Here is a 53,714-nt window from a genome sequence, read left to right on the forward strand (position 1 = left end):
CCCCTTGGCGGCGTTGGGCGTGGCACCGCGCGCCTTGCGCGGTGCCACGCCCAACGGGAGGAGGGGTTTTCGCAAGAAAAGCCTGACGACGGGCGGGAGGATTTGCCCGGTGCCGGACACGCGGCATGAAAAAAGGCGCCGCGGGGGCGCCTCTTTGCTGCGGGTCTTCAGCCGTGCCGGTCAGGACGGGCCGATCGGGTTACAGGTCACGTTGCGGGCGTTCAGGCGGCGGCAAGCCAGTTCCGCCTGCTCCTGGCTCATGCCGAGGAAGTTCGCCTCGAACCCGCGGCGGGTCTTGGCGACCTTGCGCAACGATCCGTCCAGCGTTTCCAGTTCCGACAGCGCGGTGCGCAGCAGCACCTTCTCGGCCTGGTAGCGGCTGGTGAAAAGCCCCACATTAATGCCCCAGTAACGCCCGCCGGAAGTGGACAGGCGGGTGACCACAACCGGTTCCGGCTCGGGTGAGGCTTCCGCCAGCGCCAGGCTGGCCGGGCGGGCGGCGGGCCGCAGGCCGGTAAAGGGCACCTTCTGCACCGCGGCGATGACCGTGGCGGCAGCGGTTGTGTCCAGGACGGCAGGCTCCGGCTCCGCCTCCGCTTCGGCCAGGGCCACGGCGATGCTTTCGCGCACGGCATCCCGCTGCAGGGCGCCCTCAGCGCTCACAGTCTGCACATTCTCGATCTGCTCTTCGGCGGCCTCCGCCGGTGCGGCCTCTGCCTCTGCCGCCGCGTCTTCCGCCGGCGGCGTCTGCAGCGCTTCCTCAAGGGCTGCCACCAGCACCGGCGACTCGCTGGCGCCCGGCCGCAGTTTCGGCCGCAGACTGGTCTCCACCTGGCCGCTCACCCGGATGGTCTTGCCCGCGACCCCGTGCGAGGGGCCGTCATCGGCATCGGCCACCACCACATTGCCGGCCCCCTGATAGGCGGGCCGCTGCGGCTTGCGCAGCGCCGCGCGCGAGGGCGCCCGGCGGAAGCCGAGGTCCAGCAGTTCCGCCACCTTGGCATTGCGCGAGGTGGACGAGCTGCCGCCGAACACGGTGGCGATGATCCGCTCGTTGCCGCGCTTGGCCGAGGCCACCAGGTTGAAGCCCGCCGCCCGGGTATAGCCGGTCTTGATCCCGTCCGCGCCGCGGTAGGCGGCCAGCAGGCGGCGGTTGGTGTTGGGGACTTCGCGGATGCCGGCATGGGTCGAGCGGCGCGAGAACAGATTGTAATACTCCGGGTAATCATACAGCAGATGGCGGCCGAGCGTGGTCATGTCACTGGCGGTCGACAGGTGCCCGCTGGCGGTCAGGCCATGCGCATTCTTGAAGGTCGTGCGGGTCATCCCCAGCGCCTTGGCGGTTCGGTTCATCCGGCGGGTAAAGGCGGCCTCGGAGCCCGACAGCGTCTCGCCGATGGCGGTGGCCGCGTCATTGGCGGATTTCACCGCGGCGGCGCGGATCAGGTAGCGGAAGGCAATCCGCTGGCCGGCTTTCAGCCCCAGTTTCGAGGGCGGCTCGGCGGCGGCATTGCGGGAGATCTTCACCTTGGTGTCCAGGGTGATCTCGCCGTTCCGGACGGCCTCAAACGCGATGTAGAGCGTCATCATCTTGGTCAGCGAGGCCGGGTGCAGCCGGGTGTCGGCATTGCGCGAATGCAGCACCTCGCCGGTCCTGGCGTCGATGACCATCGCCGCATAGGGCGCTGCCTGCACCCGTTGCGGCGCCAGCCCCAGTACCAGAATTGCCAGAAGAAAACCCGCCGCTGCCCATAGGAGACGGGTACGGGAATACCGGCCTGACGCCGGATTGACCTGCGTGATCACTGCCATGTTTGCCTCATGCCGCCGGTTGTCCGGCTGACGTTTCTGCCTGTTAGCAAAAGCGTAACACAGGGTTTACGAGGAATAAACAGCGGCGAAACGGGCTTGTCCGGCGCAACCGTTAAGCAGTGCCGGCATCTAGTGGGCTGCGCGTGCCGGGCCGCTAGATGCAGCGAGTCCTAACAAAAGGTTACCAAAAAAAGTTGCAATCCGCCGGACCGGCCCGGGTTGGGGGCTGCCTTGAACCGGAGGCCGGGCGCCGCGGCGCCCTCAGCCGGCGTGAAAATTGGTCACGTAGAAGGGGGTGGAATAGCTGAGGCCAAGCGAGAATTCGCAAGGCTGGCGCAACTGCGCCTTGATACGGGATTCGAGATCCGCCAGCAGCGCCCTGGAGAACGCCTCGTCCCGGTGCGGCTTGCTCAGCAGCGCGACGCTGACAGTGATATGCGTATGGTGGAACTGATCCGCCGGATAGGCCCGCCCCTTGCAGGCTCCCGCACCGCTGTCGTGCTCCAGGATAACGGCCTCGATCGCGGCGAGGATAGACGGTGCGTCGATCTCCAGATCGCTGGAGTATTTCAGCTCGGCGTGCGGCATGTCCCTCGGTCTCCCTTGCGGTTTGGCAAAGGGATAGCGGCCCCCGGCGGGCACGTCCAGCACCCGCCGGGCAGGGCGGTCAGCCGAGGCCCTCCACCAGGTCCGCCAGCCCGCCGAGATCTTCGATCTCGGTATAGCGCGGGCTGTGGTCCGGGGCGTCGGCGTGCTCGACCTCCCAAACCAGCCCGTGCGGCACATAGGTGCCCCAGCCGCCGGCCTCGATCACCGGCACCACGTCCGAGCGCATCGAGTTGCCGACCATCATCGCACGCACGGCGCCGTCGCCGTGGCGGGCGAAGATGTCCAGATAGACCTCAGGCGTCTTTTCCGAGACCACCTCGACCCCGTCGAACAGCTCGCCCAGGCCGGATTGCGCCAGCTTGCGCTCCTGGTCCAGCAGGTCGCCCTTGGTGATCAGCACCACCTTATAGCGCCCGGCCACGGCCTCCACCGCCTCGCGCGCATGGGGCAGCAGCTCGATCGGGTAGGACAGCATCATCTGCCCGGCGGTGATCAGCTCCTTGATCACCTCGCCCGGCACCCGCTCCTCCGTCACCTCGAGCGCGGTTTCGATCATCGACAGGGTAAAGCCCTTCACCCCGTAGCCATAGCGCCCCAGGTTGCGCTTCTCGGCGTCCAGCAGCCGCCGCTCCAGCTGTTCGGGGCCGATGTCGTCGGGCGTGTGATCCATCAGCAATTCGGCGAATCTTTCCTGGGTGACGCGGAAGAACCGTTCGTTGTGCCAAAGGGTATCGTCGGCATCAAAGCCGATTGTTGTCAAATTACGTGTCAATCTGCGGGTCTCAGTCTCTTTTCCTGAACAGGATAGAGGCTATATAAGCGTCACAGGAAATTCCATGCATCACTGGATCAAATTGCTTATGCCGCTGCAGCCCATAATGATGACGGATCATTCAGACGACGATACCGAAGCTGGTGTCCTGACCAAGACGCGCCCCAAGACCAAACGTCCGCCACGCTACAAGGTTCTGCTGCTGAATGACGATTACACGCCGATGGAATTCGTCGTCATGGTGCTGGAACGGTTCTTTGGCATGACCCACGCGCAGGCTTTCGAGATCATGCTGACGGTGCACAAGAAGGGCGTTGCCGTGGTTGGCGTGTTCAGCCATGAGGTGGCGGAAACCAAGGTGGGCCAGGTGATGGATTTCGCCCGCCGCCACCAGCACCCGCTGCAGTGCACAATGGAAAAAGAAGAATAAAGAGGCCCTTACATGTCTGTCCGCTTGTCCCTGGCCGCCCAATCGGGCGGCTTTGCTGTGCCGTCCGAGGGCCGCATCGCCGTATTCCACCCCCGCGCAGAGCATGACCTGTCGGCGCTGCCCAAGGCGCAGCTGCTGATCGTGCAGCCGTTCCGCCCCGACCACGATCATTTCGCCGGGCAGGGCTATGACTGCGTTCCGGTGCCGGAGGCCGGGGCCGAATACGCTGCCGCCGTGGTCTTCCTGCCGCGGGCCAAGGCACTGGCGCGGATGCTGGTGGCGCAGGCCGCCGCTTCCACCAAGGGCCAGGTGCTGATCGACGGCGCCAAGACCGAGGGCATCGATTCGGTCCTGAAGGACTTGCGCAAGCGCTGCGAGCCCTCCGCGCCGGTCTCCAAGGCGCATGGCAAGGTGTTCTGGATCGAGGGCGGCACGGATCTCTCCGAATGGCAGCCCGAAGGACCGCAGCAGGTTGAGGGCTTCATCACCGCGCCCGGCGTGTTCTCGGCGGACGGCATTGACCCCGCCTCCCGCATGCTGGCGGCAGCGCTGCCGCAGAAGCTGGGCCGCTGCGTGGCCGATCTGGGCGCGGGCTGGGGCTATCTCTCGGCGCAGGTGCTCAAGCACGAGGGCGTCGAGGAGCTGCACCTGGTGGAGGCAGACCATGCGGCGCTGGCCTGCGCCCGCCTGAATGCGGCAGATCCGCGAACGCAGTTCCACTGGGCCGATGCCCACAGCTGGAAAGCACCGGGCCCGGTGAACACCGTGGTGATGAACCCGCCGTTCCACACCGGCCGCGCGGCGGAACCGTCGCTGGGCCAGGCTTTCATCGGCGCAGCCGCCGCGATGCTGGCACCCAATGGCAGCCTGTGGATGGTGGCCAACCGGCACCTGCCTTACGAGACGGCGCTGGCAGAACGCTTTGCCCAGGTGCGCGAGGAGGGCGGCGACAACCGCTTCAAGATCCTGCACGCCGCCAGGCCAAAACGCGGGCGCAAGTAACCGCGCGCCGGGTGAATGCCGGTTTCCAAACCGGCAGGCGCGGTCTAACGTGCGGTCCAAAATGCCTCAGGGAGTGCCCAAATGTCCTTTTCCATCTCCGGCAAGACCGCGATTGTGACCGGTGCCTCCAGCGGTATCGGCCTGGCCATCGGCAAGCAGTTCGCCGATGCCGGCGCCAATGTGATGTTTGCCGACATGCATGAGGCGCAGCTGGTGGCTGAGCTGGGCGAGCAGGCGGACGAAAGCAACATCCGCTATTTCGGCGGCGACCTGCGCGAGCGGCTGACCATCGCCAACCTGCTGTCGGCCACCATCGACGCCTTTGACGGGGTGGACATCCTGGTGAATGGCGCCCGCCAGATGGTGGCCACCGATCCGCTGGACCCGGCCGACGACACCCTGGACCAGCTGATGACCCAAAGCCTGCTGCCCACCATCCGCCTTTCGCAGCAGGTCGCCAAGCGGATGATCAAGCAGGGCGAGGAGAATGAGGACAGCGATGGCCCGCTCGGCAGCATCATCAACCTCTCCTCCATCGCCGCGCGCCGGACCCACCCTGAGCTGATGGCCTATTCGATCGCCTCTGCCGCGCTGGACCAGGCGACCCGCTCCTTGTCGGTGGCGCTGGCGCCGCACCGGATCCGGGTGAACTCGATTGCCTTCGGCTCGGTGATGAGCGCCTCGATGCAGACCACTCTCAAGGACAACCGCAGCTACCGCCAGGATATCGAGGCGCATACGCCGCTGGGCCGCATCGCCTCTCCCACCGAACTGACCGAGACGGCGCAGTATCTGGCCTCCGACGCCTCCAGCTTCATGACCGGCCAGGTGCTGACGCTGGACGGCGGCCGCACGCTGCTTGATCCGGTGGCGGCGCCGGTCCACTGACCTGCCGGCAGAATATGGGAAAGACTTCGCATGACAGCTGAGATGAAAGAAGAAAAGGCCCGGGCCGCTGCCTGGTTCCGGGAATTGCGCGACCAGATCGTCGCTGCGTTTGAGGCGCTGGAGGACAGCCACAGCAAGGGCCCGTTCTCTGACATGGAACCGGGCCGGTTCGAGGTAACGGAAACCAAGCGCACCTCGGACGACGGTTCCGACGCGGGCGGCGGCCTGATGAGCGTGATGCGCGGCGGCCGCGTGTTCGAGAAGGTCGGCGTCAACATCTCCGAGGTCTACGGCACCCTGGGCGAGCGCGCGCAGGCCGCGATGGCGGCGCGCAAGGGCATCCCGGGGATGAAGGATGATCCGCGCTTCTGGGCCTCCGGCATCTCGCTGGTCGCCCATATGCGCAACCCGCATGTGCCGGCCGTGCACATGAACACCCGCATGTTCTGGACCCCGCATGCCTGGTGGTTCGGCGGCGGCTCGGACCTCAACCCTTGCATCGAATACGACGAGGACACCGCGCATTTCCATGGGGTTCAAAAACAGCACCTGGACCCGCACGGGGCAGACCAGTACCCGCGGCTCAAGGCATGGGCGGATGAATATTTCTACATCCCCCACCGCAAGCGCGCCCGCGGGGTGGGCGGCATCTTCATGGATGACCAGAACTCCGGCGACTGGGCGGCCGATTTCGCCCTGACCCAGGACATCGGCCGCGCCTTCCTGCCGGCCTTTGTGCCGCTGGTCGAAAAGCGCCGGGTGCAGGACTTCGATGAGGCCGACAAGGACGCCCAGCTGATCCACCGCGGCCTCTATGCCGAATACAACCTGGTCTATGACCGGGGCACCAAGTTCGGGCTGGAAACCGGCCACGACGCCAACGCGGTGCTGATGAGCCTGCCGCCGCTGGCCAAATGGGTCTGACCCCGCCCAGCCTGTGACACTGCCAGCGCGCCGCCCCCAAAGCGGCGCGTTTTTTCTTGCGGCGGATTTACGCTGATCTGCATTCCTTGGGGCGCGACATTGCGCCGCCCTGCGCTAAGATGAAAGCCAACAGGCAAAGAAAAGAGCGGTTTTCACGAAGCAAGGCAGGGAGCATATCACATGCGCAGACTGGTTCTTGGGGCATTGGCGCTGGCATTGGCAGCAGGATGCGGCAGGCCGCCGGACAGGGCGGTGAGCGCCCCGCAAGTCACCCGCACCGAACCCGCCAATGCGCGGCTGGCAGGCCTCTCCACCTATCCCCGCTTCGGCGATCGCGACCCGCACGATTGGGAAGGCCGCAAGCCCTGGTCCTATCCGGTGCACGGCATCGACGTCTCCCGCTACCAGGGCGATATCGACTGGCACAAGGTGCGCCGCTCCGGCGTGTCCTTTGCCTATATCAAGGCAACCGAGGGCGGCGACCACACCGACGCCAAGTTCCGCGAAAACTGGCGCGGCGCGCGCGCGGCGGGCATGAAACGCGGCGCCTACCATTATTATTACTTCTGCCGCCCGGCGGCGGAGCAGGCGCGCTGGTTCATCCGCAACGTGCCAAAGGATGCAAATGCGCTGCCGCCGGTGCTGGACATGGAGTGGAACCACCGCTCCCGGACCTGCCGCACGCGGCCAGACGGCGCCACGGTGCGGGCCGAGGCGCGCAAGTTCCTCAACATCCTGGAACGCCACTACGGCAAGCGCCCGGTGGTCTACACGACGGTGGATTTCTACCGCGACACCGGCATCGGCCGCCTCAGCGGCACCGAGTTCTGGCTGCGCTCCGTCGCGGGCCATCCGCAAAAGGTCTACCCGGGCAGAAGCTGGAGTTTCTGGCAGTACACCGGCACCGGCCAGGTGCCTGGCGTCGCGGGTGACGTGGATCTCAACACCTTCCGCGGCAGCCCGGAAAGCTGGCTCAGGTGGTCGGGGCAGATCTAGTGGAGATTGAAAGGGGGCTTTGCCCCCTCGCGCCTCAGGCGCTCACCCCCAGGATATTTCCGGCCAGAAGAAAAGCGGCCCCTCAATTCTTCTGGCCCCAAATATCCCGGAGCGCGAGGCAGAGCCTCGCTCAAGCCTTCCAGTCGAAAAAGCCCTTGCCGGCCTTCTCCAGCAGTTTCGCTGCCATTTCCCGGCCCAGCTCCGCACCGTCCTCAACCGGGCAGGTCTGGTCATCGCTGATCGCCTCGGACCCATCCGGCCGCAGCACCTCGCCGCGCAGGCGCAGGGTGGGGCCGTCGAGTTCCGCCAGGCCGGCAATCGGCGTCTCGCAGGAGCCATCGAGCGCCGCCAGGAAAGCGCGTTCCGCCGCCAGCCGCTGGCCCGTCTCATGATCATGGATCGCCGCCAGCATATCGCCTGCGCGGCTGTCATCTGCGCGCCGTTCGATGCCGATCGCGCCCTGCGCCACCGCGGGCAGCATGTCGCTGGTCTCGATCGGATTGGCGGGCACATCGTCCATTGCCAGCCGGTTCAGCCCGGCCATCGCCAGGAAGGTGCAGTCCGCCACGCCCTCGGACAGCTTGCGCAGCCGCGTCTGCACGTTGCCGCGGAACTCCACCACGTTCAGGTCCGGGCGGCGGTTCAACAGCTGCGCCCGGCGGCGCAGCGACGAGGTGCCGACCACCGCGCCCTCGGCCAGATCATGCAGCGATGCCAGCGACGGCGAGATAAAGGCATCCCGCACATCCTCGCGCGGCAGATAGGTGCCCAGCAGCAGCCCCTCGGGCTGCGCCACCGGCATGTCCTTCATCGAATGCACCGCGATATCGATGGCACCCGACAGCAGATCCTCTTCGATCTCCTTGGTGAACAGCCCCTTGCCGCCCAGCTCCTTCAGCGGCTTGTCTGCCGCGATCAGCGCCTGATTGTCGCCGGTGGTCTTGATTACCACGATCTCGAACGCCTCCTGCGGCAGATCGAAGGCGGCGGCGAGGCGGCTGCGGGTCTCATACGCCTGGGCCAGCGCCAGCGGCGATCCGCGGGTGCCGATCTTCAGGGGCGAAGCGGGGGAGGGCAGGGTCAGTGTCATGCAAGAAGCCATAAATCAGTTTGCGTCCCGGTGGAAACCGGTTTTTGCGCATCTCCCACGGGGGCCGCGCGCGGACTTTGACATAGGACAAGGCGCGTTTGCCTGGGCCGCGGCAGATCGCCCCTGCTCTTGACATTCGCCCTCGCAGGCGTGACCTCAAGGGGCGAATGATAGCGAGGAAGACCATGGCCGGACAAAAGAAGCTGCTGCGCGCATTGGCGGGTGAAAAACAGGATGTGCCGCCGATCTGGATGATGCGCCAGGCGGGCCGCTACCTGCCGGAATACCGCGCCACGCGGGCCGAGGCCGGGGATTTCCTGTCGCTCTGCTACAATTCCGATCTGGCCGCCGAGGTGACCCTGCAGCCGATCCGCCGCTACGGCTTTGACGCCGCTATCCTGTTTGCCGACATCCTGCTGGTGCCGCAGGCGCTGGGCGCCGACCTGTGGTTCGTAACCGGCGAAGGCCCGCGGCTCTCGACCATCACCACCGAAGCGGATTTTGCCAAGCTGGGCCCGGCGTCCGACATTCACGAGACGCTGAACCCGATCTATGAAACCGTCCGCATCCTGTCGCGCGAACTGCCCGCGGAAACCACGCTGATCGGCTTTGCCGGCGCGCCCTGGACCGTGGCCACCTATATGATCGCAGGCCGCGGCACCCCGGATCAGGGGCCTGCCCATGCCCTGCGCGAGGAAAACACCGCCCTGTTCGAGGCGCTGCTGGCGCGCATCACCGAGGCCACCATCGACTACCTCTCCAAGCAGATCGAGGCCGGCGCCGAAGTGGTCAAGATCTTCGACAGCTGGGCCGGTTCGCTGAAGGGCGAAGCGTTCCAGAAATACGCGCTGGAGCCCTGCCGCCAGATCACCCAAGCGCTGAAGGAACGCCACCCGGGCATCCCCGTCATCGGCTTCCCGCGCGAGGCGGGCGAGAATTACGTGGGCTTTGCCAAGGCAACCGGCGTCGACTGCGTGGCGCTCGACAACTCGGTGGACCCGGTCTGGGCCGCCGCCAATGTGCAGGTGGACGGCTGCGTGCAGGGCAACCTCGCCTCCCGCCACATGGTAACCGGCGGGCAGGAGCTGGTGGACGAAACCCGCCGTATCGTCGAGGCCTTCAGGAACGGCCCGCATATCTTCAACCTGGGCCACGGCATCACGCCGGATGCGGACCCGGACAATGTGCAGCTGATGATTGATACGGTCCGCAACGGCTGATCTTGTGTTATCCATGAAGATGCGGCAATAGCCGCATCTTCGGATACATCCAGAGGTCTCACGATGGACTACAGCAGAATGGGCGGCGCCCGCGCGGGCAGCAACAAGCCTCGTCATTCGGAACACAATGCCAAGGGCACCAAGAAAAATCCCTTTGGCAAGCAGGCGGACAAGACCGAGCTGCTCAAGCGGATGAAGGCAGCCGCCGAGAAGGCCAAAAAAGAAGACTGAGCTTACTCCCGGTCCAGCTCCGCCAGGATTTCCTCGCTGTGCTGGCCGCGATGCGGGATTTCCGGCGGCGTCCATTCAGGCTGGCCGGAAAACCGCGGGGCAGGGGCGGCTTGCAGCATGCCCTGCTCTTCAACCCAGGTGCCGCGGGCGTTCATCGCATGCGCTTGGGCCTCCTCCGGGTTCAGCACCGGGGCCACGCAGGCATCGCTCCCCTCGAACAATGACGCCCAGTGATCGCGCGGCTGGCTGGCGAAGATGCCGGCAAGGCGGCCGGTCAGCGCGGGCCACTTGGCTTTGTCGAACTGCTGCTGGAATTTTGCATCTTCTGCCAGTCCCAGCTTTTCCAGAAACAGCGCATAGAACTTCGGCTCCAGGCACTGCACCGAGACATAGCCGCCATCGGCACAGGCATAGGTGCGGCTCCAATGCGGCCCGTCGAGCAGGTTTGCTCCACGTGTAACGCCAAAGTTTCCGGCCTGACGGATGCTCATCAGAAGGTTCATCATATGGGCCGAGCCGTCATAGATCGCGGCATCAACCACGCATCCTTTGCCGCTGGACTGCGCCTTGAGAATGCCCGCCAGCATCCCCGCCACCAGATACATCGCGCCGCCGCCGATATCGCCGACCAGAGTCGCAGGCGTCAGCGGCACGTCGCCGGGGGCGGAGGCATACCACAGTGCGCCTGACAGCGAGATGTAATTGAGGTCATGCCCCGCCGCATGGGCCAGCGGGCTGTCCTGGCCCCAGCCGGTCATCCGGCCATAGACCAGGCCTGGGTTCACCGCGTGGCAGGCCTCGGGGCCCAGGCCCAGCCGCTCCATCACGCCGGGGCGGAAACCCTCGATCAGACCATGTGCGTTTTTGGCAAGTTTCAGGAAGGTCTCCGCATCGGCAGGGTCCTTCAGGTCCAGCGTGATCGACCGCTTGCCGCGGTCCAGCAGCGAGCTTTCCGGCATCCCCGGTGTACGGCCCGGTGTACGGGGGGTGTACGGGCGGTGCACGCAGATCACCTCCGCCCCGAGGTCGGCCAGTGTCATCGCGGCAAAGGGGCCGGGGCCCAGGCCCTCGACCTCCAGAATGCGGATCCCGTGCAGCATTTGACCTCCCCTTTTCCAGCGTGCGGCAAGAGGCAGTCTGCTCCGGCTCAGCCGCTTCCGGCAAGCTGCTGGCGGAATTTCCGTGGCGGCATTCCGGTGCCCCTGGCAAACATCCGGCTGAAATGGGCCGGATCGTTGAATCCCAGTTCATAGGCGATCTGCGCCGCGGTCAGGTTGGTATAGATCAGCAGCCGCCGCGCCTCCCGCAGCACCCGGGCGCTGACCAGCGCCGAGGCCGGCTGGCCGGTGGCCTGGTGCGCGATCCGGTTCAGATGGGTCGGTGACACCGCCAGCTCATCCGCGTATTCCGCCAGCGGGCGGCGCAGGCGGAAGTCGCGCTCGACCAGCGCCTCGAACCGGGCAAACAGCGTGCTGTGCTGCGCCTGTGCAGAGGTTTCCTGGCCGGCGGCAATGGCACGCGCAGCCGCAGCGGTAAGCGAAAGCGCCAGTCCGCGAAGCATCTGCGCCCGGCCGAAGTCGCGGCGGCCGTATTCTGTGAAAAGCTGCTCTGCCAGATCCTGAAGCCCGTCAGGCAGCGGCAGCACAGCAGGCAGATCCAGCAGCGCCCGCACCCCTTCGCCGGGTGTCAGGTTCTGGTCCAGCAGATCGGAGGTCAGGGTAATCACCCAGCCTCCGGTGCCGCTGCCAAACCGGAACCCATGCACCACGCCGCGGGGCACATTGATCAGGCAGGGCGGGCTCAGCTTATGTCTGTTTCCGTCAAGTTCTGCCTCTCCCTCCCCGCTGGTCAGCACCAGTAGCTGATGCAGCCTGGCGTGCCGGTGCGGCCGTAATTCCCAGTCATGCAGCTCTGAACGCGCCCTTATCGTCTCTACATGCAGCACATCCGCCAGTTCGGCGGTTTCGCCAAACAGGTTGTAGCTGTCGATGCGGGTTGAGGGATTCATGTGCGAAATATACAAGAAGTGGCGCGCTTGGTCCATTCGCAAACTTGCGCTGCCGGCGCATAATTCCCCTTGCACGAAAACACCAAACGATCATGGGGAACGCGCATGTCCACGCATCAGACGCAGGTTGTCATCATTGGCGGCGGGCCTTCCGGGCTGCTGCTGTCGCAGCTTTTGCACCGCAAGGGAATCAGCTCGATCGTGCTGGAGAAGCACACGCGGGAACACGTGCTGGGCAGGATCCGGGCCGGCGTGCTGGAGCATGGTTTCGTCAATCTGATGCGCGAGGCGGGCTGCGGTGCGCGGATGGACCAGGAGGGCGAGATCCACGAGGGCTTCCATATTGCCCACCAGGGGCAGCTGGACCGGATAGATCTGGCAAAGCACACCGGCGGCGAGACGGTGATGGTTTATGGCCAGACCGAAGTGACCCGAGACCTGTATGAAGCGCGCGACGCCATGGGCGGGGCGGTGATCCACGAGGCGCAGAATGTGCAGCCGCATGCGCTGACCGACGCGCGTCCCTTTGTGACCTGGGAGCAGGACGGCGAGGCGCAGCGGGCCGAGTGCGATTTCATCGTCGGTGCCGATGGCTTCCACGGGGTCAGCCGCAAGTCGATCCCCTCGGATGTGCTGAAGGAATGTGAAAAGGTCTATCCCTTTGGCTGGCTTGGGGTTTTGTCGGAAACGCCGCCGGTAGCGGAGGAGCTGATATATGCCCGCCATGAGCGCGGTTTTGCCCTATGCTCGCTGCGCAGCCGGGTGCTGAGCCGGTATTACATCCAGGTGCCGCTGACCGACCGGGTGGAGGATTGGAGTGACGAGGCTTTCTGGGAGGAGCTGAAGCGCCGCCTGCCGGAAGAGGTCGCGGCTGGCCTGCAGACCGGCCCGTCGATCGAGAAATCCATCGCGCCCCTGCGCAGTTTCGTGGCGGAGCCGATGCGCTATGGCAACCTGTTCCTGGCGGGGGACGCGGCCCATATCGTGCCGCCCACCGGTGCCAAGGGGCTGAACCTGGCGGCCTCGGATATCCACTACCTCTATCACGGGTTCCTGGATCATTACCTGAAAGGCGACAGCGCCGGGCTGGACGGCTATTCGGAAAAGGCGCTGGCGCGGGTCTGGAAGGCGGAGCGGTTCAGCTGGTGGATGACCAACCTGCTGCACCGGGCACCGGAGGGCTCCGAGACCGACCTGCGGCTGCAGCGGGCGGACCTGGACTACCTGTTCTCCTCGGATGCGGCGCAGGCCTCGCTGGCGGAGAATTACGTCGGGTTGCCATACTAACCGGCAGCCGCCTGGCGGGCTGACGCTGCGTCGGCCCGGCTATGCGGGGCGCGCGGCCTGTGGTCTCCTTTGCGCAGCAGAGGAGGAGCCCATGTCCACGGTGCTATACGAGAAAGACGGCCGGATCGCGCGGATCACGCTAAACCGGCCCGAGGTGATGAATGCCATCAATGACGAGATGCCGCGGGATCTGGCCGCGGCGGTGGCGCAGGCGGATGCGGACCCGCAGGTGCATGTGATGGTCCTGTCCGGCGCGGGCGAGGGGTTCTGCGCGGGCTATGACCTCACTTATTATGCTGAGGGCAACGGTAGCGGAGAGGTGACCCAGCCGATGCCCTGGGACCCCATCAAGGACTACCGTTTCATGTGGGAGAACACCCAGGCGTTCATGTCCCTGTGGCGGGCGGCCAAGCCGGTGATCTGCAAGGTGCACGGCTTTGCGGTGGCGGGCGGGTCGGACATTGCGCTCTGTGCGGACCTGACGATCATGGCGGAGGATGCGGAGATCGGCTACATGCCCGCGCGGGTCTGGGGCTGTCCGACGACGGCGATGTGGGTGTACCGGCTGGGCGCGGAGCGGGCCAAGCGGATGCTGTTCACCGGCGACCGGATCAGCGGCAAGGAGGCGGCGGAGATGGGTCTGGTGCTGAAGGCGGTTCCCGCGGAGCTGCTGGACGATGCGGTTGAGGAGATGGCGGCGCGGATGGCCACGGTGCCGGTCAATCAGCTGGCGATGCAGAAGCTGGTGATCAACCAGGCGATCGAGCAGACCGGGCTGATGCAGACCCAGCGGCTGGCAACGATCTTTGACGGCATCACCCGCCACTCGCCCGAGGGGCTGAATTTCAAGGCCAGGGCGGAAGAGGCGGGCTGGAAGCAGGCGGTGCAGGAGCGGGATCAGGGCACTTACGACTGGACTTCCAATGAGGAACTCCCCAGGCGCAACTGCTGACCGGAGCAGGGGCGCTACTCCCGCGCCTTGGCCATGCATCGCAGATGCAAGGCAGAGCCTTGGGCCCGGCGCCGTGCTGACGCACGGCGCGGTGCCTCTCTGGAACGGGCGTTCTCTCAGCCCCGGGAGGCGGATTATTCCGGCGCGAAAGTGTTCCAGCGCAACCGCAGCGCGCGGAGCGCGCTGCCCGGCCCAACGCCGCCCAAGGCCCAGCGTCAGCCGGCCGCCAGGGCGGGGGCGGGAGTGCCCCAGGCGACTGTCAGCCTTTGCCGGACGCCGCGCGGGTTTTCCGCCAGGTCCAGCAAGGCAGCACCGAAATCGGCAAAGGAGATCTGCGACACACCTTCCGCATCCGTCACCAGCGTATCGGTGCCGAACCGGTAGCGGCAGGTCTGCGGACCCTCGGTCAGCAATGCGGGCGGTCGCAGGCAGGTCCATTCCGTTTCGGTCTCCGCCTCCAGCAGCGCGTCCTGGGCGGCACAGGCCTCGGCAATCGGACGAACGCTGTCCGGGAGAAATCCCGGCGCGCTCAGCACCGTATGACCGCTGCCATCGGCCAGCTTCAGGAGCGCGGCGCCGCCCGTCACCAGCACCGGAATGCCTGACAGCCGGGCCGCGTCAAGCGCTGCGCGGGTCAGCGGCACCAGATCGTCCTCCCGCCCCGCGGGCGGCCGCAGGGCGCTGATCGCCAGATCATGTCCCATGGCAGCCTCCGCCGCGGCCTGCGGACCGGCGAGCAAGTCCAGCGGCAGCGGGGTGACCAGGGGGCTGAGAGCAGCCAGCGCTTGCGGCTTGCGGGCCACCGCCGTGATCTGGTGGCCGCGCGCTACTGCCGCTCTCAGGGCTGCGCCGCCTGCATCACCGGTTGCGCCAAAAAGGATGATCTTCATGGGTGGGTCCTTTCATTTATCTCGACATCAAGATAATAGGCAATAAATCTTGACGTCAAGATGAATTTTGAAAACTCCGGCAGCTGGCCCTGGGCATCTGCCCCCGGCATTCCCGCCATTCCAGGCTTGGCAGGGCAGGACCGGGCGGCTAGGTCTGGGGGAGCACACGACACAGCGCCAGGGAGGCCCAGCCCATGCAGATGAGTGACCAGAAGGAAATCGCCGCCGATCCCGCAACCGTCTATGCGGCGCTGCTGACGCCTGAGGTGCTGCAGGCCTGCGTGCCGGGGGCGCAGGAGGTGACTGGCACCCCGCAAGAGGGGTTCGAGGCCACCGTCACTCAGAAGGTCGGCCCGGTCAAAGCCACCTTCAAAGGGCAGGTCACCCTGTCGGATCTGGTGGAGAACGAGAAGCTCACCATCAGCGGCGAAGGCAAGGGCGGGGCGGCCGGCTTTGCCAAGGGCGGCGCCATCGTGACGCTGGAACCCTCGGAGACCGGCACGCTGCTGTCGTATGAGGTCGAAGCCAAGGTCGGCGGCAAGCTGGCGCAGCTGGGCAGCCGGATCATCGACGGTTTTGCCAAGAAGATGGCGGACCAGTTCTTTGCCAACCTGCAGTCTCATCTGGCGCCGGAACCTGCTGAGAGCGACAGCAGTGAAGAGGCGGGCGAGGGCGAAAAGAAGGGCTGGTTCAGCAAGGTGACCGGCCGCGGCTGAGCCCGCCTTCACCCCTGCGCAGGCGCACATGCCAATCTGCGGCCCGATTTGCGGCACGGGGCTGGCAGATGCGGCACGCCGCCGCTAGGGTGGCCGGGATTTGAGACCATCCCGGAGGCACCATGGCGGCCATCCTGTCCATCCGCGATCTGCGCAAAGTTTACGACGGCGGTTTCGAGGCGCTGAAAGGCGTCTCGCTCGACATCGAAGAGGGCGAGATCCTGGCCTTGCTCGGCCCCAATGGTGCGGGCAAGACCACGCTGATTTCAACCATTTGCGGCATCACTACCGCGACCTCGGGCAGTGTCAGCGTGGGCGGTTTCGACAACGTCTCCAAGTTCCGCGCGGCCAGAGCGCTGATCGGGCTGGTGCCGCAGGAGATCACCCTGGAGCCCTTTACCAAGGTGCTGGACACGGTCACCTTCTCCCGCGGTCTGTTCGGCAAGGCGGCCGATCCGGACCTGGTTGAGGAAACGCTGCGCAAGCTGTCGCTGTGGGAGAAGCGGGACAGCCGCATTATGGATCTTTCGGGCGGCATGAAGCGGCGGGTGCTGATTGCCAAGGCGCTGGCGCATGAGCCGCGCATCCTGTTCCTGGACGAACCTACTGCGGGTGTGGACGTCGAGCTGCGCAAGGACATGTGGGAAATCGTCCGCGAGCTGAAGGCCGGTGGCGTGACCATCATCCTGACCACCCATTACATCGAAGAGGCAGAGGCGATCGCCGACCGGGTGGGGGTGATCACCGGCGGCGAGCTGTTGCTGGTCGAGGAAAAGGACCGGCTGATGGCCCGGATGGGGCAGAAACAGCTGGAAGTGCAGCTGACCGAGCCGGTCAGGGTGATCCCGGAGGCGCTGTCGCAGCACAATCTGCAGCTGGTCAACGGCGGCGGCGGGCTGCTTTACACCTATGACACGCGGGCGGAGCGGACCGGCATCACCACGCTGCTGAACGATGTGGCCCAGGCCGGCCTGGTGCTGGCGGATGTGCAGACACGGGAGTCCAGCCTGGAAGACATCTTTGTCGGCCTTGTCTCCGGCGGGCCGGCATCAAAGGGCTCAATTCCGGGAGACGCAGCATGAACTGGACCGCGGTTGCCACCATCTACAAGGCGGAAATGGCGCGGTTCTGGCGCACTTTCCTGCAAAGCTTCATCTCTCCGGTGCTGTCCACCTCGCTGTATTTCGTGGTGTTCGGCAGCGCCATCGGCAGCCGCATCCAGGAGGTCGACGGGGTCGAATACGGCGCCTTCATCGTGCCGGGGCTGGTGATGCTGTCGGTGATCACCCAGAGCATTTCCAATGCCTCCTTCGGGATCTATTTCCCGAAATTCATCGGCAACATCTATGAAATCCTCTCGGCGCCGATCAATTTCCTGGAAGTGGTCGCGGGCTTCGTCGGGGCGGCGGCCACCAAGTCGCTGTTCATCGGTGTGGTGATCCTGTGCACGGCCTCGCTGTTTGTGGACCTTTCGGTCCAGCATCCTGTTGCAATGGTGGCCTTCCTGGTTCTGACCTGCCTCAGCTTCTCGCTGATGGGGTTCATCATCGGCATCTGGGCGGGGAATTTCGAGCAGCTGCAGCTGGTGCCGCTGCTGGTGGTGACGCCGCTGGTGTTCCTGGGCGGGTCCTTCTATTCAATTTCGATGCTGCCGCCGCTGTGGCAGACGATCACCCTGTTCAACCCGGTGGTCTATCTGGTGTCGGGATTCCGCTGGGCGTTTTTCGGCCAGGCCGATGTGCCGGTGCTGCTGAGCCTCTGTGCCATTGGCGGCTTTACCCTCGCCTGTGTGGCGGTGATCTGGTGGATCTTCAAGACCGGCTGGCGCATCCGGGCCTGAACCGGCACGCGGTGCAGCAGGGGAAGGCTCCCGCCCGCTCCGGACGCCCGGAGGGCGCCCCTCCCGGTTGGGCCCGGCACGCTGCGCGTGCCGGGGGGTGCGCGTGTGGCTGGTGTCATGCGCCGCGCGGCAGCGCGGCGCCCGGCCCAACGGGAAGGCTGCAGCTGCAAGCTGCTGTCCTGACGGGCGGGAGCGTTTCCGGCGTATCAACAAGGCGCAAACCAGCGTTGCATTTATGCCCGCGGACGTGCGGTTTTTGCGTTTCACCGTAAATCCCCGGACGGCGCACCTTGTTTCAAACCGGGCGGCCCTCTACATCGGCGCCATGAGATTTCGCCTGCCTTTCCTGAAAAGACAGCCGCTGGTGGCGGTGGTGCGCCTGAATGGCGCCATCGGAATGCCCGGCCGCGGCTCGCTCAGCGACACCGCGCTGGCCCCGATCCTGGAGCGTGCCTTCCGCAAGGGCAAGCCCGCCGCCGTTGCGCTGGAGATCAATTCCCCCGGCGGCTCGCCGGTGCAAAGCTCGCTGATCGGCGCCCGCATCCGCCGCCTGGCGGAAGAGCTGGACATCCCGGTCTATGCCTTCGTCGAGGATGTCGCGGCCTCCGGAGGCTACTGGCTTGCGGCCGCCGCGGATGAGATCTGGGCAGATGCCAGTTCGGTGCTCGGCTCGGTCGGGGTGATCTCGGCCGGCTTTGGCGCCCATGTGCTGCTGGCCCGCCAGGGGGTGGAACGCCGCGTCTATACCGCGGGCGAGAGCAAATCCATGCTCGACCCGTTCCGCCCGGAGAAACCCGAGGACGTGCAGCGCCTCAAGGTGATCCTGAACGACATCCACGCCAACTTCATCGACCACGTTACCGAACGGCGCGGCGCCAAGCTGAAAAACGACGAGAACCTGTTCACCGGCGAGATCTGGCTGGCGCGGCGGGCTGAGGAGCTGGGGCTGATTGACGGCATCGGCCACCTGAAACCCAAGATGCAGGAACGCTATGGCGAGAAGGTCCGCTTCCGCCGCTACGGCCTGAAAAAGCCGTTCTGGAGCCGGTTCGGCATGCAGGTTGCCCAGGACGCGCTGGCCGGGATCGAGGAACGTGCCGAATACGCGCGTTTCGGGCTCTGACGTGCTGTTCAAGATCGTTGCAATCTTTCTGGCGGTGATGGCCGTGCTTGCGATGTTCGGCAAACTTCGGTTTCCCGGCCAGAAGAAAATCAACTCGAGGCGCTGCCCCTCCTGCGGCCGGTTCAGGATCGGCAAGGGGCCCTGCGCCTGCAAGACAGGAGGTCGCGGCAAATGATGCCATGGCTGTATTCGGCACTGGGCCTGGTGATTCTGCTGCTGGCAGGCGATGCGCTGGTGCGCGGCGCGGTGAACCTCAGCCTGCGGCTGGGTGTGCCCGCGCTGATCGTCAGCCTGACCATTGTCGCCTTCGGCACCTCGGCGCCGGAGCTGCTGATCGCCATCAATGCCGTGCATGAAGGCGCCGACGGCATCGCGATGGGCAATGTGGTCGGCTCCAACACCGCCAACATCCTGCTGGTGCTTGGCATTCCCGCGCTGTTGCGGGCGCTGCACACCAGCGAATGCAGCACCCGGCGGAACTACATCTTCATGCTGGGCGCCTCGGTGCTGTTCATCGGCCTGGCCTTCAGCGGCACCTTCACCCTGTGGTCGGGCCTGATCCTGCTTTCCGCGCTGGCCGGGGTGCTGGGCGTGGCATTCCGTGACGCCCGCAACCACCGCCGCAACGGCTGCGCCGCCGAGGCCGATCTGGAAGACATCGAGGAAGCCGACCCGGACATGCCCTATTGGCGCGTCGGCACCTATTTGCTGCTGGGCCTGGTCGGCCTGCCGCTGGGTGCCGATCTGCTGGTCGACAACGCCTCGATTATCGCCCGTCTTTACGGCATCAGCGAAACCGTCATTGGCCTGACCCTGGTGGCTGTGGGCACCTCGCTGCCGGAACTGGCCACCACCGTAATGGCCGCGCTGCGCCGCCAGGCAGATGTGGCGCTGGGCAATGTGATCGGCTCCAACATGTTCAACCTGCTGGCCATCATCGGCATTGCCACATTTGTCGGCCCGATCAGCGTCGATCCGGAGTTTCTGCAATTCGACCTCTGGGTGATGCTCTCGGCCTCGCTGCTGCTGATCCCCTTCGTCTTCTTCAAGCAGGATATCACCCGGATCTGGGGTGTCATTCTCAGCGCGCTTTATCTGGCGTATATGGCTGCGCTGTTTTAACACTTTGCCTGCGGCAGCAGGGAGGCGCAGATGCGGGCATTGGTGACCGGAGCGGGTAGGCGGCTGGGCCGGGCGATGGCCCTGGAACTGGCGGCGCGCGGCCATGACGTTGCCGTCCACTATGCTACCTCTGCGCAGGACGCCGAAGATACCGCCGGGGAAATCCGCGCTATGGGCCGCCAGACGGCGGTGCTGCAGGCGGATCTCCTGGACGAGGCCGAGGCCCAGGCTCTGCTGCCCCGCGCGGCGGCGGCGCTGGGAGGGCCTGTCACCTGCCTGGTCAACAACGCTTCGGTGTTCGAGCATGACACGCTGGCCAGCGCCACGCGGGACAGCTGGGACCGCCACCTGAACAGCAACCTGCGGGCCCCCTTCGTGCTGCTGCAGGCGATGGCGGCGCAGGACGTGCCGCTGGAGCGGGATGCAAGCGGCGAGCCGCGCGCCTGGGGGCTGGCGGTCAACATGATCGACCAGCGGGTGCGCAAACTGACGCCTGAATTCATGAGCTACACTCTGGCCAAATCGGCGCTGTGGACACTGACCCGGACCGCTGCCCAAGCGCTGGCGCCGCAGATCCGCGTCAACGCCATCGGCCCGGGGCCGACCCTGCAGGGGCCGCGGCAGAGTGAAGGGCAGTTTGCGCGCCAGCGCCAGGCCACGATTCTGCAGCGCGGCGCCGATGCGGAGGACATCACCGCGGCGCTGGCCTATTTGCTGCAGGCAAAGGCGGTGACCGGCCAGATGATCTGTGTGGACGGCGGTCAGCATCTGGGCTGGCAGACCCCGGACAGCGACGGTTTGGAGTGACGCAAATGGGGCCAAACCGGTCCCATTCCTGCAAGTTTTGCACCGGTTCACATGCCGTTACGGAAGCGTTACAAAAGTGCCTTTATTTTCAGAACCTTGACAGGCCTGGCAAAAAGTTTCTCAATAAATCAGCGCGTTAACAAAGCGCCTAAATTTTAGGCATCCGTCCGAAATCCGCCTGAAATAAGGAAAAAGGCGGGATAGCCCAAAGATATCTCCGTAGTTATCCACAGCTTCCGTGGATTTTCCCGCTCTTGATCCGGACAGGCAAACATTGCAGCCGGAGGCGGGGAATCATATGTCTGTGCGCATGAACGACCAGCCTGCCGAAACATCCCCGGAATCGACCGCCAGCAAGCCCCGGACCGGCTATGCCGTGATCCAGGATTACGTGAAGACTCTGGACGCATCGCCCGGGGTCTACCGGATGCTGGATGCCGACAGCCGGGTGCTTTACGTGGGCAAGGCGCGCAACCTCAAGGCGCGGGTGTCGAACTATACCCGGCCCGGCAACAGCCCGCGGATCGAGCGGATGATCGCGCTCACCGCCTCGATGATGTTCCTGACCACCCGGACCGAGACCGAGGCGCTGCTGCTGGAGCAGAACCTGATCAAGCAGCTGAAGCCCAAGTACAACGTGCTGCTGCGCGACGACAAAAGCTTCCCCAATATCCTGGTCGCCAAGGATCACGCCTATCCGCAGATCAAGAAGCACCGCGGCGCCCGCAAGCAGAAGGGCAGCTACTTCGGCCCCTTTGCCAGTGCCGGTGCGGTGAACCGCACGCTCAATCAGCTGCAAAAAGCCTTCCTGCTGCGCAATTGCTCGGATTCGATGTTCGAGACCCGCACCCGGCCGTGCCTGCAGTACCAGATCAAGCGCTGTTCGGCGCCCTGCACCGGGCTGATCTCGGAAGCGGACTATGCCGAAAGCGTGCGCGACGCCGAACGCTTCCTGTCCGGCCGCTCGACAAAGATTCAGGAGGAGCTGGCGGAGCAGATGATGGCGGCCTCTGAGGCGATGGAGTTCGAGCGCGCCGCCGCGCTGCGCGACCGGATCAAGGCGCTGACCCAGGTGCAGACCGCGCAGGGCATCAACCCGCGCGGGGTGGCTGAGGCGGATGTGATCGGCCTGCACATGGAGGGCGGCCAGGCCTGCGTGCAGGTGTTCTTCATCCGTGCCAACCAGAACTGGGGCAACCAGGATTTCTATCCGCGGGTGGATGCCGACAACAGCCCGGCTGAGATCATGGAGGCGTTCCTTGGCCAGTTCTACGGCAACAAGGAGCCGCCGCGGCAGCTGATCCTGTCCGACGGTATCGAAAACGCAGACCTGATGGAGCAGGCGCTGAGCGGGAAGGCAGACCGCAAGGTCGAGCTGCTGGTGCCCCAGCGCGGCGAAAAGACCGAGCTGGTGGCCTTTGCCGTGCGCAACGCCCGCGAAAGCCTGGCCCGCCGCATGGCTGAAAGCGCGACCCAGGCGAAACTGCTGCGCGGGCTGGCGGAGGCCTTTGGGCTGGACGGCCCACCACAGCGGATCGAGGTCTACGACAACTCACATATCCAGGGCACCAATGCGGTGGGCGGTATGATTGTCATGGGGCCGGAGGGCTTCATGAAGAACGCCTACCGCAAGTTCAACATCAAGGGCGACGACCTGGTGCCGGGCGATGACTTCGGCATGATGAAGGAAGTGCTGAACCGCCGTTTCTCGCGCCTCTTGAAAGAGGACCCGGACCGGGACAAGGGCCTGTGGCCGGATCTCTTGCTGATCGACGGCGGCGCCGGCCAGGTTTCGGCGGTGGCGGAGATCATGGAGGAGCACGGCGTCCAGGATATCCCGATGGTGGGGGTGGCCAAGGGCGTCGACCGCGACCACGGCAAGGAGGAATTCTACCGCCCCGGTGAAAACGCCTTTGCGCTGCAGCGAAACGACCCGGTGCTGTATTTTATCCAGCGGATGCGGGACGAGGCGCACAGGTTCGCCATCGGCACCCACCGCGCCAAACGCGCCAAGGCCGTAAGCGCCACGCCGCTGGACGAAGTGCCCGGCGTCGGCGCCTCGCGCAAGCGCGCGCTGCTGGCCCATTTCGGCAGCGCCAAGGCAGTAAGCCGCGCCAACCTGGCCGATCTCAAGGCGGTGGAGGGCATCTCCGAGGCACTGGCCGAACGCATCTACGACCACTTCCATGGCAGCAGTTGAAATAAGCCCTTGAAAACCGGAATACTCCCTTGTTCTTCTGGCCGGAAATATCCCCGCCGGAGGCATCCGCCCCCGCGGGGCGGATTTTTGTCTGCCATCTGCTTCCCACGCGCCAGCCAGCCGGATAATGTGCCCGCATGAAATGGACCCTGCCGAATATCCTCACCCTGCTGCGGCTCATCGCTGCGCCCGGCCTTGCGGTGATGTTCCTCTACTTCTCGCGGCCCTATGCGGACTGGTTCGCGCTGCTCTTGTTCATCACCGCCGCGGTCACTGACTGGTTCGACGGCTACCTGGCCCGGGCCTGGAAGCAGGAGACCAAGATGGGCGCGATGCTGGACCCGATCGCCGACAAGGCGATGGTGGTGATCGCGCTGATGATCCTGGTCGGCTACTCGGCCGAGCACTGGACCCCCTGGCTGGTGCTGCCCGCCACGGTGATCCTGTTCCGCGAGGTGTTTGTCTCCGGCCTGCGCGAATACCTTGGCGACACCGCGGGCACGCTCAAGGTCACCAAGCTGGCGAAATGGAAGACCACCGCCCAGATGCTCGCCATCGCCACGCTGTTCTCGCAGGGCATTTTCGAGCATTACCTGGTGATGTCCTCCTTTGGCATGGATGATCAGATCTACAGCCAGATCATTGCAGGCGAGCTGGAGGATCTGTTCGGGCTGCGCTGGAAGGAGGCCGGGGTGTTCTGGACCGGCCGCATCGGCCTGTGGCTATTGTGGATTGCTGCCGCGCTGACCGCGCTGACCGGGGTGGATTACCTGCGCAAGGCGATGCCGCATCTGAAGGAGGCACATTGATGGACGTTCTGTATTTCGCTTGGGTGCGCGAGCGCATCGGCCTGCCGCGGGAGCAGGTGGAGACCTCTGCCGCCACGGTGTCGGATCTGGTCGAAGAACTGCGTGCGCGGGAAGAGCGCTATGCTGCCGCCTTTGCCGATCTCTCCGCCTTGCGGGTGGCGCTGGACCAGGAATTGTCGGAGTTCGACGCCCCCCTGGCAGGCGTGCGCGAGGTGGCCTTTTTCCCGCCGATGACCGGAGGCTGAGGCGATGCGGATTTCCGTTCAGGAGGCACCGTTTGAGCTGGGCGCCGAAAGCGATGCCTTCGCCGCAGGCGTTGCAGGCGCCGGCGCGGTGGTGACCTTTACCGGCGTTGTCCGCGATGCCGATCAGGGCGGGCTTCAGGCAATGGAGATCGAGCATTACCCGGGCATGACCGAAAAGGCGCTGACGGCCATCGCCGAGGAAGCCTGCAAGCGCTGGTCGCTGGCCGATGCGCTGGTGATCCACCGGTATGGCCGCCTGGCCCCTGGCGAGCGCATCATGATGGTCGCCACCGCCGCCCGCCACCGCAAGGACGCCTTTGAGGCGGCGGAATACCTGATGGACTACCTGAAGTCCCGCGCGCCGTTCTGGAAGAAGGAACTCCTGGCCAGCGGCGGCTCGGATTGGGTAGCCGCCAAGGACGCCGACGAAGATGCTCTGAAACGCTGGTAATCTCCGGAACCGGGGCGGGGGCTCCCGCCAAGCGTTCAATCATCACAGATGATCTCCGCCTGTTGGGCCCGGCGCCGCGCTGACGCGCGGCGGTTTCATTTTGCTGAGAAGGCCTGAACGGGCAGGTCTGCCCCTTCAGGCCGTGGTCGATTGCGTTCAAAGGCTGGCGCGTCAAGGACAAGCCGCTTCGCGGGGCCTGCGGTCTCCTTGACCCGCCGGCGGGCCGAAGCGGTCTGCGCCGCGCGTCAGCGCGGCGCTATGCCCAAGGCTGTTCAGGCTGTGCTGGCGCAGCCAGCGCGGCCTGCAGGCGCGGGAGTGCGCCGCCTTGCTGATCTGGCTAGTGCGGGATCTGGCTGCGCAGCTCTTCGGCCTCGCGGCGGGCCTCGCGCAGGCCGTCCATCGCTGCGCGCAATTCGGCTTCGGTCTGGGTCAGCTGGTTGGTCAGCTCGGCCTCCCGCTGCTGCAGGTAGGTGATCGCCTGGTCGCGGGTCTCCTCCGCCTCATGCAGCTCCTGGCTCATCCGGTCGAGGTCGGCCACGTCGCTTTGGCGCACCCGGGTGAAGCGGTGCACCAGCCAGTTGGCGAACCAGCCCATGGCAAAGGCCGCAAACAGGATGATCGCGGTGGTGATGATGAACTCGGTCCTGTTCATTACTCTGTAGTCTCCTGTGCGTCCTCTGCGCCTTCGGCGGCCTCTTCGCTGGCGGCCTCGTCACCGGCGGTGCCGTCCGCGGTTTCCGCTGCGGCTGCCGGGCGGATCAGCTTGAATTCGATGCGGCGGTTGGCCTCGCGGCCCTCCTCGGTGCCGTTGTCGGCAATCGGGGTGCTCTCGCCATAACCCTTGGCGGCGAAGGTCGAGGTCACCACCCGGCGCGCCCGCAGCTCATTCAGAACTGACTGCGCCCGCGCCTGGCTGAGGTTCTGGTTCATCTCCTCGCGGCCCTGGCTGTCGGTGTGGCCCTGGATCTCCAGCCGCACCGGGCCGCAGCGGCCCAGGATGCCGGCGATCCGGTCCATGGTTCCAGCGCTGTCCGCCGCAATGGTGGCGGAGCCCGGCTCAAAGGTGATCTTGCCCTCGCTCTGGGCGCTGGCCAGCTGCGCCTCGCACAGTTCCGGCGGCAGCGGCTTGTCCTTGGGTTCCGGCGGCTTCTCGTAGGTGATGTCGAGACCATAGGTCTCGGCCTCGCCCAGCTTGGCCGACAGGAAGCGGGCGATTTCCGAAGGCGCATCCTTGCGGTAGCTCATGCCGCGCAGTTCCAGATTCCCCGGTGTCACCGTGACCGCGCCGCGCTGCAGGTAGGAGAGGGCTTCCAGCCCCGCCAGCACCCGCACCGGCCAGTCGGCGGGCAGGTTGGCGGCCACCCGTGCCGCGGTATGCACATTGCCGGAGCCGAACCGCGCCTTGGCGTAGCTGTCCGCGACCTTTCGCAGGGCGGCATCGGACAGGCGGCCGCGCAGCTGCACCTGGCCCTCGGGGCTGAGGGTGGCGGTGAATTCCGGCACCCCGCCGGCATCCTGCGCCTCCGGCGCCGGCAGCACCGCATGCAGGGCAAAGACCCGGGGCAGGGCGCCTTCCAGCTCGCCCACCACGTGGTCGAAACGCGCGTCCGGAGTGCCTTCTGCTGCCACCAGGGTGATATCCGCATTGGCAATGGTGACCGAGCCGCCGCCCAGTTCCGCGAGGCCGGCAATGCTCAGCTCTGCTGCCCGGGCCCAGTTGGGCGAGGGCACGCCCATGCCGATCACGCAGTCCGCTTCGCCCTGCAGCCCGGCCTTGCGGGCGGCGGCCAGAATGCGGTCGCGGCTTTCCTCGCTTTCGGCGGAGCAGGCGTCGAACTCCGCGCCGTTGCCGTCCAGCAGGAAGCGCAGGGTGAACGGCGTAATCACCGGCCGCGGTGCGGCGATGTCCAGCGCCAGCCGCAGTCCCGGCGGCGCGCGTCGGCCCAGCTGCTCTTCCAGCTGCGCCTTGGCTTCCTCGCTGCCGGAGATGGCGGTGACGGAGACCTCTCCCGCCGCAACCGAAATCTTGGCGCGCGGCAGCAGTTTCAGCGCCTCCACCGCAAAGCTCATTGCCTCCGGCCAGCCTTCGGGGATGCCGTATTTCGCGGTCTCGAGGAAGTCGGCCACGTTTTCCGCGCCCGCCAGGCTCTCCAGTTCCTTGACCAGCGCCTTGCGGCCGGAACCGGCAGGGATCAGCCCGATGATGGAAATGCCGCCATCATTGCGCAGGATTTCCGCGGAAAACCGCGGCGGTGCCAGGCCACCGGCAGGCGGAACCTCCATTCCGTCCACGATCCGGGCCGCGTCGACAACCGTGCCGACCAGCGATTTGACCGAGAACCGCGTGGCCTCATCTGGCGCGGTGCCTTCCAGCAGCACCTGCAGCCCGTCCGCCGTCACCTCTGCCCAGGTAAAGCCGCCGTTGTCCAGCGCCTCGCGCACCCCGCGCTCGGTGCTCCGCTCCACGGCGGTCACGGCAAATCCGGCGGCAACAAGGCTCAGCCCGGCTGCGGCGGCAAAGGCCAGGCCCGGGATCATCAGCGTAGACAAGCGCATATGGCGGCACATTCCCAGTTTGCGTTACAGGCTCTTACCCCGCGCGGGGGCGCGGTTCAATCACACGAACATGGCCAGAATAAAGAAGATCAGCGGAATCAGGCCGGTATCCCGGTTGAGCCGGAACAGCTGCAAAAGCCGCTGGCTGTTCTCCGCATCAAAGGCGCGTAGCTGCCAGGTCATGTGCCAGCCCATCGCCCAAGGGGCGGCCAGCGCCAGCACCAGTGCCAGCACCGAGGCGCTCTCCAGCATCGCGCCGATTACTGCCATTGCCATCAGGCAGACAAAGGCGACGATGAAGCGGCGCAGCCACATCGGCGTTTCAGTACCGAACAGGCGGGCGGTGGACTTCACTCCGATCAGCGCATCGTCCTCGGTGTCCTGATGGGCATAAATGGTGTCGTAGAACAGTGTCCAGGCGATCCCGGCCAGATACAGCAGCACCGGCGGCCAGCTGAGGGAGCCGGTATGCGCCACCCAGGCCAGCATGGCGCCCCAGTTGAAGGCCAGGCCCAGGAACACCTGCGGCCACCAGGTGAAGCGCTTGGCAAAGGGGTAGACCGCCACCGGCAGCAGCGACAGGATGCCCATGGCGATGGCCGCCTGGTTGAAGGTCAGGAGGATCATCAGCCCCAGGAGGCATTGCAGCCCCATCCAGGCCAGCGCGCCCTTGACCGTCACCTGTCCCGAGGGGATCGGGCGCGAGCGGGTGCGCTCCACCTGGCCGTCGAAGTTGCGGTCGGTGATATCGTTCCAGGTGCAGCCCGCGCCGCGCATCAGCCAGGCGCCGGCGGCACAGGCGATAGCAATCCACAGATCCTGCCAGCGCGGCGTCTGATCCGCCAGGATTGCCAGCGCCAGCCCCCACCAGCAGGGGATCAGCAAGAGCCAGGTGCCGATCGGCCGGTCGGCGCGGCTCAGCCGCAGATAGGGGCGTGTCCATTCCGGGGCATATGTATCAACCCAGTTTCCGGTGACCGCATCCGCGACCTGACCCTCTGGCGCTGGCTTCTGGCCTTGCATATGTAGGACCCCATGAGTGCAAAAATCAGACTGTATGTAGAGCACCCCTTGGGGGCAGGGCAAACGGTTCCTTTGGACCGGGATCAGGCGCATTACCTGTTCGGGGTGATGCGGCTGTCCGCTGGCGCCCCTGTGGCGCTGTTCAACGGCAAGGATGGCGAGTGGCTGGCCGAAGTGGCAGAGGCTGGCAAGCGCGGCGGCACGCTGGTGTGCCAGGAACAGAGCAAGCCCTTGCAGCTGCCGCCGGATCTGTGGCTGATGTTTGCCCCGATCAAGAAAGCGCGCACCGATTTCATCGTTGAAAAGGCGGCGGAGATGGGCGCCGCCCGCATCCTGCCGGTGCAAACCGAGTTCACCAATTCCGAACGAATCCGCCAGGACCGGTTGCAGGCCCATGCCGTTGAAGCAGCGGAACAATGCGGCGGCACCTATGTGCCTGAGGTGGCGGAGCTGCAGAAGCTCCCGCGCCTGCTGGATCAATGGCCCGCCGAGCGTCAGCTGATGTTCTGCGACGAGGCCGAAGTGGGCAATGCGCTGCAACTGGCGGCGCAGACCCAGCAGGACGCGCCCTGGGCCATCCTGATTGGTCCGGAGGGCGGCTTTTCCGAGGCCGAGCGCAAGCGCCTGCACGCCCTGCCGCAGTCCCATGTGGTCAGCCTTGGCCCGCGCATCCTGCGCGCGGACACCGCGGCGGTGGCGGCCATGACCCTCTGGCAGCAGGCGCTCGGCGACTGGTAGCAGTCCGGAAATCGGCTCCCGGATCAGATTCTGGAAACCACTTCCTGTTAAATTGGCCGCAACCCGGAGTTGCCACGGCCCCCGCCGGCAAGGGATGCTCGGTGCGGGCCTGCCTCCGGCGGGCAATGCAGGAGCGGGAACCGGAACGGAGGGCAAATTGATTCGCAAAGCATCACAGGGGGATTTGCAGGCCATCGAGGGGTTTCTGGCGCCGCGCGCGGCAACCTCCATGTTCCTGTCGGGCAACATCCGCGACCACGGGCTGAACGCCACCGGCCACCCCAAGGCCACTACCGTCTGGCTCAGCGAAGCCGGGGGGCAAGCCTCCGGGGTATTTGGCCTGACCGAGGCTGGTTATTTCATGTTCGAGGCACCGGAGTTCTCCGCTGCGATGGGTCAGGAACTGCGCCAGGCGCTGGCCGGGCGGCAGATCGCGTCGCTGACGGGCGAGGCTGGGCAGGCGGAGACCCTGCTGACCGCACTGGAGCTGGACCGGGACGCGATCGGCTTTTCCGATGAGGAGCCGCATTTCCGCCTGCAGCTGAAGGACCTGCAGATCCCCTCCGGCGGCAGCTGCCTGCGACCGATGCACCCCGAGGACGTGCCGCTGATCACCGAGTGGCGCCATGCCTATGACAAGGAGATCTTTGGCTCTCAGAACCTGCCGGAAATCCGTCGGCGCTCCACCGCGCGGGCCGAGGCGCTGGTGAACAGCGGCCGCGGGCGGATCCTGGAACTGGGCGGGCTGCCGGTGGCGATGACCGCCTTCAACGCGGTGCTGCCGGAGATGGTGCAGGTCGGCGGGGTTTATACGCCGCCGGGCCAGCGCAGCCGCGGCTTTGCCCGCCGCGCCGTGGCGCTGCACCTGGCAGAGGCGCATGAGGACGGCGTGCAGGAAGCGATTCTGTTTGCCGCTGGCAACGCCGCCATCCGGGCCTACCAGAAGCTGGGTTTCCAGCGCATCGGCGATTACCGGATTGCCGAGTTTTCCGAGCCGGTAACGGTCCGCGGCGGCTAGGGCGGGCGGCAATTGCTGCGATGCCCATTGCATCCGCCGTCCGGGCCGCACAAATAAGGAGGGCACGGCAGGCCGGTTTGCCTGCCCGACGTTGTTATGAGGCGAAACACATGAGTTTCATCCGCCCCGAAGCCCGCGCCACCCTGTGGCAATGGCGTGAAGTCCTGGCCGCTGCACTGATGTTCCTGCTGGGGCTGAAATGGGCGTTTTCCTCAGTTGGCTTCACCGCCATCACCGGCTGGGCCCTTGTGGCCACCGGCCTGGTGACCGCGGTGATCGGCGCCCAGCGGATGCGCTTCCGGCGTGGAACCGGCGGACCCGGTGTGGTGCAGGTGGACGAGGGGCAGATTGCCTATTTCGGCCCGCTGACCGGCGGTGCCGTGGCGGCCTCAGAACTGGAGCGGCTGGCGCTGGATCACTCCTCCAAACCGCCGCACTGGCTGCTGGAGCAGCCTGGCCAGCCGCCGCTGGCGATCCCGGTGAATGCCGAAGGCTATGAGGCGCTGTTTGACGTCTTCGCCGCGCTGCCGGGCCTCAAAACCGAACGCATGCTGACCGAGCTGCGCCGCGACGGCGCTCACCAGGTCGTGATCTGGGAGCGCAGATCCAGCCGGCCGGAACATCTGCGCCTGCATTGACACCGGCGGCGATTCCGCCCACGACTGACCCTTCAACACAGACCTAACAGGACGGAGTGCCAGGCATGTCCATTCCCCAGTCCGGCGGCGGGCCGATCGAACGTCATGAGCAGCTTGCCGAATATCTTGCCGACGGCTGCAAGCCCAAGGACGCCTGGCGCATCGGCACCGAGCACGAGAAATTCGGCTACTGCAAGGACACGCTGAAGCCGCTGCCCTATGCCGGCGAGCGTTCCATCCAGGCGGTGCTGGAAGGCCTGCGCGACGGCCACGGCTGGGCGCCGCTGACCGAAGGCGATAACCTGATCGGCCTGACCAAGGACGGCGCCAACATCAGCCTGGAGCCGGGCGGCCAGCTGGAATTGTCCGGTGCGCCGCTGGAAACCATCCACGAGACCTGCGACGAGGTGAACGCCCACCTGCGCGACGTCAAGGACATCGCCGACAAGATCGGCGTCGGCTTCATCGGCCTGGGCGCGGCCCCGGTCTGGAAGCATGAAGACATGCCGCTGATGCCCAAGGGCCGCTACAAGCTGATGGACGGCTACATGCAGGAAGTCGGCACCATGGGCACCACCATGATGCGCCGCACCTGCACCGTGCAGGTGAACCTCGACTTCTCGTCTGAGGCCGACATGGTGCAGAAGCTGCGGGTGGCCCTGGCGCTGCAGCCCGTCGCCACGGCGCTGTTTGCCAACTCACCGTTCCTGGACGGCAAGCCGAACGGCCACAAATCCTGGCGCTCCCGTGTCTGGCGCTCGCTGGATGCCGACCGCACCGGCATGCTGCCGTTTGTCTTCGAGGAAGGCTTCGGGTTCGAGGCCTGGGTGCAATATGCGCTCGATGTGCCGATGTACTTTGTCTACCGCAACGGTGAGTATATCAACGCGCTGGGCATGTCCTTCCGCGACTTCCTGAAGGGCGAGCTGCCCGCGCTTCCGGGCGAAACCCCGACGCTGAGCGACTGGGCGGACCACCTGACCACCATCTTCCCCGAGGCCCGGATCAAGAAATTCATCGAGATGCGCGGCGCCGACGGCGGCCCCTGGCGCCGCCTCTGCGCGCTGCCCGCCTTCTGGGTCGGCCTCACCTATGACCAGAGCGCGCTGGACGCGGCCTGGGATCTGGTCAAGGGCTGGGATGCCGAGACCCGCGAGGGGCTGCGGGTGGCGGCCTCCGAGCATGGGCTGCAGGCCAAGGTGAACGGCATCAGCATGCACGAGCTGGCACGTGAAGTGGTGGCAATTTCGGAAAGCGGTCTCAAGGCGCGGCACAAGCCCGGCGCAGGCGGGCTGGTGCCGGATGAGACTCATTTCCTGAATGCGCTGAAGGACAGCCTCGAGAGCGGCAAGGTCCCGGCGGATGAACTCCTGGAGCGCTATAACGGTGCCTGGGGCGGCGACCTCAGCCGCATCTACAGTGAATTCGCTTACTGAGACAGCTTCGCTTACTGAGACAGTAAAGGCCGCGTTCAGGACGCGGCCTTTCTTGTTTGCAGGGGCGTTCTGGCCGCTCAAAAAAATCCGGCGGCAGGGTATCCTGCCGCCGGCTGCTCGCTTGTGAGTGGTGGCTTAAGCCTTACTGAGCCTGCAGTTCCGCCGGGTCTTTGTCGGCGATATCGGTCCAGTTGGCGTTGGCGTTCTGGATGAAGTTCGGGATATCGCCTTCCCAGCGGTCCTGAATGTCCTGTGACAGGTTCAGGTACAGGGTGTTGTCGACGATTTTCCAATGGTTCGGGTCACCGTCGAACTTGAAGCCCATTGCAGTGCCGAAGGCGCAGTAGCCGCCGTAGGCCGGCACGTAGGCTTCAGGGTTCTTCTCGAAAGCCGCCTTATGCTCTTCCGAGGCAAAGCGGTAGGTTGCGTCATTGTAAATGGAAGTGATTTTGTAGCTGCCCTTGGTGGGGGCACCGTCCGTGAAATATGCGACCGGGTCGTAGCCCTGCATGGCCAGACCGGTGGAGGATGCGTTGATCTCAACGCCCGCCGCCAGAGCCGAGGTTGCCATCGCAACCGACAGTGCCACACCGCTGATGAGTGCTTTTACTTTGTTCATGGTCCCGTCCTTTCAAATCCCGGCCGCGGCGTTCCCAATTGCTTGCCCGGCCGGCGTTTCACCATGTGTGCCGCGGTATGCTGCGGGTCACGGCACCGATGTGGAGAGCCGGGCGATCACGTTCAAAACAACTCAATTTGACTGTGCGCCCGGCGGCAGCGGGCTGTGCATTACTGCGCAGAACGGGTGACAGGCCGCGATGCGCCGGGCAGGGTAGGGGCAGGCAAACTGGAGGTCAGCATGACACAGCCATTCCCCACCCGCCGCGCGCTGTTTTGCGGGCTGGCCGCAGCCTTGATGGCGGCGGCACTGCCGGTCAGCGCCCAAAGCATCAGCGGCAGTTACCGCGCAGAGGGCCGCAATCCCGATGGCAGTACATATACCGGCACCGTGCAGATCAATGACAATGGCGGTGCAATCGAAATGCACTGGCAGGTCGGCAGCCAGACCTATACCGGCAGCGGCACCCGCAATGGCGACGTGGTCTGGGTGAACTGGGGCGATACCTATCCGGTGGTCTATGTGCGGATGCCCAGCGGCGAGCTGCATGGCACTTGGTCCAACGGCCGGGCGCTGGAGCGTCTCATCCCGTGACTTCCAGTGCGAGGACGAAGCGGATCACCTTCTCCGCGGGCATCTCGCAGGGCTTCAGCCGTGCACCGGAGGCCAGCCGGTAGAGGTTGAGGCTGATGTAATCGCTGCCGCCCAACTCCCGCGCCACCAGCTTCTGCGCCTTGCCCGCGGCCAGGTCCTGCCGGGTGACTTGGTATTTGCGCCCATTGGCAAGACCGGTGAAGGCCCCCAGCGGCAGCGCGTCAAAAGCTGCAAGAAAGGCTTGCAGCTCCGCGCTGGTCACTTCTGCCCGATCCTGGGTTCGGTGCCCGCCCGCAGCCGGGCGATGTTGGCCGAATGACGGACAAAAACAATTGCCGCCAGCAGCACCGACAGGGTAATCACCGGCTGGTAGCCCAGCACAAGCGCCCAAACCGGCGCCGACAAGGCCGAGACCAGTGCCCCCATCGAGGAGATCCGGCTGACCGCCGCCGCCGCCAGCCAGGTCAGGCAGCAGGCGATGCCCACCGGCCAGGCCAGCGCCAGCAGCAGACCCAGGAAGGTCGCCACGCCCTTGCCGCCCTTGAAACCCAGCCAGACCGGGAAGCAGTGCCCGAGGAAGGCCATCAGCCCCGCCGCCTGCGCCGCATCCTCGCCGGCCAGGAAACGGGCCAGCAGCACCGCCGCCGCGCCCTTGCCGCCATCCAGAAGCAGTGTCAGTGCCGCGGCGGCCTTGCTGCCGGTGCGCAACACGTTGGTGGTGCCGATATTTCCAGACCCGATCTGGCGCAGGTTGCCAAGGCCGAAGGCTTTGGTCACCACCAGCCCGAACGGCACGGAGCCAAGGCCGTAGCCGATCACCGCCCACAGGAGCAGAACGGCAGCAGAGCTTTCGAGTACTGGCATCAATCCCTCCGGTAAACGGGCTCACCGGCCACGTAGGTGGCTTCAACCCGGCCCTGCATCCGCTGGCCGTCATAAGGCGTGTTCTGCGATTTCGAGCGCAGCTTGAAACGGTCCAGAACAAAGGGCACATCCGGATCGAACAGCACCAGATCGGCGGGCGCGCCCTCGGCGAGGCGGCCGCTTTCCAGCCCCAGCCGTTTCGCCGGGTTCAGTGACATGGCGCGGAACAGGGTGGGCAGATCCAGCAGTTCGGCGTGGTACAGCCGCAGCGCCGCAGGCAGCAGCGTCTCCAGCGCCACTGCGCCGGCCGCCGCCTCCTCAAACGGCAGGCGCTTGCTTTCCTCATCCTGCGGCGTGTGCATGGAGGAGATGATATCGATCAGCCCCGAACGCACCGCCTCGACCACTGCCAGCCGGTCATCCTCGGAGCGCAGCGGCGGCTTCACCTTGAAGAAGCTGCGGTAGCCCGCCACGTCCAGCTCGTTCAGCGTCAGGTGATGGACCGAGGTGCCCGCGGTGATGTCCAGCCCGTTGTTCTTGGCCCGCTCCAGCGCGGGCAGGGCGCGGGCCGTGGTGATCTGGTCGGCATGGTATTTCGCGCCGGTCATTTCCAGCAGCGCAATGTCGCGGTCCAGCCCCATCCGCTCCGCCATCGGCGACACGGAGGGCAGGCCATAAAGCGCGGCGAACTTGCCGCTGGTGGCGGCCGCGCCCTTGCTCAGGCCCGGCTCCTGCGGGTGGGCGATGACAAGGGCGCCGCAGGAGCGGGCATAGGTCAGCGCGCGCTGAAACACCTTGGTGTTCTGAACCACGTGGTCGCAATCGGAAAAGGCCACCGCACCGGCATCCATAAGGAAGCCGATCTCGGTCATCTCGCGCCCCTCGCGCCCCTTGGTCAGCGCCGCCATCGGCAGCACGTTCACCGGCGTGTCGGCCTGGGCGCGGCGGGTGACGAATTCCAGCGTTTCCGGGCTGTCGATCGCAGGCGCGGTGTCCGGGCGGGTCACGATGGTGGTAACCCCGCCTGCGGCGGCCGCAAGCCCCGCGGATTTATAGCTTTCCTTGTGCCGCTCGCCCGGCTCGCACACCTTGACGCCGATATCGACAATCCCCGGTGCCAGGCTTTTGCCGCTGCAGTCGATATGGGTCACATCTTCTGACCTGATGTTTCGCGCGCGAAACAACTGGTCAGGATCGGTGACGTTCTTTTCGACCGCAGCGATCCGCCCGTTTTGGACCAGCACCATGCCCGGTGTATCGCTGCCATCCTCCGGGTCGATCAGGCGGGCGTTGGTGAAGAGAGTGCTCATGCCTTGGCTCTTTCGATTGCGTTGAGGGTCGCGGCCGGGTCGGCCTGGTATTTGATAAGGTGCTTGTCGCCGCCCTTGGTGACCACCTGCACATAGCTGCCCATGGTGCGGACGGTGCCGATCTGGGCAAGCGGCACGCTGCGGCCGGCCGGGCCGGTAAGCGTGGTCTCAGTCAGCGTCCAGACCACCGCCAGCTCCTCGCTGGCCATATACCAGCCGCGCAAGGAGATCGCGGCCAGCCCGCCGATGGCGCCGGTCCAGATGTGCGGGCTGCCCATGATCCACAGCACCGCCATGGCGCCGCCCATGCCGATGGCCGCCATCCAGGCGTGGGCGCGGACATAGGCGCCGCGGTCCGGTCTGATCTCCTGTGCCGCCATCAGGTCACGAGCACCCAGATCAGCAGCGCAATCAGCAGCATCACCACGGCAAACAGCCCCGCACCGATGCGGCGGGCCTGCGACCGCGCCGCGCGCGGCGGCAGTTTCGGGGCGGAATAGGGCTTGGCGCTCTCGGCGGTTTCGGGCGGCGCGCTCCAATTGGTCCGGCGCTCGCCATAGGTGCCGATCAGGTTGATTTGATTTGCCGGAGTCAGCCGCGTTTCTTTGCCGTCAAAGGCGCGGGAGCGGATCAGCAGCACATGGCCTTCTTGCGCCTCCAGCATCGCGCGGTCTTCCTCCACCTGCGCCCGCGGCACGCCGCAGCCTTCGGTGAGGTAACCTGTCAGGCCGATATCCTCCAGGTCGGAGACCGGGAAGACCTCCACCTGGTCCATGTCGAGCGCCTCGATCCCCAGGACCTGCGCCAGCGCGCCGGGCTCCTTCAGGAACGCCGCCTGCTCGGGCCGCATGTCCAGCGCAAACAGCCGGATCACACCGCGCTCGCCCGCCGGGATATGGATCACGCCCTCCACGCTGCTCATCCGGCCTTGGCCTGGCGCTCGGCGCGCAGGTTGCGGGCCAGGAGGTCCATCGCCGCCATCCGCACCGCGACGCCCATTTCCACCTGCTCCTGAATGACCGAGCGGTTGATGTCGTCGGCGAGCGTCCCGTCGATCTCCACCCCGCGGTTCATCGGGCCGGGGTGCATGACGATGGCGTCGGGCTTGGCTTGGCTGAGCTTGTCGGCGTCCAGCCCGTAGCGGTGGTAGTATTCGCGCTCCGACGGGATGAAACCGCCGTCCATGCGTTCCTTCTGCAGCCGCAGCATCATCACCACGTCCACATCCTTCAGCCCCTCGCGCATGTCGTCATAGATCTCGGCGCCGAACTCGGCGAACTGTGCGGGCACCAGCGTCGGCGGGCCGATCAGGCGAATGCGGTTTTCCATCTTGCCCAGCAGGATCAGGTTGGAGCGGGCGACGCGGCTATGGGCAATATCGCCGCAGATCGCGATGTTCAGCCGGTGCAGGCGGCCCTTGGAGCGGCGGATCGTCAGCGCGTCCAGGAGCGCCTGGGTCGGGTGCTCATGCTTGCCGTCGCCCGCGTTCAGCACCGCGCAGTTCACCTTCTGCGCCAACAGGTCCACTGCGCCGGAATGCGGGTGGCGGACAACCAGCAGGTCCGGGTGCATCGCGTTCAGCGTCATCGCGGTGTCGATCAGGGTCTCGCCCTTTTTGATCGAGGAGGCCTGCATCGCCATGTTCATGACGTCGGCGCCCAGCCGCTTGCCCGCCAGCTCGAACGAGGCCTGGGTGCGGGTGGAGTTCTCGAAGAACATGTTGATCTGGGTGAGGCCCGCCAGCACGTCGGAGTGTTTCTCGGGGCGGCGGTTCAGCGCCACATAGTCGTCGGCCAGGTCGAGGATCGCGGTGATCTCATGCGGCTTCAGCGGTTCGATGCCAAGCAGGTGGCGGTGTTCGAAGGACATATGGGGCAGCTCCGCTTGATTTGCCGGTTCTTATAGGCGGGGCAGGCGGGTGCGGCAAGGCGTTGCCGCGGGTTGCGGATGTCTTGCAGGCGAGGGGCCGGCCCCTCGCGCTCCCCGGAGTATTTTCTGAAAGATGAAAGGCTTGAATCTGCGGCATGGCGGCGGAGAGGTGTTCCGCTTGCCGGCTGGGCGGAGTAGCTTGGGCACATGGAATCGGCATTGGATTACTGGAGCGCCCGGGCGCTGTTGGAATGGCAGGCGGAGCTTGGCGCGACTGAGGCGCTGTGCGACGCGCCGGTCGACCGCTATGCGCTGGAGCAGGCCGCGCCAAAGCCGAAGCCGGGAGCCGCGCCGGCCCCGCCGCCCAAGCCGAAGGAAGTGGATCCGGTGGAGGTGGCGCAGAAGGCCGCCAAGGGGGCCGCGTCGCTGCCCGCCCTGCGCGATGCGCTGGCAGCCTTCGACCATTGCGAGCTGAAGCGCGGCGCGCGCAACCTGGTGTTCTCGGACGGCCAGCCTGGCGCGCGGGTGATGATCATCGGCGAGGCGCCGGGCCGCGACGAGGATCTGCAGGGCAAGCCGTTTGTGGGGCGGGCCGGGCAGCTTCTGGACAAGATGCTGGAAGCGATCGGTCTCAGCCGCGCGGAAAGCGTTTATATTACCAATGTGCTGCCGTGGCGGCCGCCGCAGAACCGCGATCCGCTGCCGGCGGAGATTGCCATGCTGACGCCTTTCCTGGAGCGGCATGTGGCGCTGGCAGAGCCGGATATCCTGGTGCTGATGGGCAATATCAGCTGCCAGGCGGTGCTGGGCAAACGCGGCATCACCCGGCTGCGCGGCAAATGGGACCAGGCCTGGAACAAGCCGGTGATCCCGATGTTCCACCCCGCCTACCTGCTGCGCCAGCCGTCGCAGAAGCGGCTGGCCTGGGCAGACCTGCTGGAGCTGAAGGCGCGGCTGGGCGCCCGGAACTGAAACCGGCCCGGAAGGAGGTGCCCCATGAAAATCCTCGCATTTTCCGATCTGCATCTGTCGGCCGCGCATGCAGCGGATCTGGTGGCGGCCAGCGCGGCTGCGGATCTGGTCATCGGCGCCGGCGATTTCTGCAATTGCCGGCAGGGGATGGACCGGGCTGTTGCGATGCTGGCAGGTCTGAAGGCGCCAATGGTGGCGGTGCCCGGCAACGGCGAAAGCGCCGATGAACTGCGTGCGGCAGGCCTGCCGGACACCACGGTGCTGCATGGTGAAGGCGTGGAGGCCGAAGGGCTTCGCCTGTTCGGGCTGGGGTATGGTGTGCCGGAAACGCCTTTCGGCAGCTGGTCCTGCGACCTGAGCGAGCTGCAGGCGGCGGCGATGCTCGCGGCCTGTGATCACGCGGATATCCTGATTTCCCATTCACCGCCCAAGGGGCTGGGGGATGTGACCTCCGGCGGGCTGTCCGTCGGCTCCACCGCCGTCAGGGCTGCGGCGGAGCGGATCCGGCCGCAGCTGCTGCTGTGCGGCCATGTGCATGATTGCTGGGGCTTTCGCGGCAATCTAGGGAAAACGCAGGTGGCCAATCTGGGCCCCGGCGTGAGCTGGTTCGAGGTGGAGCCATGATTGATGCTGTGACCTTGCTGGCGTTCATCCCGGCGGCGCTGGCGCTGAACCTGACCCCGGGGGCGGACATGATGTTCTGCCTGGGCCAGGGCTTGCGCTCGGGACGGCGGGCGGCAGTGGCGGCCAGCGCCGGTATCTCGGCGGGCAGCATGGTGCATGTAGCCTTGGCCGGGCTGGGGCTGGGTGCGGCGGTTTCCGCAATGCCGGGGCTGTTCGACGTAATCCGCTGGGTTGGCGTGGCTTATCTGCTGTATCTGGCCTGGGGCGCCTTGCGCAGCGGTCCGGTCACGGCGGACATGCCCGCGGTGCCCGCACGGCGGGCGTTCCGGTCCGGATTCCTCGTCAACCTGACCAACCCCAAGGTGATCCTGTTTGTGCTGGCCTTTGTGCCGCAATTCGTCAAGCCGGAGGCGGGCCCGGTGCTGGCGCAGTTCCTGATCTTCGGGCTGATCCTGGCGGCGGGCGGATTTTTCATCAACGGGCTGGCAGGCATTTTTGCAGGCCAGGCCGGGCAGCGGCTGACCGGCTCGCCGCTGTTTGCGCGCTGGCTGGGGCGGGTCTCGGCCGGGATTTTTGCAGGGCTGGCCGTGCGGCTGGCGATTATGGAGAGGGCCTAGATGTCCCGTATCGACGAAAACATGGAGTTCATCCCGGTCCGCATCGCGGTGCTGACCGTTTCGGACAGCCGCACGCTGGAGGACGACCGCTCCGGCCAGGTGCTGGTGGACCGCCTGGGCGAGGCGGGTCACGTGCTGGCTGCCCGCAAGATCATCCCCGATGAGCGGGCAGAGATCACCGCGCAGCTGCGCGCCTGGGTGGCGGATCCGGAAGTGGATGTGGTGATCTCGACCGGCGGCACCGGGCTGACCGGGCGCGACGTGACGGTGGAGGCGCACCGCGACGTCTATGAAAAGGAGATCGAGGCCTTCGGCACCGTCTTCACCTGGGTCTCGATGCAGAAGATCGGCACCAGCGCGGTGCAGTCGCGCGCCACCGGCGGGGTCGCGGGCGGCACCTATCTGTTTGCGCTGCCCGGCAGCCCCGGCGCCTGCAAGGACGGCTGGGATGAAATCCTGTCAAAACAGCTCGATTACCGCCACCGGCCCTGCAATTTCGTGGAAATCATGCCCAGATTGGAGGAACATCTGCGCCGGAAGTGAGCGGCTGCGGCGTGTAACCTCGTAAACCTGTGCGGAAATTCTATATTTTCAAGCAGGATCAAGGCATTTTACGCTTTGGCAGGCCGTGCGCGGTCCCGGCAGCAGCCGCCACCGGAAGGGAGAAACATGCGCTTTTTGCGTCAGAGTGTGACAGGGGTTTTCCTGGCGGCGGTCACGGCGGCACTGCTGCTATATGCCGGGCAGCTGATTTTCGGCGCAATCGAGGCGCAGCTGAACGCGGAGAAGAAGCAGCCTCCGGCGCGGGAGCGGATTTTTGCGGTCAATGTGGTGACGGCGGATCTGCAGACGGTGGCGCCGGAGCTGACCGCCTTTGGCCGGGTAGAGAGCCGCCGCACGCTGGAATTGCGCACGGCGGTCGGCGGTCGGGTGGTGCAGCTGTCTGAGGATTTCGAGGAAGGCGGCACGGTCCGCGCGGGAGAGGTGCTGGTGCAGATCGACCCGGCGGACGCGCAGGCGGCTTTGGACCGGGCTGAGGCCGACATGATGGATGCCCGCGCCGAGGAGCGCGATGCGGGCCGGGCGTTGGTGCTGGCGCAGGATGAGCTGCAGGCCACCCAGGACCAGGCCCAGTTGCGCGAACGGGCCTTTCAGCGGCAGGTGGATCTGGCGGACCGGGGCGTAGGCACCGCGGCGGCGGTGGAAACCGCGGAGCTGGCGGCGGTGCAGGCGCGCCAGGCGGTGATCTCGCGCCGTCAGGCGGTGAGTCAGGCAGAGGCCCGCGCGGATCAGGCCGCCACCCGGGTGGCACGGGCGCAGATCGCGCTGGACGAGGCGCGCCGTGACCTGGACGACACCACAATCAAGGCCCGTTTCGACGGCACCCTGCAGGCGGTGAGCCTGGTGCAGGGACGGCTGGTCTCGGCCAACGAAAAGCTCGCGGACCTGGTAGATCCGGACCTGCTGGAAGTGGCCTTCAGGGTTTCGACCGCGCAATACGCCCGGCTGCTGGACGCGGAGGGGCATTTGCTGCGGGCACCTGTGCGGGTGACGCTGGATGCCGACGGGGCGGGGCTGAGCGCCGCCGGGCGGATCTCCCGCGCCAGCGGCGCGGCGGGTGACGGGCAGACCGGGCGGCTGGTCTATGCGCGCCTGGACACTGCCCCCGGGTTTGAGCCCGGCGATTTTGTCACCGTCAAGGTGACAGAGCCCGAGGTCGCGGCGGTGGCCCGTGTGCCCGCTTCGGCGCTGGGGGCGGATGGCTCGGTGCTGGTGCTGGGCGAGGAGGGGCGGCTGGAGGCGCTGCCGGTCGAGCTGGTGCGCCGCCAGGGCGATGATGTGCTGATCCGCGGCGCCGGGCTGGAGGGCCGCGAGGTTGTCACCGGCCGCACGCCGCTCCTGGGCGCTGGCATCAAGGTGCGCCCCTTGCGCCAGGGCGCCGAGGTGCAGGCGCTGCCGGAGCTGATCGAGCTGAGCGACGAGCGCCGCGCCCGGCTGGTGGCCTTTGTCGAGGGCAGCAGCGCGATGCCGACCGAGATGAAGGCCAAGATGCTGCAGCAGCTGGCCGAGGCGCGGGTGCCGGCGCAATTGGTCTCCCGCATTGAATCCCGGATGGGAGGCTGAGGGCCATGGTCCGCAACCTTCCCCGGCAGGCCCGCGGGCTGTTCAGCTACTTCACCCGCCACCGCACCGCTGCCAACCTGCTCCTGGTGATCATGCTGGTGCTGGGCGCTGCAGCGATGCCCAACATGCGGGCGCAGTTCTTTCCCGATGTGATTGTCGAGCGGGTCACCGTCTCCGTCGAATGGGAGGGTGCCGGGCCGGAGGACGTGGACAACGCCATCGTGCAGGTGCTGGAGCCGGTGCTGCTGGCGGTGGATGGAGTGGAGGAAACCTCCTCCATGTCGCGCGAGGGGCTGGCGACGCTGACGCTGGAGTTTGAGCCGGGCTCCGACATGGGGCAGGCCGCCGATGACGTGCAGAGCGCCGTGGACGGCATCACCACCCTGCCGGAAGAGGCGGAGGAGCCGGAGGTGCGCCGCGGCGCCTGGCGCGACCGGGTGACCGATGTGGTGATCACCGGGCCGGTGGGGGCCGGGCAGCTGGGCCTGTTTGCGGATGAGCTGGTCGCCCGGCTGTTTGAGGCCGGTGTCACCCGCACCACCATCCGCGGGGTGGCTGCGCCGGAAACCATCGTCGAGGTGCCGACCGCCAAGCTGATCACCCATGACATCACCATGCGCGAGATCGCCGAGGCCATCGCGGCAGAGGTGGATGCGGATCCCGCAGGCGACGTGACCGGAGCCAATGCCCGGGTGCGCACCGGCAGCGAGAAGCGTCAGCCGGATGAGCTGGAGGCCATCGTCCTGCGCACCAATGCCGACGGTTCCGTCCTGACCATTGCAGACGTGGCGCAGGTGAGGGTCGAGGGCGTGGACCGCAACCGCTCCTATTTTGTCGGCGAGCACCCGGCAATGTCGATCCAGGTCGACCGCTCTGACAAGGGCAACGCCATCCGGCTGCAGCGCCAGGTACAGGACGTAGTCGTGGAAATGCAGTCGAGCTTGCCACAGGGGGTGACGGCGCAGCTGATCCGCACCCGCGCCGAACACATCACCGACCGCCTGCACATGCTGGTCGACAACGGGCTGACGGGGCTTGCGCTGGTGGTGTGCCTCCTGTTCCTGTTCCTCAACACCCGCATTGCGTTCTGGGTGGCTGCGGGGATACCGGCCTCCATGTTTGCCGCGGTGGCGCTGATGTATGCCGCCGGGATCACCCTCAACATGGTCAGCCTGTTCGGCCTGATCATCACCCTGGGCATCGTGGTGGATGACGCCATCGTGGTGGGGGAGCACGCCGATTTCCGGGTGCGTCGGCTGGGGGAAAGCCCGGTGCAAGCCGCCGAGAATGCCGCCCGCCGCATGGCGATGCCGGTCTTTGCCGCAACGCTGACCACGATCATTGCCTTCTTCGGCCTGACGCTGGTGGGCGGACGGTTCGGCGAGCTGATCCGCGACATTCCCTTCACCGTGATCGCGGTGCTGGCGGCCTCGCTGGTAGAATGCTTCCTGATATTGCCCAACCACCTGGCCCATGCGCTGACCCACGCGCAGGCGCGGCACTGGTACGACTGGCCGAACCGGATGGTGAACCGCGGCTTCCGCTGGCTGCGCGACCATGCGTTCCGGCCGCTGATGGGGCTGATCATCACGGCGCGCTACGCAGTTCTGGCAGGGGCGCTGGCGATCCTGGCCAGCCAGGCGGCGCTGTTCATCAACGGCGATGTGAAATGGCGGTTCTTCAACGCGCCAGAGCGCGGCTCCGTCACCGGCAATTTTGCCATGGTGGAGGGCGCCACCCGCGCCGATACCATGGCGATGATGCGGGAGATGCAGCGCGCAACAGAGGTGCTGGGCGCGGAATATGCCGAACGCTACGGCCGCAACCCGCTGAATTTCGTGATGGCAGAGGTGGGCGGCAATGCGGGCCGCGGGCTGTCGGGGGTGGAAGGCAAGGATGCGGACCTCCTGGGCGGGATCTCGATCGAGCTGATCGATGCCGACCTGCGGCCCTATTCCAGCTTCGCCTTTGTGGCGGAACTGCAGGAGCAGGTGGCGCGCCATCCGATGGTCGAGACGGTCTCCTTCCGCAGCTGGCGGTCCGGTCCGGGCGGTGATGCGCTGGACGTGCAGTTCGCAGGCTCCAGCGTGCAGACGCTCAAGGCCGCCTCCGAGGATCTAAAGACCGCGCTGCTGCGCTTCCCCGAGGTCTCAGCCGTCGAGGACAACCTGGCCTATGACAAGGAGGAGGTGATCCTGGACCTCACCCCGCATGGCCAGGCGCTGAATTTCACCACCGGGAGCCTGGGCCAGGCGCTCAGGGCGCGGCTCAATGGTATTGAGGCCGCCACCTATCCCGACGGGCCGCGGAGTGCCACAATCCGGGTGGAACTGCCGGAGAATGAGCTGACCGCCGATTTCCTGGAGCGCACCCTGATGCGGGCGCCCAGCGGGATCTACGTGCCGTTGGCCGATATCGTCTCGGTCAGCCAGCGCACCGGGTTTTCCACTGTGCGCCGCGAGAACGGCATCCGGGTGATCAGCGTGACCGGTGATATCTCGGAGGACGACCCGGCCCGCGCCGAAGCGGTGATGCAGGCGCTGCAGGAGGAGATCCTGCCGAAGATCGCCAGCGAACGGCAGGTGGAGTGGCGCCTCTCCGGGTTGGCGGAGCAGGAGCAGACCTTCCTGCAGGAGGCGGGCACCGGCCTGATCCTCTGCCTCACCGGGATCTACCTGGTGCTGGCCTGGATCTTTTCCAGCTGGACCCGGCCCCTGGTGGTGATGGCGATCATCCCCTTTGGCCTGGTTGGCACCATCTGGGGGCACTACATGTGGGAGGTGCCGCTCAGCATGTTCACCGTGGTGGGCCTGCTGGGGATGACCGGAATCATCATCAACGATTCCATCGTGCTGGTGACCACCATCGACCAGTATGCCGAGGACCGCGGTCTGGTGCCCTCGATCATCGACGCGGCGGCGGACCGGCTGCGGCCGGTTATGCTGACGACGATGACCACGGTGCTGGGGCTGGCGCCGCTGTTGTTCGAACGCGCGCAGCAGGCGCAATTCCTGAAGCCGACGGTGATCACCCTGGTCTATGGCCTGGGCTTTGGCATGTTCCTGGTGCTGCTGCTGGTGCCTGCCTTGGTGGCGATGCAGCGGGACCTGTCGCGGCCGATGACGGCGATGCGCCGGGCCCTGCGGCACGAGGCCGGGGGCTTGCGCTGGCTGGTGCTGGGCACCGCGCTGGCGCAGCTGGGCTGGCTGGTGCTGACGCTGGGCTGGGCGATGGCCACCGGCGCGCTGCATCCGGCGCTTCGGATGATCCCTGCGCTGGCGGCAATGGAACCGGTGCGGGCAGGGCTGCTGGCCTGTGTGGCCGGGGCGCTGCTGCTGGCCTTGCTGGCCTATCTGGCCGGGGGCGCCGCCTACCGGCTCAGCGCCCGCCAGCGGGCCTGAGCCAGCCGGGCGACCTCACCCACCTGATCCAGCAGCTGCAGGCCGCGGCTTTCGATCTCCGCGATGGGGATCCATTCCGCCTGTTCGGCATCGTCATCCGGCAGCGGTTCACCACTGGCGTGCTCGCACAGCACAACGGTCAGCAGGTACTGGCGCTGCACCGCGCCTGCCTCGGCGCGGACAAGGACATCCACATTGGTGAGATATTCCAGCGGACGGGCGGAAACGCCGGTTTCTTCCATCAGCTCGCGCGCAGCGGCCTGCAGGGCAGTTTCGCCCATCTCCACATGGCCGCCTGGAAACCCCCACCAGCCCGCATTCGGCTCCTTGCCGCGCTGCACCAGGATCACGTGGTCCTGGCCGCCGAAATGACGGCAGACCACGGCAATAGTGCCAAGCACCGGGCGCTGCGGGCTGCCAGGTGAGCTCATCCGGCGCTGCAGCCCTGAATATCGACCGCGTGGTTCTGCCCCAGCACTGTGATCCGCAGCTGCGAGCGGTCAATCGCATAGGCGCTGCCATCGGCGGGCAGGAACTCGGTTTCCGCTACCAGCAGCCCGCCCTCGCGGCGGGTTGTGGTCTCCCCGGCATAAAGGTTGGGAGAGCCGGGCTCGATCACCGCAACCTCCTCGCCGCCTGCCGGGGGCATCGAGATGCGGGCGGTGACCTTCATGCCGTATTCAGACGGCCGCAGGCTGCAGGCGGCGTGGCGCACGCCGGCTTCCTTGGCCGACCAGGGACGGCTCGCAAGCGCCGCGGCAATCGCCGGGTTGCGGCCCGCAGCGCCGTCCAGCTGATGGTCAAAACTCAGTTCGGCGGGCACGCAGACATCCTTGCAGACACCCAGCTGCATCCGCCCCTTGAGGCGCACCGGCTTGCCCGCCGTCTCGGGGGTGATCTCGACCGGCAGCACCAGCTGGTCATGATAACCGATGGTGCGGTAGCCGGAGGTCAGGAAAACTTCGGGAGCAGGCCAGGTGATCGACAGCGCGCCCACGTTGCGCGCGCCGCGCCAGGAGAAGCTGGGCGGGATTCCGGCATCACCGGGCGCGCGCCAGTAAGTCTTCCAGCCCGGCTGCAGCTTGACCCGCAGCGCGCCGATATACGTGCCGCGCGGCGTCATGCCGCCGTCCAGCACTTCGATTTCCACAATGTCACCGTCCACAGCACCGGACAGGGCGGGAGATCCGGCCACCAAGGCAAGCAGAGGCGCCATGCAGGCAGCAGCTTTGGTCAGTGTCTTTGTCATGTTCCAATACATGCGGCCGGCAGAGCGGTTTGCCAAGTCACGATCCGGTCATCACCCGCTCATCGCCCTGTGGTTGCGGCAAATTTGCCGGAGGCTTCACCGCACTGCGCTCTTGCGCCCCTTGCGTGCGGGGCGGCTGCGCGTCATGGTGGGGGGAGGCAGCAGAAAGACGGAAATTCATGGATCTGACTGGCAAGCTCTTGATTGCAATGCCTGGAATTGGCGACCCCCGGTTCGAGCACGCGGTGGTTTTCCTGTGCTCGCACGGCGAGGAAGGGGCGATGGGGCTCATCGTCAACAAGCCTGCGGACGGGGTGGCACTGGGCGATCTGCTGGAGCAGCTGGACATGGGCGGCGAAGGCAGTGCCGCGGCGGCTTTGCCGGTGCGCTTTGGCGGCCCGGTGGAGACCCAGCGCGGTTTCGTGCTGCACACGCCGGATTACGAATCGGATGTGAGCTCGCTGAAGGTGCCGGGCGGCTTTTCGATGACCGCGACGCTGGACATTCTGGAGGATATCGCAGGCGGCAAGGGGCCGAAGGACCTGCTGGTGCTTTTGGGCTATGCCGGCTGGGGTCCGGGGCAGCTGGAGTCGGAGATTGCGATGAACGGCTGGCTGACGGCGGAAGCGAGCCCCGAGCTGGTCTTTGGCCTGGCCGATGACAGCAAATGGGAAGCTGCGCTGAAAACGCTGGGTGTGGATCCTCTGACCCTGTCGGCCAGTGCGGGCCACGCCTGAAGCAGGCGGCAGCAGGGGGCACTGTGTCCCAAGTCAAGGGAGTACTCCCGCCCTTTGTTCCAATCATCGAGGATGACCGGAAAAAGGTTGGGCCGGGCGCCGTGCTGGCGCACGGCGCGGGAGCGCATGGCAGCAGGCGTCCCGGACCGCAAAACGTGATTTCCAATTGCTGCAAAGCCTTCCAACCCATGATGCAATGATTGGAAATGCCGCCAACCGCGCCGCGCTTGCGCGGCGCCTGGCCCAACGCTTTGCGGCCCATCTGTGATGGGTCTCAAAGGGGCGGGAGCATCTGGACTAGCTGCCGGCTCGCGGCTCACTCCCGTGGCGCGGCGGCACGGCGGAGGCGGTCGTTGATGGCTTCGCCCAGCCCGTGCTCCGGGACCGGAGCCACGGCGATCGGCTTGCCGAGCGCGTCCAGCTGGTGCAAGTGGCCAAAGAGATTGGCCGCCGCTTCGGCCAGGTCGGCGCGCTCCGACAGGTTCAGATCGCAGTCTCCGGGGCCGAAGCCGAGATAGAGTTCTCCCTCGGCAGGGGCTGCGGCGTTGAGCCGCACAGGCGCGCCCGGCGCGTAGTGCGACAGCAGCTGGCCGGGCGCGGTCAGCGGGTCGTGCACATCGCGCACCGCCAGCTTGCGCCCCAGCACCGCCTCGATCTCTTCTGCCGCCAATCCGCCGGGGCGCAGCAGCACCGGTTCCGGCCCGGCCAGGCCGATGATCGTCGACTCCAGCCCGACCCCGCAGGCGCCATCGTCCAGAATGGCGGCGATGCGGCCGTCCAGCCCGGCCTTCACATGCGCCGCCGTGGTCGGGCTGATCTTGCCGGAGGGATTGGCCGAGGGGGCCGCCACCGGGCCGTCCAGCGCCCTGAGCAGCGCCTGGCCCGCAGGATGGGCGGGCACCCGCACGCCCAAAGTGTCCAGCCCGGCGGTGACAAGCGGTGAAATCCCATGGCCTGCGCGCAGCGGCAGCACCAGCGTCAGCGGGCCGGGCCAGAAAGCCAGCGCCAGCGCCTCCGCCGTTTCAGTCCACTCCACATAGCGCTGCGCCGCCTCCGCCGAATGCACATGCGCGATCAGCGGGTTGAAGGAGGGCCGCCCCTTCGCCTCATAGATCGCCGCCACCGCTGCGCCCTGGCGGGCATCGGCGCCGAGCCCATAGACCGTTTCGGTCGGGAAGGAGACCAGCTTGCCCTCCCGCAATAGCTGCGCGGCACGGGTAATGCCCGCTTCCGTTGCGGCAAGAATTTCGGTGCTTTGCAGGGGCATTCCGGGTGACGCGGCGTTTTGGTTGATTGAAACAGGCGTCCGATTAGGTAATCGGTCAAGCCACTGACCATAATAGGCCCGTGCCGGGAAGCCAAGACTGCCCGCGCCAGGACGCCCCCGAAAGACCGCTAAAGGACGCCCATGACCTTCCGTGCCCCCGTTTCCGAGTATGAGTTTCTGCTGAACAACGTTGTCAGCTATGGAGATGTTTCCGCCACAGACCGCTTTGCCGAGGCCCCCTCGGACGTCGTGAGCGCCATCCTCAATGAGGCGGGCAAGATGTGCGATGAGGTGCTGGCGCCGCTGCAGCGCAACGGCGACCTGACGCCTGCCTATCTGGAGAACGGCGTGCTGCGGACCTCGCCCGGGTTTGCTGACGGGTTCAAAGCCATCTCCGAGGGCGGCTGGATCGGCATGAGCGCGCCGGAAGAACACGGCGGCATGGGGCTGCCGCTGACGGTTGCCACCGCGGTGAACGAGATGATGGCCGGCGCCTGCCTGTCGCTGCAACTGGCGCCGCTGATGAGCCAGGGCCAGATCGAGGCGCTGGAGCATCACGCCTCGGACGCGATCAAGGAACTGTACCTGCCCAAGCTGATCTCGGGCGAGTGGTCGGGCACCATGAACCTGACCGAGCCGCAGGCGGGCTCCGACGTGGGCGCGCTCAGCTCCAAAGCAGAGCCGAACGGCGATGGCACCTATGCGGTCAGCGGGCAGAAGATCTTCATCTCCTGGGGCGACAACGACTTCTGCGAAAACGTCTGCCACCTGGTGCTGGCGCGGCTGCCGGGCGGGGCGCCGGGCACCAAGGGGATTTCGCTGTTCCTGGTGCCGAAGTTCCTGCCAGACGCCGATGGCAATCCGGGCAAGGCCAACGAACTCAAGGTGGTGAGCCTTGAACACAAGATGGGCCTGCATGGCTCCCCCACCTGCGTGATGCAGTACGACGGCGCCACCGGCTGGCTGGTGGGCGAAGAGCATGGCGGCATGGCGGCGATGTTCACCATGATGAACAACGCCCGTCTCGGCGTCGGCGGGCAGGGCGTCGGTGCGGGCGAGGGTGCATATCAGCACGCGCTGGCCTATGCGCTGGAGCGCAAGCAGGGCCGCACCGCCAGCGGCTTCATCGCCGACCATGCCGACGTGCGGCGGATGCTGATGGAGATGAAGGCGGATCTCTTTGCCTCCCGCGCGATCCTGCTGGCCTGTGCCCAGGCGATCGATATGCAGACCGCCACCGCTGAGAAAGACTGGGCTGCCCGCGCGGCCTTCCTGACGCCGATTGCCAAGGCCTTTGGCACCGACACTGGTATCCGGGTCTCGGAAACCGGGGTGCAGGTGCATGGCGGTATGGGCTTCATCGAGGAATCCGGCGCGGCGCAATATTACCGCGACGTGCGGGTGACGGCGATCTACGAGGGAACCAACGGCATCCAATCGATGGACCTTGTGGCGCGCAAGATGATGGACGGCGGCGAAACTGCCTTTGCCCTCATCGACGAGATCGAGGAGCAGGCCGAGCGTGCCCGCGCCACCCATCCCAACATGGCCGAAGCCGTCTGGCAGGCCTGTGAATCCCTGCGCGAGGCCACCGAGTGGCTGGTGGCGCAAGAGGACATGCAGGACCGTTTTGCCGGCTCGGTGCCGTATCTGCGGGCCTTTGCCCGGGTTCTGGGCGGCCATTACCACCTGGCCGCGGCGATGGCGGATCAGGGTGGTGCGCGCGAGAAGCTGGCGCGTTTCTACATCACCCGTATGCTGCCGGAGCACGGCGCGCTGCTAGCGCACGCTCAGGCCGGGGCAGGGGGCACCTTTGCCCTCAGCCTTGACGAGCTGGCAGGCTGACGCCGTGACTGACATTCCCGACGTTACGCCCCGCACCCCGTGGCAGGAACCGCCCGCGCAGGGCGAAGCGATCGAGGTGGCCGAAGGCGTCCTGTGGATGCGCCAGCCGCTGCCGATGAAGCTGGATCACGTCAACATCTACGCACTGGATGACGGCGACGGCTGGACCGTGATCGACACCGGCTTCAACACCCGCAAGAGCCGCGCGATCTGGGACAGCCTGATGGCCGGCCCCTTGCAGGGCAAGCCGGTGCGGCGCGTCGTCGGCACCCACCACCACCCCGATCACATCGGCCTGGCGGGCTGGTTCCAGAGCCGGCACGGCGCCGAGCTGGTCACCACCCGCACCGCCTGGCTGTTTGCCCGGATGCTGACGCTGGACGTGCAGGAGGTCTGGCCGGAGGAGACCCTGGCCTATTACCGCAGCGCGGGCATGGCGCCGGAGTTCTATGACAAGCGGGTCAAGGACCGGCCCTTCAACTTTGCCGACACGGTGCATCCGATGCCGCTGGGGTTCACCCGGATCAAGCAGGATGACGTGATCCGCATGGGCGGGCGCGACTGGGACGTGCACATCGGCAACGGCCACGCGCCGGAGCACGCAACCTTCTGGAGCCGCGATGACAATCTGGTGATCACCGGCGATCAGATCCTGTCGACGATCAGCCCCAACATCGGTGTCTACGCGACCGAACCGATGGCGGATCCGCTGGGCGAATGGCTGGAGGCCTGCGAGCGGCTGTCGAAGCTGGCGCGCCCCGATCACCTTGCCTTGGGCGGCCACAAGCTGCCGTTCACCCGCCTGCCGCTGCGGATGCAGCAGCTGATCGGCAATCACCACGGCGCGCTGGAGCGGCTGATGGACCACCTGTCGGAGCCGCGCACGGCTGCCGATTGCTTTGCCCCCCTGTTCAAGCGCACAATCGGCGAAGGGGAGTACGGGCTTGCACTGGTCGAAGCGGTGGCCCATGTAAATCACCTGTACCACACCGGCCAGGTGGCGCGCTGGGAGCGCGAAGACGGTGCCTGGCTCTATCAGCGCAAGGGGTGATGCGCCCCGGCAGAAGGGGGAAGCATGAACGACGAGATTTCAACCAGCGCCGAGGTTGCGGAAGCGGCGGTGCTGCCTTGTGTGCATGAAGTCCACTCCGACCCCGATGCCTGTGCCGGGCTGACCAAGGTGCCGGAAAAGCTGCAGAAGCCCGACGCCGCCAAGAGCCCGGCGCGCTGGGCTTATGAGCGCCTGATCCTCTATATCCAGAACTTCGAGCAGCAGCTGGATTCCGAACATGAGGTGGCGATGGGCTTTACCGGCGGCAATGCCGGGGTGCTGCGGATCGAGGGCATGGGCTATTTCGATCCCGACATCATCACCTTCTACGGCAGCGAGGGCAGCGGCTCCCGGACCCAGCTGGTGCAGCATGTCAGCCAGCTGAACGTGATGCTGCGCGCGGTGCCCAAGGCGCGCCAGGAGGCCCCCGCCAACCGGATCGGCTTCCGCCTGGCCTCCGACCTGCAGCAGGACTGAGGTCCGCGCCCCGGGGCCGATTCGGCGCCGGGGGCGGACACCGCACGGCAGCGGCCCGGTTTGCCGCCGCGGCAGCTGGATTCGCGCCTTATTTCTGTCAGATGCGCCCGATTGACGTGGTGACAGAGGCCCGCAAATCCAGTAATCACCGGAAAAATGCACGCGAATTGAGGGAAAACTCACATGGCTGAACATCAGCACGGCACCATGGACACCACCGTTCAGGAAAAGACCTATTCCAGCTTCCTGACCTTTGTGACCCGCTTCTGCATCGCGCTGGTCCTCTTTGCCATCTTCCTGGCAATCTTCGCTTCCTGATTTTCCGGCCGGGAATTGCCTTGATGCGCAACCTCCTGTGCCTTGGCGCGGTGATGGCCGCGCTTGCGGGTTGCGCGGCGCCTCAGCAGCCCAACGCGGATGCCGAAACCCTGGCCCGGGTGGCCTACCGCCACCCAGGGCCGGCGACGCTCACCCTTTACACGATGATCAACAACCGCACCGGGCGGGGCGGCCACGCGTCGCTGATGATCAATGCCTCGGAACGGGTGATCTTTGACCCTGCGGGCTCCTTTTACGCGTCAGTCGTGCCGGAACGAAACGACGTCCTTTACGGCATCACCCCGGCGGTCGAGAAAGCCTATCGCGGCGCCCATGCACGCAGCACCTTCCATGTAGTGGTGCAGCGGGTCGAGGTGACGCCGGAACAGGCCCAGAAAGCCTATCAGCTGGCGGTGACCAACGGCCGGGTGCCCGGCGCCTACTGCGCCCAAGCCACTATCGGTATCCTGCGGCAGGTCCCGGGGTTCGAAAGCCTGGACCGCACCTTCTACCCGGAACGACTGGCAGAGCAGTTCGGCCAACTGCCGGGCGTGGTGACCGAACGCTATTACGAAAATGACAGCGCCGACTTGCAGGCGGGCCTTGCCAAGAGCGACGCCGCGCTGAGCGCCGCGGCGGAATAAACCCTCCTGCCCGCCGCGGAGGCTTACGCGGCGAGATACAGCAGCAGCAGCGACAGCCCGCCGGTGCCCAGGCCGAAAAGCACGTTCCTGGTCAGATAGCCCGCGGCAAAGGTCGCCGCGGCGGCAGCAAAATGCATCAGGCTGGGCGCACCGTCCGTGGGCGCGGGCCAGACCACCAGCGGCGCCACCAGCGCCGGGATAATCGCCACCGCGGTGTAACGCAGGTGGCGCATCAGCCAGGGCGCAATCGGCTTGCCGCCCATGAAGCCGATGAAGGCAAAGCGCAAGCCGTAGCTGCCAAGCGCCAGCCCGATGATCACGGTCCACAGGACCGGTGCAGGGATACTGCTCACTTCGCGCCCTCCGTCTTGGCCTTCTGCCGTTCCAGCCACAGCTCCGCCTGCGCTCCGGCCACCATGCCGGCAATCCCGGCAACGATCAGGCCCAGGTTATAGGGCAGCGCGGCGGCCGGCAGCGAGGTGGCCACGGCGACGAAACAGGCGGCGATATGGGCGGGCGTGCGCAGCATCGGCCCGATCATCGCCAGAAACGCCAGCGGCAGCACGAAGTCGACGCCCCAGCTGTCCGGGATCCGGGTGCCCACAAGCGCGCCAAGCGCCGTGGCGATCACCCAGGCGGGTGCCACGATACCATTGGTGCCAAAGAAATACGCCACCCGCTGCGCCAGCGGCATCTCCGGTTCGGTTTCGAATTTGACGATCGACAACGCATAGGACTGGTCCACCACGAAATAGGCGGCCAGCGCCCGCTGCCACATCGGCGCATCGCCCAGGTAGGGGGTGAGCGACGCCGAATACATCGCCATCCGCAGGTTCACCGCCAGCGCCGAGATCAGGATGATGATCAGCGGCGCATTCTCCTGCATCAGCTGCAATGCGGTGAACTGGGCGGCGCCGGCAAAGACCGCCAATGAGAAGGCAAAGGCCTCCGGCACGATCAGCCCGGCCTCCGCCGCCAGCACCCCGAACAGGAAGCCGAAGGGTGAGGCCATGAAGATGAAGGGGGCGCTGTCGCGAAACCCCTTCCAGAAGGCCGATTTGGTGGTGGTGATTGCCATCTGCGCGTCCTAGATTGCGTGCACACCGCCCTACGGCGGACGCAGAAGGAATGCAATTGGTGAGTATGGATATCACGTCAGAATATCTGATCGCCCCCGGCGTTGCCGACCCGCGGCTCACGCGCGCCGTCACCGGCGTCGACCAGAACGGTGAGGCCAGCGAGATCGCCGTGGTCGAGGAGCGCCCGCTGACCATCTTCCTGAACTCGCAGGAAATTGTC

The 53,714-nt window shown here is 66.2% G+C and carries 59 protein-coding genes (1 of these 59 running past the window's edge); 37 read left to right on the forward strand and 22 right to left on the reverse strand.

Annotated elements, in window-relative coordinates; all coding sequences use genetic code 11:
* Positions 1-180: 180 nt before the first annotated feature.
* The 3 genes from ACFMBG_RS03030 to ACFMBG_RS03040 all read right to left on the reverse strand — a co-directional run bounded on the left by ACFMBG_RS03030 (position 181) and on the right by ACFMBG_RS03040 (position 3,193).
* Positions 181-1,812: a D-alanyl-D-alanine carboxypeptidase family protein gene (locus ACFMBG_RS03030; RefSeq protein WP_421053253.1), complete on the reverse strand. Its 1,632-nt coding sequence runs from the start codon at positions 1,810-1,812 to the stop codon at positions 181-183.
* Positions 1,813-2,073: 261 nt separating this feature from the next.
* A complete protein-coding gene (locus ACFMBG_RS03035; protein WP_421053254.1) occupies positions 2,074-2,400 on the reverse strand; it encodes a hypothetical protein in 327 nt (108 codons plus the stop codon).
* A gap of 79 nt (positions 2,401-2,479) precedes the next feature.
* Positions 2,480-3,193 carry an HAD family hydrolase gene (locus ACFMBG_RS03040; RefSeq protein WP_421053255.1) on the reverse strand — a complete coding sequence of 238 codons (714 nt, stop codon included), beginning with the start codon at positions 3,191-3,193 and terminating at the stop codon, positions 2,480-2,482.
* A gap of 106 nt (positions 3,194-3,299) precedes the next feature.
* Between ACFMBG_RS03040 and clpS the strand changes: the two genes are divergently transcribed.
* The 5 genes from clpS to ACFMBG_RS03065 all read left to right on the forward strand — a co-directional run bounded on the left by clpS (position 3,300) and on the right by ACFMBG_RS03065 (position 7,433).
* Complete coding sequence (clpS, locus tag ACFMBG_RS03045) at positions 3,300-3,623, forward strand: ATP-dependent Clp protease adapter ClpS (protein WP_261398630.1); 324 nt, start codon at positions 3,300-3,302, stop codon at positions 3,621-3,623.
* Between the two features lie 12 nt (positions 3,624-3,635).
* Positions 3,636-4,625, forward strand: coding sequence for a class I SAM-dependent methyltransferase (locus ACFMBG_RS03050; RefSeq protein ID WP_421053256.1), 990 nt, complete (start codon positions 3,636-3,638; stop codon positions 4,623-4,625).
* Between the two features lie 81 nt (positions 4,626-4,706).
* Positions 4,707-5,513 (forward strand): SDR family NAD(P)-dependent oxidoreductase, encoded by an 807-nt coding sequence (locus ACFMBG_RS03055; protein ID WP_421053257.1) that lies wholly within the window; start codon positions 4,707-4,709, stop codon positions 5,511-5,513.
* Between the two features lie 30 nt (positions 5,514-5,543).
* Entirely contained in the window at positions 5,544-6,437 is an 894-nt protein-coding gene (hemF, locus tag ACFMBG_RS03060; protein WP_421053258.1) for an oxygen-dependent coproporphyrinogen oxidase, read from the forward strand.
* A gap of 180 nt (positions 6,438-6,617) precedes the next feature.
* Positions 6,618-7,433, forward strand: coding sequence for a glycoside hydrolase family 25 protein (locus tag ACFMBG_RS03065; protein ID WP_421053259.1), 816 nt, complete (start codon positions 6,618-6,620; stop codon positions 7,431-7,433).
* 130 nt (positions 7,434-7,563) lie between these two features.
* On the opposite strand, the gene hemC is transcribed toward ACFMBG_RS03065, so the two are convergent.
* Positions 7,564-8,523: a hydroxymethylbilane synthase gene (hemC, locus tag ACFMBG_RS03070; protein ID WP_421053260.1), complete on the reverse strand. Its 960-nt coding sequence runs from the start codon at positions 8,521-8,523 to the stop codon at positions 7,564-7,566.
* A 185-nt stretch (positions 8,524-8,708) separates the two neighbouring features.
* Between hemC and hemE the strand changes: the two genes are divergently transcribed.
* Entirely contained in the window at positions 8,709-9,743 is a 1,035-nt protein-coding gene (gene hemE, locus ACFMBG_RS03075; protein WP_421053261.1) for a uroporphyrinogen decarboxylase, read from the forward strand.
* Between the two features lie 78 nt (positions 9,744-9,821).
* On the forward strand, positions 9,822-9,974 hold the full coding sequence (locus tag ACFMBG_RS03080; protein WP_421053368.1) for a hypothetical protein: 153 nt from the start codon (positions 9,822-9,824) through the stop codon (positions 9,972-9,974).
* A gap of 2 nt (positions 9,975-9,976) precedes the next feature.
* On the opposite strand, the gene ACFMBG_RS03085 is transcribed toward ACFMBG_RS03080, so the two are convergent.
* Both ACFMBG_RS03085 and ACFMBG_RS03090 read right to left on the reverse strand, forming a co-directional pair.
* On the reverse strand, positions 9,977-11,074 hold the full coding sequence (locus tag ACFMBG_RS03085) for a CaiB/BaiF CoA transferase family protein (protein ID WP_421053262.1): 1,098 nt from the start codon (positions 11,072-11,074) through the stop codon (positions 9,977-9,979).
* 47 nt (positions 11,075-11,121) lie between these two features.
* On the reverse strand, positions 11,122-11,982 hold the full coding sequence (locus ACFMBG_RS03090; protein WP_421053263.1) for a helix-turn-helix domain-containing protein: 861 nt from the start codon (positions 11,980-11,982) through the stop codon (positions 11,122-11,124).
* A 105-nt stretch (positions 11,983-12,087) separates the two neighbouring features.
* On the opposite strand from ACFMBG_RS03090, the gene pobA reads away from it, so the two are divergent.
* Both pobA and ACFMBG_RS03100 read left to right on the forward strand, forming a co-directional pair.
* Complete coding sequence (pobA, locus tag ACFMBG_RS03095; protein ID WP_421053264.1) at positions 12,088-13,269, forward strand: 4-hydroxybenzoate 3-monooxygenase; 1,182 nt, start codon at positions 12,088-12,090, stop codon at positions 13,267-13,269.
* Positions 13,270-13,360: 91 nt separating this feature from the next.
* Positions 13,361-14,221, forward strand: coding sequence for a crotonase/enoyl-CoA hydratase family protein (locus ACFMBG_RS03100; RefSeq protein ID WP_421053265.1), 861 nt, complete (start codon positions 13,361-13,363; stop codon positions 14,219-14,221).
* Between the two features lie 215 nt (positions 14,222-14,436).
* Here the strand turns inward: ACFMBG_RS03100 and ACFMBG_RS03105 are convergent, their stop codons facing one another.
* Complete coding sequence (locus tag ACFMBG_RS03105) at positions 14,437-15,111, reverse strand: NAD(P)-dependent oxidoreductase (protein ID WP_421053266.1); 675 nt, start codon at positions 15,109-15,111, stop codon at positions 14,437-14,439.
* A 194-nt stretch (positions 15,112-15,305) separates the two neighbouring features.
* Between ACFMBG_RS03105 and ACFMBG_RS03110 the strand changes: the two genes are divergently transcribed.
* The 10 genes from ACFMBG_RS03110 to ACFMBG_RS03155 all read left to right on the forward strand — a co-directional run bounded on the left by ACFMBG_RS03110 (position 15,306) and on the right by ACFMBG_RS03155 (position 24,424).
* Entirely contained in the window at positions 15,306-15,827 is a 522-nt protein-coding gene (locus ACFMBG_RS03110; protein ID WP_421053267.1) for an SRPBCC family protein, read from the forward strand.
* Positions 15,828-15,949: 122 nt separating this feature from the next.
* Positions 15,950-16,909, forward strand: coding sequence for an ABC transporter ATP-binding protein (locus tag ACFMBG_RS03115; protein ID WP_421053268.1), 960 nt, complete (start codon positions 15,950-15,952; stop codon positions 16,907-16,909).
* A complete protein-coding gene (locus ACFMBG_RS03120) occupies positions 16,906-17,667 on the forward strand; it encodes an ABC transporter permease (RefSeq protein ID WP_421053269.1) in 762 nt (253 codons plus the stop codon). The genes ACFMBG_RS03115 and ACFMBG_RS03120 overlap by 4 nt, the downstream gene beginning before the upstream one ends.
* A gap of 325 nt (positions 17,668-17,992) precedes the next feature.
* Positions 17,993-18,790 carry a S49 family peptidase gene (locus ACFMBG_RS03125; RefSeq protein ID WP_421053270.1) on the forward strand — a complete coding sequence of 266 codons (798 nt, stop codon included), beginning with the start codon at positions 17,993-17,995 and terminating at the stop codon, positions 18,788-18,790.
* A 171-nt stretch (positions 18,791-18,961) separates the two neighbouring features.
* A complete protein-coding gene (locus tag ACFMBG_RS03130; protein WP_421053271.1) occupies positions 18,962-19,912 on the forward strand; it encodes a calcium/sodium antiporter in 951 nt (316 codons plus the stop codon).
* A gap of 30 nt (positions 19,913-19,942) precedes the next feature.
* Positions 19,943-20,719: an SDR family oxidoreductase gene (locus ACFMBG_RS03135; protein ID WP_421053272.1), complete on the forward strand. Its 777-nt coding sequence runs from the start codon at positions 19,943-19,945 to the stop codon at positions 20,717-20,719.
* A gap of 298 nt (positions 20,720-21,017) precedes the next feature.
* Complete coding sequence (uvrC, locus tag ACFMBG_RS03140) at positions 21,018-22,919, forward strand: excinuclease ABC subunit UvrC (protein WP_421053273.1); 1,902 nt, start codon at positions 21,018-21,020, stop codon at positions 22,917-22,919.
* A 137-nt stretch (positions 22,920-23,056) separates the two neighbouring features.
* Positions 23,057-23,728: a CDP-diacylglycerol--glycerol-3-phosphate 3-phosphatidyltransferase gene (gene pgsA, locus ACFMBG_RS03145; RefSeq protein ID WP_421053274.1), complete on the forward strand. Its 672-nt coding sequence runs from the start codon at positions 23,057-23,059 to the stop codon at positions 23,726-23,728.
* Positions 23,728-23,973 carry a molybdopterin converting factor subunit 1 gene (gene moaD / locus ACFMBG_RS03150; protein ID WP_421053275.1) on the forward strand — a complete coding sequence of 82 codons (246 nt, stop codon included), beginning with the start codon at positions 23,728-23,730 and terminating at the stop codon, positions 23,971-23,973. The genes pgsA and moaD overlap by 1 nt, the downstream gene beginning before the upstream one ends.
* 4 nt (positions 23,974-23,977) lie before the next feature.
* Complete coding sequence (locus ACFMBG_RS03155) at positions 23,978-24,424, forward strand: molybdenum cofactor biosynthesis protein MoaE (protein ID WP_421053276.1); 447 nt, start codon at positions 23,978-23,980, stop codon at positions 24,422-24,424.
* A gap of 337 nt (positions 24,425-24,761) precedes the next feature.
* Here the strand turns inward: ACFMBG_RS03155 and ACFMBG_RS03160 are convergent, their stop codons facing one another.
* Genes ACFMBG_RS03160 through ubiA form a run of 3 tightly spaced genes read right to left on the reverse strand, consistent with a single transcriptional unit; the run spans position 24,762 to position 28,003 of the window.
* Positions 24,762-25,076: a hypothetical protein gene (locus tag ACFMBG_RS03160; protein WP_222479373.1), complete on the reverse strand. Its 315-nt coding sequence runs from the start codon at positions 25,074-25,076 to the stop codon at positions 24,762-24,764.
* Complete coding sequence (locus ACFMBG_RS03165; RefSeq protein WP_421053277.1) at positions 25,076-26,980, reverse strand: OmpA family protein; 1,905 nt, start codon at positions 26,978-26,980, stop codon at positions 25,076-25,078. The genes ACFMBG_RS03160 and ACFMBG_RS03165 overlap by 1 nt, the downstream gene beginning before the upstream one ends.
* Positions 26,981-27,040: 60 nt before the next feature.
* A complete protein-coding gene (gene ubiA / locus ACFMBG_RS03170) occupies positions 27,041-28,003 on the reverse strand; it encodes a 4-hydroxybenzoate octaprenyltransferase (protein WP_421053278.1) in 963 nt (320 codons plus the stop codon).
* Between the two features lie 12 nt (positions 28,004-28,015).
* On the opposite strand from ubiA, the gene ACFMBG_RS03175 reads away from it, so the two are divergent.
* The 4 genes from ACFMBG_RS03175 (at position 28,016) to ACFMBG_RS03190 (ending at position 31,833) form a co-directional block, all read left to right on the forward strand.
* A complete protein-coding gene (locus tag ACFMBG_RS03175) occupies positions 28,016-28,741 on the forward strand; it encodes a 16S rRNA (uracil(1498)-N(3))-methyltransferase (protein WP_421053279.1) in 726 nt (241 codons plus the stop codon).
* Between the two features lie 157 nt (positions 28,742-28,898).
* A complete protein-coding gene (locus ACFMBG_RS03180; protein WP_421053280.1) occupies positions 28,899-29,759 on the forward strand; it encodes a GNAT family N-acetyltransferase in 861 nt (286 codons plus the stop codon).
* A gap of 110 nt (positions 29,760-29,869) precedes the next feature.
* The gene (locus ACFMBG_RS03185; RefSeq protein ID WP_421053281.1) at positions 29,870-30,397 is read left to right on the forward strand and encodes a hypothetical protein; all 528 of its coding nucleotides are present in this window, start codon (positions 29,870-29,872) and stop codon (positions 30,395-30,397) included.
* Positions 30,398-30,462: 65 nt separating this feature from the next.
* The gene (locus ACFMBG_RS03190; protein WP_421053282.1) at positions 30,463-31,833 is read left to right on the forward strand and encodes a glutamate--cysteine ligase; all 1,371 of its coding nucleotides are present in this window, start codon (positions 30,463-30,465) and stop codon (positions 31,831-31,833) included.
* A gap of 142 nt (positions 31,834-31,975) precedes the next feature.
* Here the strand turns inward: ACFMBG_RS03190 and ACFMBG_RS03195 are convergent, their stop codons facing one another.
* The gene (locus ACFMBG_RS03195) at positions 31,976-32,452 is read right to left on the reverse strand and encodes a YHS domain-containing (seleno)protein (protein WP_421053283.1); all 477 of its coding nucleotides are present in this window, start codon (positions 32,450-32,452) and stop codon (positions 31,976-31,978) included.
* Positions 32,453-32,692: 240 nt separating this feature from the next.
* Between ACFMBG_RS03195 and lfb1 the strand changes: the two genes are divergently transcribed.
* Positions 32,693-33,046: an LIC10280 family protein gene (gene lfb1, locus ACFMBG_RS03200; RefSeq protein ID WP_421053284.1), complete on the forward strand. Its 354-nt coding sequence runs from the start codon at positions 32,693-32,695 to the stop codon at positions 33,044-33,046.
* On the opposite strand, the gene ACFMBG_RS03205 is transcribed toward lfb1, so the two are convergent.
* The 6 genes from ACFMBG_RS03205 to ACFMBG_RS03230 are packed head-to-tail and all read right to left on the reverse strand — an operon-like array spanning position 33,036 to position 37,089.
* On the reverse strand, positions 33,036-33,308 hold the full coding sequence (locus ACFMBG_RS03205) for a hypothetical protein (RefSeq protein WP_421053285.1): 273 nt from the start codon (positions 33,306-33,308) through the stop codon (positions 33,036-33,038). The two genes, lfb1 and ACFMBG_RS03205, sit on opposite strands and share 11 nt — an antisense overlap.
* On the reverse strand, positions 33,305-33,910 hold the full coding sequence (gene plsY / locus ACFMBG_RS03210) for a glycerol-3-phosphate 1-O-acyltransferase PlsY (RefSeq protein WP_421053286.1): 606 nt from the start codon (positions 33,908-33,910) through the stop codon (positions 33,305-33,307). Before plsY ends, ACFMBG_RS03205 begins: the two co-directional genes overlap by 4 nt.
* Positions 33,910-35,220, reverse strand: coding sequence for a dihydroorotase (pyrC, locus tag ACFMBG_RS03215; RefSeq protein WP_421053287.1), 1,311 nt, complete (start codon positions 35,218-35,220; stop codon positions 33,910-33,912). Before pyrC ends, plsY begins: the two co-directional genes overlap by 1 nt.
* Positions 35,217-35,600 carry a hypothetical protein gene (locus tag ACFMBG_RS03220; RefSeq protein ID WP_421053288.1) on the reverse strand — a complete coding sequence of 128 codons (384 nt, stop codon included), beginning with the start codon at positions 35,598-35,600 and terminating at the stop codon, positions 35,217-35,219. The genes pyrC and ACFMBG_RS03220 overlap by 4 nt, the downstream gene beginning before the upstream one ends.
* Entirely contained in the window at positions 35,600-36,133 is a 534-nt protein-coding gene (locus ACFMBG_RS03225; protein ID WP_421053366.1) for a hypothetical protein, read from the reverse strand. Before ACFMBG_RS03225 ends, ACFMBG_RS03220 begins: the two co-directional genes overlap by 1 nt.
* 5 nt (positions 36,134-36,138) lie before the next feature.
* The gene (locus tag ACFMBG_RS03230; RefSeq protein WP_421053289.1) at positions 36,139-37,089 is read right to left on the reverse strand and encodes an aspartate carbamoyltransferase catalytic subunit; all 951 of its coding nucleotides are present in this window, start codon (positions 37,087-37,089) and stop codon (positions 36,139-36,141) included.
* A gap of 207 nt (positions 37,090-37,296) precedes the next feature.
* On the opposite strand from ACFMBG_RS03230, the gene ACFMBG_RS03235 reads away from it, so the two are divergent.
* From ACFMBG_RS03235 to ACFMBG_RS03260, 6 genes are all read left to right on the forward strand, one after another.
* Entirely contained in the window at positions 37,297-38,061 is a 765-nt protein-coding gene (locus ACFMBG_RS03235) for a uracil-DNA glycosylase (RefSeq protein WP_421053290.1), read from the forward strand.
* Positions 38,062-38,085: 24 nt separating this feature from the next.
* Positions 38,086-38,685, forward strand: coding sequence for a metallophosphoesterase family protein (locus ACFMBG_RS03240; RefSeq protein ID WP_421053291.1), 600 nt, complete (start codon positions 38,086-38,088; stop codon positions 38,683-38,685).
* Positions 38,682-39,302: a LysE family translocator gene (locus ACFMBG_RS03245; protein ID WP_421053292.1), complete on the forward strand. Its 621-nt coding sequence runs from the start codon at positions 38,682-38,684 to the stop codon at positions 39,300-39,302. The genes ACFMBG_RS03240 and ACFMBG_RS03245 overlap by 4 nt, the downstream gene beginning before the upstream one ends.
* Entirely contained in the window at positions 39,303-39,845 is a 543-nt protein-coding gene (moaB, locus tag ACFMBG_RS03250) for a molybdenum cofactor biosynthesis protein B (protein ID WP_421053293.1), read from the forward strand.
* Between the two features lie 126 nt (positions 39,846-39,971).
* Positions 39,972-41,426 (forward strand): efflux RND transporter periplasmic adaptor subunit, encoded by a 1,455-nt coding sequence (locus ACFMBG_RS03255; RefSeq protein WP_421053294.1) that lies wholly within the window; start codon positions 39,972-39,974, stop codon positions 41,424-41,426.
* Between the two features lie 5 nt (positions 41,427-41,431).
* Positions 41,432-44,827 carry an efflux RND transporter permease subunit gene (locus ACFMBG_RS03260; protein ID WP_421053295.1) on the forward strand — a complete coding sequence of 1,132 codons (3,396 nt, stop codon included), beginning with the start codon at positions 41,432-41,434 and terminating at the stop codon, positions 44,825-44,827.
* On the opposite strand, the gene ACFMBG_RS03265 is transcribed toward ACFMBG_RS03260, so the two are convergent.
* Together ACFMBG_RS03265 and ACFMBG_RS03270 are read right to left on the reverse strand one after the other, a co-directional pair.
* Positions 44,797-45,258 carry an NUDIX hydrolase gene (locus tag ACFMBG_RS03265; protein WP_421053296.1) on the reverse strand — a complete coding sequence of 154 codons (462 nt, stop codon included), beginning with the start codon at positions 45,256-45,258 and terminating at the stop codon, positions 44,797-44,799. The genes ACFMBG_RS03260 and ACFMBG_RS03265 overlap by 31 nt on opposite strands.
* Complete coding sequence (locus tag ACFMBG_RS03270) at positions 45,255-46,076, reverse strand: protein-disulfide reductase DsbD domain-containing protein (RefSeq protein WP_421053297.1); 822 nt, start codon at positions 46,074-46,076, stop codon at positions 45,255-45,257. Before ACFMBG_RS03270 ends, ACFMBG_RS03265 begins: the two co-directional genes overlap by 4 nt.
* A gap of 179 nt (positions 46,077-46,255) precedes the next feature.
* Here ACFMBG_RS03270 and ACFMBG_RS03275 point away from each other — a divergent pair, with 179 nt between their 5' ends.
* On the forward strand, positions 46,256-46,813 hold the full coding sequence (locus tag ACFMBG_RS03275; RefSeq protein ID WP_421053298.1) for a YqgE/AlgH family protein: 558 nt from the start codon (positions 46,256-46,258) through the stop codon (positions 46,811-46,813).
* A gap of 316 nt (positions 46,814-47,129) precedes the next feature.
* On the opposite strand, the gene ACFMBG_RS03280 is transcribed toward ACFMBG_RS03275, so the two are convergent.
* Positions 47,130-48,080: an L-threonylcarbamoyladenylate synthase gene (locus tag ACFMBG_RS03280; RefSeq protein ID WP_421053299.1), complete on the reverse strand. Its 951-nt coding sequence runs from the start codon at positions 48,078-48,080 to the stop codon at positions 47,130-47,132.
* Positions 48,081-48,221: 141 nt separating this feature from the next.
* Between ACFMBG_RS03280 and ACFMBG_RS03285 the strand changes: the two genes are divergently transcribed.
* The 5 genes from ACFMBG_RS03285 (at position 48,222) to ACFMBG_RS03305 (ending at position 52,415) form a co-directional block, all read left to right on the forward strand.
* Positions 48,222-49,925 (forward strand): acyl-CoA dehydrogenase family protein, encoded by a 1,704-nt coding sequence (locus tag ACFMBG_RS03285; RefSeq protein WP_421053300.1) that lies wholly within the window; start codon positions 48,222-48,224, stop codon positions 49,923-49,925.
* 4 nt (positions 49,926-49,929) lie between these two features.
* Positions 49,930-50,976, forward strand: coding sequence for an MBL fold metallo-hydrolase (locus ACFMBG_RS03290; protein ID WP_421053301.1), 1,047 nt, complete (start codon positions 49,930-49,932; stop codon positions 50,974-50,976).
* Between the two features lie 24 nt (positions 50,977-51,000).
* Entirely contained in the window at positions 51,001-51,453 is a 453-nt protein-coding gene (locus ACFMBG_RS03295; protein ID WP_421053302.1) for a DUF6173 family protein, read from the forward strand.
* Positions 51,454-51,636: 183 nt separating this feature from the next.
* Complete coding sequence (locus ACFMBG_RS03300) at positions 51,637-51,771, forward strand: aa3-type cytochrome c oxidase subunit IV (RefSeq protein ID WP_421053303.1); 135 nt, start codon at positions 51,637-51,639, stop codon at positions 51,769-51,771.
* 23 nt (positions 51,772-51,794) lie between these two features.
* On the forward strand, positions 51,795-52,415 hold the full coding sequence (locus ACFMBG_RS03305) for a hypothetical protein (protein WP_421053304.1): 621 nt from the start codon (positions 51,795-51,797) through the stop codon (positions 52,413-52,415).
* Between the two features lie 23 nt (positions 52,416-52,438).
* On the opposite strand, the gene ACFMBG_RS03310 is transcribed toward ACFMBG_RS03305, so the two are convergent.
* Together ACFMBG_RS03310 and ACFMBG_RS03315 are read right to left on the reverse strand one after the other, a co-directional pair.
* On the reverse strand, positions 52,439-52,768 hold the full coding sequence (locus ACFMBG_RS03310; RefSeq protein WP_421053305.1) for an AzlD domain-containing protein: 330 nt from the start codon (positions 52,766-52,768) through the stop codon (positions 52,439-52,441).
* A complete protein-coding gene (locus ACFMBG_RS03315; protein WP_421053306.1) occupies positions 52,765-53,493 on the reverse strand; it encodes an AzlC family ABC transporter permease in 729 nt (242 codons plus the stop codon). The genes ACFMBG_RS03310 and ACFMBG_RS03315 overlap by 4 nt, the downstream gene beginning before the upstream one ends.
* Before the next feature lie 65 nt (positions 53,494-53,558).
* On the opposite strand from ACFMBG_RS03315, the gene ACFMBG_RS03320 reads away from it, so the two are divergent.
* On the forward strand, positions 53,559-53,714 hold the 5' end (the start) of the coding sequence (locus ACFMBG_RS03320) for a formate dehydrogenase accessory sulfurtransferase FdhD (RefSeq protein WP_421053367.1). 720 nt of this gene lie beyond the right edge of the window; 156 of the gene's 876 nt are visible here — the first part of the coding sequence; its start codon is at positions 53,559-53,561; its stop codon lies beyond the right edge, outside the window.

Source organism: Leisingera coralii (assembly GCF_049056525.1).
Taxonomy (GTDB): Bacteria; Pseudomonadota; Alphaproteobacteria; order Rhodobacterales; family Rhodobacteraceae; genus Leisingera; species Leisingera coralii.

Excerpts from the sequence above, each read along its gene's own strand:
- ACFMBG_RS03030 (WP_421053253.1), bottom strand. The coding sequence starts at position 1,812 with ATGGCAGTGATCACGCAGGTCAATCCGGCGTCAGGCCGGTATTCCCGT.
- ACFMBG_RS03035 (WP_421053254.1), bottom strand. The coding sequence starts at position 2,400 with ATGCCGCACGCCGAGCTGAAATACTCCAGCGATCTGGAGATCGACGCA.
- clpS (WP_261398630.1), top strand. The coding sequence starts at position 3,300 with ATGATGACGGATCATTCAGACGACGATACCGAAGCTGGTGTCCTGACC.
- ACFMBG_RS03050 (WP_421053256.1), top strand. The coding sequence starts at position 3,636 with ATGTCTGTCCGCTTGTCCCTGGCCGCCCAATCGGGCGGCTTTGCTGTG.
- ACFMBG_RS03055 (WP_421053257.1), top strand. The coding sequence starts at position 4,707 with ATGTCCTTTTCCATCTCCGGCAAGACCGCGATTGTGACCGGTGCCTCC.
- hemF (WP_421053258.1), top strand. The coding sequence starts at position 5,544 with ATGACAGCTGAGATGAAAGAAGAAAAGGCCCGGGCCGCTGCCTGGTTC.
- ACFMBG_RS03065 (WP_421053259.1), top strand. The coding sequence starts at position 6,618 with ATGCGCAGACTGGTTCTTGGGGCATTGGCGCTGGCATTGGCAGCAGGA.
- hemC (WP_421053260.1), bottom strand. The coding sequence starts at position 8,523 with ATGACACTGACCCTGCCCTCCCCCGCTTCGCCCCTGAAGATCGGCACC.
- hemE (WP_421053261.1), top strand. The coding sequence starts at position 8,709 with ATGGCCGGACAAAAGAAGCTGCTGCGCGCATTGGCGGGTGAAAAACAG.
- ACFMBG_RS03080 (WP_421053368.1), top strand. The coding sequence starts at position 9,822 with ATGGGCGGCGCCCGCGCGGGCAGCAACAAGCCTCGTCATTCGGAACAC.
- ACFMBG_RS03085 (WP_421053262.1), bottom strand. The coding sequence starts at position 11,074 with ATGCTGCACGGGATCCGCATTCTGGAGGTCGAGGGCCTGGGCCCCGGC.
- ACFMBG_RS03090 (WP_421053263.1), bottom strand. The coding sequence starts at position 11,982 with ATGAATCCCTCAACCCGCATCGACAGCTACAACCTGTTTGGCGAAACC.
- pobA (WP_421053264.1), top strand. The coding sequence starts at position 12,088 with ATGTCCACGCATCAGACGCAGGTTGTCATCATTGGCGGCGGGCCTTCC.
- ACFMBG_RS03100 (WP_421053265.1), top strand. The coding sequence starts at position 13,361 with ATGTCCACGGTGCTATACGAGAAAGACGGCCGGATCGCGCGGATCACG.
- ACFMBG_RS03105 (WP_421053266.1), bottom strand. The coding sequence starts at position 15,111 with ATGAAGATCATCCTTTTTGGCGCAACCGGTGATGCAGGCGGCGCAGCC.
- ACFMBG_RS03110 (WP_421053267.1), top strand. The coding sequence starts at position 15,306 with ATGCAGATGAGTGACCAGAAGGAAATCGCCGCCGATCCCGCAACCGTC.
- ACFMBG_RS03115 (WP_421053268.1), top strand. The coding sequence starts at position 15,950 with ATGGCGGCCATCCTGTCCATCCGCGATCTGCGCAAAGTTTACGACGGC.
- ACFMBG_RS03120 (WP_421053269.1), top strand. The coding sequence starts at position 16,906 with ATGAACTGGACCGCGGTTGCCACCATCTACAAGGCGGAAATGGCGCGG.
- ACFMBG_RS03125 (WP_421053270.1), top strand. The coding sequence starts at position 17,993 with ATGAGATTTCGCCTGCCTTTCCTGAAAAGACAGCCGCTGGTGGCGGTG.
- ACFMBG_RS03130 (WP_421053271.1), top strand. The coding sequence starts at position 18,962 with ATGATGCCATGGCTGTATTCGGCACTGGGCCTGGTGATTCTGCTGCTG.
- ACFMBG_RS03135 (WP_421053272.1), top strand. The coding sequence starts at position 19,943 with ATGCGGGCATTGGTGACCGGAGCGGGTAGGCGGCTGGGCCGGGCGATG.
- uvrC (WP_421053273.1), top strand. The coding sequence starts at position 21,018 with ATGTCTGTGCGCATGAACGACCAGCCTGCCGAAACATCCCCGGAATCG.
- pgsA (WP_421053274.1), top strand. The coding sequence starts at position 23,057 with ATGAAATGGACCCTGCCGAATATCCTCACCCTGCTGCGGCTCATCGCT.
- moaD (WP_421053275.1), top strand. The coding sequence starts at position 23,728 with ATGGACGTTCTGTATTTCGCTTGGGTGCGCGAGCGCATCGGCCTGCCG.
- ACFMBG_RS03155 (WP_421053276.1), top strand. The coding sequence starts at position 23,978 with ATGCGGATTTCCGTTCAGGAGGCACCGTTTGAGCTGGGCGCCGAAAGC.
- ACFMBG_RS03160 (WP_222479373.1), bottom strand. The coding sequence starts at position 25,076 with ATGAACAGGACCGAGTTCATCATCACCACCGCGATCATCCTGTTTGCG.
- ACFMBG_RS03165 (WP_421053277.1), bottom strand. The coding sequence starts at position 26,980 with ATGCGCTTGTCTACGCTGATGATCCCGGGCCTGGCCTTTGCCGCCGCA.
- ubiA (WP_421053278.1), bottom strand. The coding sequence starts at position 28,003 with ATGCAAGGCCAGAAGCCAGCGCCAGAGGGTCAGGTCGCGGATGCGGTC.
- ACFMBG_RS03175 (WP_421053279.1), top strand. The coding sequence starts at position 28,016 with ATGAGTGCAAAAATCAGACTGTATGTAGAGCACCCCTTGGGGGCAGGG.
- ACFMBG_RS03185 (WP_421053281.1), top strand. The coding sequence starts at position 29,870 with ATGAGTTTCATCCGCCCCGAAGCCCGCGCCACCCTGTGGCAATGGCGT.
- ACFMBG_RS03190 (WP_421053282.1), top strand. The coding sequence starts at position 30,463 with ATGTCCATTCCCCAGTCCGGCGGCGGGCCGATCGAACGTCATGAGCAG.
- ACFMBG_RS03195 (WP_421053283.1), bottom strand. The coding sequence starts at position 32,452 with ATGAACAAAGTAAAAGCACTCATCAGCGGTGTGGCACTGTCGGTTGCG.
- lfb1 (WP_421053284.1), top strand. The coding sequence starts at position 32,693 with ATGACACAGCCATTCCCCACCCGCCGCGCGCTGTTTTGCGGGCTGGCC.
- plsY (WP_421053286.1), bottom strand. The coding sequence starts at position 33,910 with ATGCCAGTACTCGAAAGCTCTGCTGCCGTTCTGCTCCTGTGGGCGGTG.
- pyrC (WP_421053287.1), bottom strand. The coding sequence starts at position 35,220 with ATGAGCACTCTCTTCACCAACGCCCGCCTGATCGACCCGGAGGATGGC.
- ACFMBG_RS03220 (WP_421053288.1), bottom strand. The coding sequence starts at position 35,600 with ATGGCGGCACAGGAGATCAGACCGGACCGCGGCGCCTATGTCCGCGCC.
- ACFMBG_RS03230 (WP_421053289.1), bottom strand. The coding sequence starts at position 37,089 with ATGTCCTTCGAACACCGCCACCTGCTTGGCATCGAACCGCTGAAGCCG.
- ACFMBG_RS03235 (WP_421053290.1), top strand. The coding sequence starts at position 37,297 with ATGGAATCGGCATTGGATTACTGGAGCGCCCGGGCGCTGTTGGAATGG.
- ACFMBG_RS03240 (WP_421053291.1), top strand. The coding sequence starts at position 38,086 with ATGAAAATCCTCGCATTTTCCGATCTGCATCTGTCGGCCGCGCATGCA.
- ACFMBG_RS03245 (WP_421053292.1), top strand. The coding sequence starts at position 38,682 with ATGATTGATGCTGTGACCTTGCTGGCGTTCATCCCGGCGGCGCTGGCG.
- moaB (WP_421053293.1), top strand. The coding sequence starts at position 39,303 with ATGTCCCGTATCGACGAAAACATGGAGTTCATCCCGGTCCGCATCGCG.
- ACFMBG_RS03255 (WP_421053294.1), top strand. The coding sequence starts at position 39,972 with ATGCGCTTTTTGCGTCAGAGTGTGACAGGGGTTTTCCTGGCGGCGGTC.
- ACFMBG_RS03260 (WP_421053295.1), top strand. The coding sequence starts at position 41,432 with ATGGTCCGCAACCTTCCCCGGCAGGCCCGCGGGCTGTTCAGCTACTTC.
- ACFMBG_RS03265 (WP_421053296.1), bottom strand. The coding sequence starts at position 45,258 with ATGAGCTCACCTGGCAGCCCGCAGCGCCCGGTGCTTGGCACTATTGCC.
- ACFMBG_RS03270 (WP_421053297.1), bottom strand. The coding sequence starts at position 46,076 with ATGACAAAGACACTGACCAAAGCTGCTGCCTGCATGGCGCCTCTGCTT.
- ACFMBG_RS03275 (WP_421053298.1), top strand. The coding sequence starts at position 46,256 with ATGGATCTGACTGGCAAGCTCTTGATTGCAATGCCTGGAATTGGCGAC.
- ACFMBG_RS03280 (WP_421053299.1), bottom strand. The coding sequence starts at position 48,080 with ATGCCCCTGCAAAGCACCGAAATTCTTGCCGCAACGGAAGCGGGCATT.
- ACFMBG_RS03285 (WP_421053300.1), top strand. The coding sequence starts at position 48,222 with ATGACCTTCCGTGCCCCCGTTTCCGAGTATGAGTTTCTGCTGAACAAC.
- ACFMBG_RS03295 (WP_421053302.1), top strand. The coding sequence starts at position 51,001 with ATGAACGACGAGATTTCAACCAGCGCCGAGGTTGCGGAAGCGGCGGTG.
- ACFMBG_RS03300 (WP_421053303.1), top strand. The coding sequence starts at position 51,637 with ATGGCTGAACATCAGCACGGCACCATGGACACCACCGTTCAGGAAAAG.
- ACFMBG_RS03305 (WP_421053304.1), top strand. The coding sequence starts at position 51,795 with ATGCGCAACCTCCTGTGCCTTGGCGCGGTGATGGCCGCGCTTGCGGGT.
- ACFMBG_RS03315 (WP_421053306.1), bottom strand. The coding sequence starts at position 53,493 with ATGGCAATCACCACCACCAAATCGGCCTTCTGGAAGGGGTTTCGCGAC.